We start from the raw sequence: 57446 nt of genomic DNA, 5'->3' as shown, positions 1-57446 counted from the left end.
CGCCACGGCCGCCCAGAGCGCCGACAAGGCCGCGGCCCCCGGGCCCAGGAGCGCCCCCGCCCACATCGCGCCGCCCGACCCGGCCACCGTGGCCTTCCCCCTGGAATGCGGCCCCGTCAAGGCCGTGGTGCAGAAGAAGGCCTCCGGCGACCTCGACGGCGACGGCCGCCCCGAAACGGTGGCCGCGGTGCACTGCGACGCACCCATGGGCACCCCGCCCGACGGCGTGTACGTCATCACACGGAGCACCGACGGCGCCAAGCCCCGCGTCGTGGCCACCCTCGTGGACCCCAAGGACCGCCGCACCGCCACCGAACTCTCGGTGCGCGACGGCGCCGTCCGCGCCACCCTTCTCGGCTACTCGACCGCCGACGTGCCCAGTTGCTGCCCCGACGTCACCGACGACGTGAAGTGGCAGTGGAAGAACGGCGCGTTCGTCAGCGACACGCCCGCACAAGCACGCACCGTGTGACCGGTGCCCCCGCGACAGACGGTGTGACACACCAGACAGCGGTCACGGAACGTGCACACCAAGTCACATTTTGGTCACTCTGAGTCCGGACCGTAGACCTCGGCCCTGTCCGAAACGCGACGCACATGGATGCACTCGCCCGGACACTCCTTCGCCGAGTCCACCACATCCGTGAGAAGCGTCAGCGGCACGGGCGTTGTCGCCCCCGGGGCCTGCAGAAGCTCGTCGTCCGCGCCCTTCACGTAGGCCAGACCGTCGATGTCCAGCTCGAACACCTCGGGCGCGTACTGCGCGCAGATGCCGTCGCCGGTACACAGGTCCTGGTCGATCCAGACCTCCAGAGCCTCGCCTTCGACAACGGCCTCCTGCTGCACGCTCATCTCTCCTGCCGTTTCCTGCGCCGAGCCGTTCGGGAATCCGGCCAGCTCTGACGGGTGTTGAACACTTCGACCCTACCCCCGCCGGGGTTCCCCCCACGTTCCGTGGGTATTCCCCTGGCGTGAGGGAGAGCGCAAGGGTGAAGATCGGACACACCCCGACAGTCTTTGTGATCTAGGGGTTTCAATCGACACCCACCCAGGTAGGGTCTGGAAGCGTCCAGCTCCCCTTGGAGGAGGTGAGGACCGTGGCAGCCCACGACGACGACATGAACCGCGGCATCCGCCCGGGACGCGGGTCCGAGGACCCGGCCGGGCAGGTGGCCTACCTTGAGCAGGAGATCGCCGTCCTGCGACGCAAGCTCGCCGAATCTCCGCGACACACGAGAATTCTCGAAGAGCGGATCGTCGAACTGCAGACCAACCTGGCCGGCGTGTCCGCCCAGAACGAACGACTCGCCGGCACACTGCGCGAGGCCCGCGACCAGATCGTGGCCCTCAAGGAAGAAGTCGACCGGCTGGCCCAGCCACCCGCCGGCTTCGGCGTCTTCCTGCAGGCCAACGAGGACGGCACCGCAGACATCTTCACCGGCGGCCGCAAACTCCGGGTGAACGTCAGCCCGAGCGTCGAGCTCGACGAGCTGAGGCGCGGCCAGGAAGTGATGCTCAACGAAGCACTCAACGTGGTCGAGGCCATGGAGTACGAGAGCGTCGGCGACATCGTCACCCTCAAGGAGATCCTCGAGGACGGCGAGCGCGCCCTGGTACTCGGCCACACCGACGAGGAACGAGTGGTACGGCTCGCCGAACCCCTGCGCGGACTCACCATCCGCCCCGGCGACGCCCTCCTGCTCGAACCCCGCTCCGGATACGTCTACGAGGTCGTCCCCAAGAGCGAGGTCGAAGAACTCGTCCTCGAAGAGGTCCCCGACATCGGCTACGAGCAGATCGGTGGCCTCGGCGGACAGATCGAGATGATCCGCGACGCGGTCGAGCTCCCCTACCTCTACCCCGACCTGTTCCGGGAGCACGAGCTGCGGCCGCCCAAGGGCGTCCTGCTCTACGGGCCCCCCGGATGCGGCAAGACGCTCATCGCCAAGGCCGTCGCCAACTCGCTGGCCAAGAAGGTCGCCGAGGTCACCGGCCAGGCCGCCGGCAAGAGCTTCTTCCTCAACATCAAGGGCCCCGAACTGCTCAACAAGTACGTCGGCGAGACCGAGCGGCAGATCCGCCTGGTCTTCCAGCGAGCCCGTGAGAAGGCCAGCGAGGGCACCCCCGTCATCGTCTTCTTCGACGAGATGGAATCCCTCTTCCGCACCCGCGGCTCCGGCGTCAGCTCGGACGTGGAGAACACCATCGTCCCCCAGCTCCTCGCCGAGATCGACGGCGTGGAAGGCCTGCAGAACGTGGTCGTCATCGGCGCCTCCAACCGCGAGGACATGATCGACCCCGCCATCCTGCGGCCCGGCCGGCTCGACGTGAAGATCAAGATCGAACGTCCGGACGCCGAAGCGGCCAAGGACATCTTCGGCAAGTACCTCACCGAACGCCTCCCCCTCCACTCCGACGACCTCGCGGAGCACGAGAAGGACAAGGCGGCCACCGTCTCCAGCATGATCCAGACGGCAGTGGAACAGATGTACGCCGAATCCGAGGAGAACCGCTTCCTGGAAGTCACCTACGCCAACGGCGACAAGGAAGTCCTCTACTTCAAGGACTTCAATTCCGGCGCCATGATCGAGAACATCGTGGGCCGCGCCAAGAAAATGGCGATCAAGGACTTCCTCGACAAGAACCAGAAGGGCCTCCGCGTCTCCCACCTCCTCCAGGCCTGCGTGGACGAGTTCAAGGAGAACGAAGACCTCCCCAACACCACCAACCCCGACGACTGGGCCCGCATCTCCGGAAAGAAGGGCGAACGCATCGTGTACATCCGTACGCTCGTCACCGGAAAACAGGGCGCGGACACCGGACGCTCCATCGACACGGTGGCAAACACCGGTCAGTACCTGTAAAAAGCGGGGCGGCTGCGGGTGCCCACACCGGGTACCCGCAGCCGACTGTTTTCCGGAGCCCCGGCTGGAGCAAGGCAATGACGCAAATGATCTCCCCGCCAGCGCAAAGGCGTTCTAGGCTCTTCCATACCGCCGAGTCGCGCAGTGCGGGGACGGGCACCGCACACGCATCGGAGCGCCAGCGGTACTTGAGCGGCGCCCACTACGGGCGCCGCCGGGCAAGGAGGGCCGCATGACCGTACGGCGAGTAATGGGCATCGAGACGGAGTACGGAATCTCCGTCCCCGGCCACCCCAACGCCAATGCCATGCTCACCTCGTCCCAGATCGTCAACGCCTACGCGGCGGCGATGCACCGGGCCCGCCGGGCCCGCTGGGACTTCGAGGAGGAAAACCCGCTCCGGGACGCGCGAGGCTTCGACCTCGCCCGCGAGGCCGCCGACAACAGCCAGCTCACCGACGAGGACATCGGCCTCGCCAACGTCATCCTCACCAACGGAGCACGGCTCTACGTCGACCACGCCCACCCCGAATACAGCGCTCCGGAAGTCACCAACCCGCGCGACGCCGTCCTGTGGGACAAAGCCGGCGAACGCATCATGGCCGAAGCCGCCGAACGCGCCGCCCAGCTCCCCGGCGCCCAGCCCATCCACCTCTACAAGAACAACACCGACAACAAGGGCGCCTCCTACGGCACACACGAGAACTACCTGATGAAGCGGGAAACCGCCTTCTCGGACATCGTGCGCCACCTGACCCCCTTCTTCGTCTCCCGCCAGGTCTTCACCGGCGCCGGCCGCGTCGGCATCGGCCAGGACGGCCACGAACACGGCTTCCAGCTCAGCCAGCGCGCCGACTACTTCGAGGTCGAGGTCGGCCTGGAGACGACCCTCAAGCGCCCCATCATCAACACCCGCGACGAACCGCACGCCGACGCCGAGAAATGGCGCCGCCTGCACGTGATCATCGGCGACGCGAACCTGTCGGAGATCTCGACCTACCTCAAGCTGGGCACCACGGCCCTGGTCCTCTCCATGATCGAGGACGGCTTCATCGCCGTCGACCTCGCCGTCGACCAGCCCGTACGCACCCTCCACCAGGTCTCGCACGACCCCACGCTCAAGCACCTCGTCACCCTGCGCAGCGGCCGCACACTCACCGCCGTACAGCTCCAGATGGAGTACTACGAGCTGGCCCGCAAATACGTCGAGGAACGCTACGGCGCGGACGCCGACGACCAGACCAAGGACGTCCTCGGCCGCTGGGAGGACACCCTCAACCGGCTCGAGAACGACCCGATGAGCCTGGCCGGCGAACTGGACTGGGTCGCCAAGCGCGAGCTCATGGAGGGCTACCGCCGCCGCGACAACCTCGACTGGGACGCCGCCCGGCTGCACCTCGTCGACCTCCAGTACGCCGACGTACGGCCCGACAAGGGCCTCTACAACCGCCTGGTGGACCGCGGCCGCATCAAGCGCCTACTCGACGAGAACGAGGTCGAGCGGGCCCGCACCAAGCCCCCGGAGGACACCCGCGCCTACTTCCGCGGACGCTGCCTGGAGCAGTACGCGGACGACGTCGCGGCGGCCTCCTGGGACTCGGTGATCTTCGATCTGCCGGGCCGGGACTCGCTCCAGCGGGTCCCAACCCTGGAACCGCTTCGCGGAACGCGTAATCACGTCAAGGAACTCCTGGACCGCTGCCGCACCGCGGACGACCTGGTCAGGGTCCTGTCCGGCGGGTGAGCGGACCGAGCTGGTGCCGGGGAGTAGACAGCCGGACAGGGTGGAATATCCCAGGTCCGGGAACCATGGAGATGGTCCCCGTACGTTGGAGGAAGTGCGGGGCCGATGTCGGACCGGACTTGTAGGGTCTGATCTTGACCGAGCAACTGTGTCGGGCGAACCGAGCGGGGTGAGGGTGATGGCGACCAAGGACACCAGCGGCGGGCAGCAGAAGGCCACGCGGTCCACCGAGGAGGTCGAGGAGCAGGCGCAGGACGCGCAGGCATCGGAAGACCTCAAGGAACGCCAGGAAAAGCTGAACGACGACGTGGACTCCGTCCTGGACGAGATCGACGATGTACTCGAGGAGAATGCCGAGGATTTCGTTCGAAGCTTCGTGCAAAAGGGCGGACAGTAAAGGCTTCACGGTCACTTTTCCTTCGAAATGAAGGTAACGGGGGAGTTCGGGGTGGTTCGGCAATCGAGCGAGAAACAGTGCACGGGATGCAAGCGAAATCTGCCCGTGTCTGAGTTCGCCCGGGACAAGAACCGTAGTGACGGGCTTCAAGTGCGGTGTCGGGAGTGCGTGGCGGAGTACAGCGCCGCGCACTACCGGCGGCGCCGCGAGGCCATGGGGCTTACTGTCCGCGAGAAAGTCGATGTTCCAGCGGGGCACAAGCTCTGTCGGACCTGCGGCGAAGTCAAGCCGCACAGCGAGTGGCACCGCAACACGACCGCTTCTGACGGTTTGGCGACCCGCTGCAAGGCATGCCGAGCTATCCAGGGGCGGGAAGGCCACCTGAAGCGCCACTACGGCCTCACCGAAGCCGAGCGCGATCAGTTGATCGCCGAACAGGGCGGCGTCTGCTGCATATGTCTTGCCGCTCCCGCCGCACATGTGGATCACTGCCACGAGACGGGTAGGGTCCGTGGCGTACTGTGCTTCAGCTGCAACGCTGCGCTGGGGCAGTTCAAGGACCGGCCCGATGCCATAAGGCGGGCTGCCGCTTACGTGGAAGGAATCGCGTGGAAGCCAACACTCGTAGCACCGGGCGTCTACCAGCTGCCTTCCTGACGCCCGGGTCCTCCTCCTTCATGGACTTCCTCGGTGAGCACCAGCCGGAGATCCTCCCGGGCAACCGGCAGCTCCCGCCGGTGCAGGGCGTCATCGAGGCACCGCACGGCACCACGATCGTGGCGGTCACCTTCCCCGGCGGTGTCGTGCTCGCCGGTGACCGGCGGGCCACCATGGGCAACATGATCGCCCAGCGGGACATCGAGAAGGTCTTCCCGGCCGACGAGTACTCGGCGGTGGGCATCGCCGGCACGGCGGGCCTGGCCGTGGAGATGGTGAAGCTGTTCCAGCTGGAGCTGGAGCACTTCGAGAAGGTCGAGGGCGCGCAGCTGTCCCTGGAGGGCAAGGCGAACCGCCTGTCGACGATGATCCGGTCCAACCTGGGCATGGCGATGCAGGGGCTGGCCGTGGTGCCGCTGTTCGCCGGGTACGACGTGGACCGGGGCAGGGGCCGCATCTTCTCGTACGACGTGACGGGCGGCCGGTCCGAGGAGCGGAACTACGCGACCACGGGTTCGGGGTCGGTCTTCGCGCGCGGTGCGATGAAGAAGCTGTTCCGTGACGACCTGACCGAGGAGCAGGCGACGACGCTCGTGGTGCAGGCGCTGTACGACGCGGCTGACGACGACTCGGCGACCGGTGGTCCCGATGTCGCCCGCCGGATCTATCCGATCATCACTGTGATCACCGAGGACGGTTTCCGCCGGCTCGGTGAGGACGAGGCCGCGGAGCTGGCCGGCTCGGTGCTGCAGGCCCGGCTCGAGCAGCCCGACGGTCCGCGGGCCGCGCTGCTGTAGCGGGCGCGGGTCTTCGTTGTCAGGTGGTCCAGTGATTTCGACAGGAAGGGACGGATAACCGGTGTCGACGCCGTTCTATGTATCTCCTCAGCAGGCGATGGCGGACCGGGCGGAGTACGCCCGCAAGGGCATCGCGCGTGGCCGCAGCCTGGTCGTGCTGCAGTACGCCGACGGCATCGTGTTCGTCGGTGAGAATCCGTCCCGTGCGCTGCACAAGTTCAGTGAGATCTACGACCGGATCGGCTTCGCGGCCGCCGGTAAGTACAACGAGTACGAGAACCTGCGGATCGGTGGCGTGCGCTATGCCGATCTGCGGGGTTACACCTATGACCGTGACGACGTGACGGCGCGGGGTCTGGCGAACGTGTACGCCCAGACGCTGGGCACGATCTTCTCCAGCCAGGCCGAGAAGCCGTACGAGGTGGAGCTGGTCGTCGCGGAGGTCGGGGACAGCCCGGAGAACGACCAGATCTACCGGCTGCCGCACGACGGTTCGATCGTCGACGAGCACGGTTCGGTGGCGGTCGGGGGCAACGCGGAGCAGATCAGCGGGTATCTGGACCAGCGGCACCGGGACGGCATGACGCTGGCGGAGGCGCTGAAGCTGGCGGTGCAGGCGCTGTCCCGTGACACCAATGGGAGTGAGCGGGAGATTCCGGCGGAGCGGCTGGAGGTCGCGGTGCTGGACCGGACGCGTCCGCAGCAGCGGAAGTTCAAGCGCATCGTGGGCGGCCAGCTCTCGCGGCTGCTGGAGTCCGGTGCGGGTGCGGCGTCGACGGAGAGCGAGAGCGAGACCGAGGCCGGGAGCGACTCCGGTTCGGACGAGGAGTAGGCGCTCACCTCACCTCACCTCACCTCGCTTCACCTCACCTCGCCTCATCGCGGCGGGGCCGTAGAGCCCCGTACCACCAGGCTGACCGGCAGGTCCCCCTCCTCGGGGGGCCTGCCTTCCATTACGGCCAGCAGTGCCCGCATGCCCCGTTCGCCGAAGGCTTCCGCGTCGAGGCGGACGGTGGTGAGTTCGGGGTCGATGGCGGTGGCGAGGCCGAGGTCGTCGAGACCGGTGACGGAGAGGTCGTCGGGGACGCGGAGTCCGGCCCGGCGGACTGCCTTGTAGGCCCCGGCCGCCAGTTTGTCGTCGTCGCAGACCAGTGCCGTGGGCCGGGGCCCGGGCGCGGCGAGGGCGGCTTCCGTGGCTCTCAGCGCGCCCTCGATCGAGATGGGGGCGCGGATCGTGCGCAGCTCGGTGCCGGGGGCGGTGGCGAGCCGCGAGACCAGTTCGCGGGCGCGTACCTCGAAGGTCCAGGAGGGGATGTCCGCGGCGAGGTGGAGGAAGCTGCGGTGGCCGAGGGCGAGCAGGTGCTCGGTGACCTGGCGGATGCCGTCGGCGATGTCGAGGTTGACGGTGGCGGCGCCCAGGCTGCCCTCGGGGTCGCTGTCGAGCATGACGAGGGGGAGTTGGTCGCCCCGGATGGCGGTCAGGGCGTCGGCGGCCATGGAGGAGGCGATGACGCCGTCCAGTGCGGCCTGGGCGGAGGCGAAGGGGTCCCGGGCGGGGCCGACGCCTTCGGGTGAGGGGTAGAGGACGACGCCGAAGCCGTGTTCGGCGGCGACCCGTGCGGCGCCGGTGTACACCTCCGCGAAGAACTCCGTGGTGAGCGCGGGGACGACCAGCAGGACGGTGCGGGTGCGGCCGAGGCGCAGGTTGCGTGCGGCGAGGTTGGGGCGGTAGCCGAGTTCCAGCGCGGCGTCGCGGACTCGCTGGGCCGTGGGTTCCGACACGCGGCCGCGCCATTTGTCGCCGAGGACCAGGGAGACCGCTGCCTGGGAGACGCCGGCGGCCTGGGCGACGTCCCGGCTCGTGGGGCGGGTGCTGCCTCGTGCCACCGTTCGCCTGCGCTTTCGTCTGGACTGCTGAACTGGCGACATGGTACGTATGGCGAGACAAGTTATACGTAACACTTGCTGGAGTGGGACAGGGAGGTGCGTCGTGGTCGCCGGGTATCTGGACATCCTCCGGGCGAGGCATGCCGTGCGGCTGCTCGTCGGCACGCTGGTCGGGCGGTTGCCCAACGCCACCGCGGCGATCGCGATCGTGCTGTTCGTGCGGGCCGAGGGGGGTTCGTACAGCCTCGCGGGGGCGCTGGCGGCGGTGTACGGCGTCGCGAACGCCGTGGGCCAGCCGGTGCTGGGGCGGCTGGTGGACCTGCACGGGCAGCCGCGGGTGCAGTTGCCGGCCGCGGTGCTGTCGGGGCTGGCGATGGCCGGGTTCGCGTTCGCGGGCACCGGGACGGCCGCGCTCGCGTACCTGTCCGTGGGGGCGGCGGGGCTGTTCACGCCGCCGCTGGAGGGCGGTCTGCGGGCGCTGTGGCCGAGCGTGCTCCGCAAGGAGGACCAGGTGCACACGGCGTACGCGATGGACGCCGTGGCGCAGGAGGTCATGTTCACCGTCGGGCCGCTGCTGGTGACGGTGTGCGTGTCGCTGTGGTCGCCGCAGGCGGCGCTGCTCGTGCTGAACGGTGTCGGTGTGCTGGGTGCGCTGTCGGTGGTCGTGTCGCCGCCCTCACGCGCGTGGCGGTCGGCGCCCCGCGAGGCGCACTGGCTGGGCGCGCTGCGTTCGGGCGGGCTGCTGGCGCTGCTGGGCGCGTTCCTGTTCATCGGGATGGCGCTCGGGTCGATCACGGTCGCCTCGGTGCCGTACGCCGACGGGCACGGGGGTGACGCCGTGTACGGGTGGCTGATGGCCGCGCTGGGGCTCGGTGCGCTGGTGGGCGGAGCGGTCTACGGGGCGCGGCAGTGGGCCGGTGAGCCGGCGCGGCGGCTGCGGGTGCTGGTGGCTCTGCTGGCGGTCTGTTACCTGCCGCTGATGCTGATGCCGGGCGCGGTGGCCATGGTGCTGCTCACGGTCCTCGCGGGTGTCTTCCTCGCGCCGTGCATCGCCTGTGCGTTCGTGCTCGTCGACGTGCACGCGCCGCGCGGCACGGTGACGGAGGCGTTCTCGTGGCTCGTGACGACGTTCACGGTGGGCGCTTCGGTGGGCACGGGTCTCGCGGGGCCCGTGGTGGAGCACGGCGGGGCGCTGTGGGGCTTCGCGGTGCCGGGTGCGGCGGGTTTCGTCTCGCTGCTCGTACTGGCGTGCACCGGGCGGGTCCTCGCAGCTCCCGCGCGGGAGGCGGTGGTTGCGGCTTCATCGGAAAATGATCCAAACCGTGCCGTCGAACCCCGTTTCAGTTCGGGTCATCAGGCGTAATGTTCAGTCATGGACCGCCGCATTTTCGGGCTGGAGAACGAGTACGGCGTCACGTGCACGTTCAGGGGACAGCGCCGCCTGTCGCCTGACGAGGTGGCGCGGTACCTCTTCCGCCGTGTCGTGTCATGGGGCCGCAGCAGCAACGTCTTTCTGCGCAATGGCGCCCGCCTGTATCTCGACGTGGGATCACATCCGGAATACGCGACACCCGAGTGTGACAACGTGACCGAACTCGTCACCCACGACAAGGCGGGCGAGCGCATTCTCGAAGGACTCCTGGTGGACGCCGAACGACGCCTGCACGAGGAGGGAATCGCGGGCGACGTCTACCTCTTCAAGAACAACACCGACTCCGCGGGCAACTCGTACGGTTGTCACGAGAATTACCTCGTGGCCCGGCACGGGGAGTTCTCGCGGCTCGCGGACATCCTCATTCCGTTCCTGGTGACAAGGCAGTTGCTCTGCGGTGCCGGCAAGGTGCTGCAGACGCCGCGCGGTGCGGTGTACTGCGTCAGCCAGCGGGCGGAGCACATCTGGGAGGGCGTCTCCTCGGCGACGACCCGGTCCCGGCCCATCATCAACACGCGCGACGAGCCGCACGCCGACGCGGAGCGCTACCGGCGGCTGCACGTCATCGTGGGCGACTCGAACATGTCCGAGACGACCATGCTGCTGAAGGTCGGCGCGACCGACCTGGTGCTGCGCATGATCGAGGCGGGCACGGTGATGCGGGACCTGACCCTGGAGAACCCGATCCGGGCGATCCGCGAGGTCAGCCACGACATCACCGGGCGCCGCAAGGTGCGTCTGGCCAGCGGCCGGGAGGCGTCGGCGCTGGAGGTGCAGCGGGAGTACTACGAGAAGGCCGTGGACTTCTGCGAGCGCCGAGGCATCCGCACGGGCACCGTGGAGCGGGTGCTGGAGCTGTGGGGCCGCACGCTGGACGCCATCGAGGCCGAGGACCTGGACCGCATCGACACCGAGATCGACTGGGTCATGAAGTACAAGCTGCTGGAGCGGTACCGGGCCAAGCACAACATGACCATGTCGCATCCGCGGGTCGCGCAGATAGACCTCGCCTACCACGACATCCACCGGCGTCGTGGTCTGTACTACCTGCTCGAGAAGAAGGGCCAGGCGGCCCGGGTCGCCAACGACTTGAAGATCTTCGAGGGCAAGTCCGTTCCGCCGCAGACCACTCGGGCCCGGCTGCGCGGCGACTTCATCCGGCGGGCCCAGGAGCAGCGCCGGGACTTCACCGTCGACTGGGTCCACCTCAAGCTCAACGACCAGGCGCAGCGCACCGTGTTGTGCAAGGACCCGTTCCGTTCGGTGGACGACCGGGTGGAGAAGCTGATCGCCGGGATGTGATCCGGGTCTGGTCCGGGTGTGATCCGGGCGGCATGAGACCGGACGGGTGAGACAGGCGCCTCCGCGCGAAAGGGCGGAACGCCACACGGGCACCGTACGTTAGCCGTGCGGTGCCCTTCTCACGCCGTAGAGTTGCGCGCACGCCAGCCAACAGGACCGACCCGATTCCGATACGAGGCCCCCACGTGCGCCGACGCTCACTCCTCATCGCCGTCCCCGCGGGACTGGCCACGCTCGCCGCCTGCGGTGACAGCGACGACTCCGGCTCATCGGGCAGCGCGAGCGAGAGCCCGTCGCCCGACGCGTCGGCCACGTCGGCCGCGCCGCCGCCGAAGATCGTCGACGGTCCGCTGCCGGCGATCACGGCGGGGACGAAGTTCGGCGAGAAGCCGACCGTCGCCAAGGGCAGCGGCGAGCCGTCCAAGGATCTCGCGGTCAAGACGGTCATCGCGGGCGGCGGCAAGGCCGTCGCGGAGAACGACTTCATCTCGGCGCACTACCTCGGCCAGATCTGGCAGAGCGCGAAGGTCTTCGACAACAGCTACGACCGCAAGACCCCGCTGATCATCCAGCTCGCCCAGGGCAGCATCATCGACGGCTGGCGGTACGCGCTCACCGGCAAGAAGACCGGCAGCCGCGTCCAGTTCTCGGTGCCGCCGACCTGGGGGTACGGGGAGCAGGGCAGCGAGCAGGCGGGCATCAAGGGCGACGACACGCTGGTGTTCGTGGTCGATGTCCAGGACACGTTCAACGCGAAGAGCAGCGCCCAGGGCAAGAAGGTCGCGCAGGACGACGCAGCCCTGCCGAAGGTCGGCACCAACACCGACGGCAAGGCGCCGTCCATCGAGGTGCCGAAGGCCGACGCGCCGAAGAAGCTCGTCGCCGAGTACGTCCTGGAGGGCGACGGCGCCGAGGTGGGCGCCCAGGACACCGTGCTCGTGCAGTACAAGGGTGTGCTGTGGGACGGTGGCAAGGAGTTCGACTCCACGTACGGCAGGAAGCAGCTGACGTCCTTCTCGCTGCAGCAGGTCGTCAAGGGCTGGGCGCAGGGGCTGACGGGCAAGAAGGTCGGCAGCCGCGTCCTCATCGTCATTCCGCCGGACCTGGGTTACGGCGACAGCCCGCCGGAGGGCAGCGGCATCGAGAAGGACTCCACGCTGGTCTTCTCCGTGGACATCCTCGCGAAGATGTGACGCCGGGGGATGTAAGACTTGGGCCGTTGCCTTTCCGCAGACAAGCAGGAGCTGAACACGTGAGCATCGACAAGCCCGAGGTCGACTTCCCGGGCGGCGAGCCCCCGGCGGACCTCGAGATCAAGGACATCTGGGAGGGCGACGGCCCGGTTGCCGAGGCCGGTCAGACCGTGACCGTCCACTACGTGGGCGTGACCTTCAGCACGGGCGAGGAGTTCGACGCCAGCTGGAACCGCGGTGCGCCGTTCCGCTTCCCGCTCGGTGGCGGCCGCGTCATCGCGGGCTGGGACCAGGGCGTGCAGGGCATGAAGGTCGGCGGCCGCCGCCAGCTGACCATCCCCGCGCACCTCGCCTACGGCGACCAGAGCCCGACCCCGGCGATCCCGGCCGGCTCGACGCTGATCTTCGTGGTCGATCTGCTCGGAGTCTGATCGAAGTACGAGCGGTCGGCGTTCGGAGCCGGTCACCTGGGGTCCATGCCTGTCCGGGCATGGGCCCTCGGCTTTTCCCGCGCCACCGCGGGGCGGTACGGTCATCCGTCGTAAGCACCATAGGGAGAAGGGCGTCGATGGCCATTGCCAAGGCCGAGCGGCTGATGAACCTGGCGCTGTGTCTGCTCGGGACACGGCGGCCACTCAGCAAGCGTGAGCTGCGCGAGTCGGTCGAGGCCTACCTCGAAGCGGGCTCCGACGACTCCTTCAACCGCATGTTCGAGCGCGACAAGGACGATCTGCGCGAGCTGGGACTGGTCATCGAGACCGTGGAGAGCCTCGACGGGGAGATCGGCTACCTGGCCCGCCGGGACAGCAACCGGCTGCCGCCCATCACCCTGGACGCCGAGGAGGCCGCCGCGCTCGGGCTGGCCGCGAAGGTGTGGCAGCAGGCCCGCCTCGCCGGTGCCGCGAGCGGCGCGCTGCAGAAGCTGCGGGCGGCCGGGCTGCCCGAGGACGTCGACCCCTACGAGGCGCACAGCGCACTGGAGCCCCGTATCCCGGTGCACGAGGCGGCCTTCGAGCCGCTGATGCTGGCCTGCCGCGACCGCCGGCCGGTCCTCTTCGACTACCGCAAGGCGAACGCCGTCCAGCCCGAGCCCCGCCACGTGGAGCCGTGGGCGCTGGAGTGCTGGCGCGGCCACTGGTACCTGGCGGGCTTCGACCGCGACCGCGGTGCCGAGCGGGTGTTCCGGCTGTCGCGGATCACGGGGAAGGTGCGTTCGCGCGGTGCGCGCTTCACCGCGCCGGTGCCCGACGTCGTCACCGTCCGGGAGACGGTCGCGAGCTGGGCGGGGGAGACCGCCGACCGGTCCGCGCTGATCCGGCTGCGTGCGGGCGCGGGGTACCCCCTTCGGGCGAAGGCCGGCCGGGTGCGGGAACTCGGTGACGGCTGGGACGAGTTGGAGATTCCGTACGGGCACGGCCTGGACGCCTGGCTGGTGGAGTTCGGGCCGGACGTGGTGGTGCTGGAGCCCGCGGAGTTGCGTGCGGACGTGGTGGACCGGCTGCGTGCCGTCGCCAAGGGCTGAGGGGGAGCGGACAACACTGTGGCAGGCAAACCGGTCAGGCCCGTGAACGCCATCGACCAGACCCGGCGGATGCTGTCCCTGGTGACGTATCTGCGCGAGCGTCCCGGCGCCCGGGTCGAGGACGTGGCCCGCGCCTTCGGCATCACCGAGGACGAGCTGGTCTCCGACCTCGACGTGCTCCCGATGTGCGGGACCAGCTTCCGCGGCGGCGACCTCCTGGACATCGACACCGACGGCGAGCGCATCTGGTGGCACAACCCGGCCGCGCTGGGCGCGGACGCCGCCGAGCCGCTGCGGCTGGCCGCCGACGAGGCGACCGCGCTGCTCGTCGCCGCCCGGGCCGTCGCGACCCTGCCGGGGCTGCGCGAGAGCGACCGGCAGGCGCTGCTGCGGGCGACCGCGAAGGTGGAGGCCTCGGCCGGTGAGGCCGCCGGTGCCAGCTCGCGCCTGTCCGTCACCTTCGAGTCCGAGGGCGGTGTCTTCGCCGACGTCGACCGGGCCATCTCGGAGCGCCGCCGGCTGTGGATCCGCTACTACTCGCCGGCCCGCGACGAGGTCACCGAGCGGGAGATCGACCCCATCCGCCTGGTCAGCGTCGGGCACACGTACGTGGAGGCCTGGTGCCGCCGCTCCGAGGCCCGGCGCACCTTCCGGCTCGACCGGGTGGCCGAGATCCGCATCCTGGACGAGCCGTCCGCACCGCCGGAGGTGGAGCTGCGGGACCTGTCAGAGGGGCTGGTGCAGCCCGCCGCGGAGGACCCCGAGGTCGTCGTCGAGGTCGGTCCCGGCGGGCGCTGGGTCGCCGAGTACTACCCGCACGACAGCGCCGATGAACGTCCCGACGGCGGTCTGCGTATCACTCTGCGCACTCCCGACCCGGCCTCCCTGAGGCGGCTCGCGCTGCGGCTCGGACGGGACGGCCGGATCGTCTCCCCGCCCGCGCTGGCCGACAGCGCCCGGCGGGCCGCCCGCGAGGCGCTCGCCGCGTACGACGGGACCGAGGCGGCCGGGGCGCACGGCGGGGCCGACACCGCCGAGGGCGCGCGTCACGGGGCAGCGGCGGCCGAGGGGCGGCACGACAGGCAGGAGCAAGGACTGTGAGCGACCCCCTGGGGCCGATCGGGCCGTCCGGGCCGTCCGGGCCGTCCGGGACCAGCCTGGACGGGCCGTCCGGGTCGTCCGGCCCGTCCGGGCCGGGCATGACCGCGGCGGTCGCCTTCGCCGGTATGAGGCGCGTGTCGCCGGTCGTGTTCAAGGCGGGCTGCCCGGACTGCCGGGGCCGTTTCGAACTGGCCGCGAGCGCCCTGCGCCTGGCCATCGGCGCCACGAGCCGGACCACCTTCTACTCGTTCACCTGCCCGGAGTGCGGGACGGCCGTGCGCAAGCCGGCGGGGGAGCGGGTCGTGGAGCTGCTCACCGGTGGCGGGGTCAGGACCCTGCGCCTGCACTCCACCGTCTAGTCTCGACGTCATGTTCTGGCCGATGTTCGCGGTTGCCGTGGGTTTCCTGGGTCTCGCCGTCCTCGCGGTGTTCGCCGTGAAGGTGTTCGTGGAGGCGCAGCGCCTCGGCCGGCAGGTGACGGACTCCGCGCGCCGGATCAGCCGGGCCGCCGAGGACCTGGAGCGCGCGACCGAGAGCGCCGCCCGCGCCGTGGACGCCTTGTGAACGGCTGGAACTCGCCACGGGGCGGTGCCGACGGCCCGACAGGCCGGTGTGAGTTACGTTTTGGGACACTTCGCCCTGTCACCCCACGGGCCCCGGGCGGTACGCTGCTGGTCGCGGCCAGGAAAACGAGGCCCGGTCGCGGACGGGAGTACGCACGGGGATTGCCTCACGTTCACCCCTGAGCGTTACGATCGCTGCACAAGACGATCGATCGGACGTGTGTCCGGCCGGTCGGACAGCACCCACCCAGCCGCCTCGGTGAGAAGGTAAAGACTTATGTTCGGAAGGCTCGGCGCCCCCGAGATCATTCTCATCCTCGTCGTCATCATCCTGCTGTTCGGCGCGAAGAAGCTTCCGGACATGGCGCGGTCGCTCGGCAAGTCGGCGCGCATCCTCAAGAGCGAGGCCAAGGCCATGAAGAGCGAGGCCAAGTCCGACGACGCCGCCCCCGCCGACCCGCCGAACCCCGAGCAGTCCGCGGCGCAGCGCACCATCCAGGCCGCCCCCGGCGACGTGACCAGCTCCCGGCCGGTCACCGAGCCGACGGACACGACCAAGCGCTGACGCAGGGCCGGTGTGATCTCCGGCCCGCCGCACGAGATGGGAACGTGGGTTGCTGAAGTCTGCCCGCAACAAGGAGAAGGACCCCGAGGGGCGGATGCCGCTCGCGGAACACCTTCGTGAGCTCCGCAACCGGCTCGCGAAGGCGCTGCTGGCGATCGTGGTCGTCACTGTCGTCGCCGCCTTCTTCTACGAGGAGATCATCAACGTCCTCACGGAACCGATCCTCGAGTCGATCGGCTGTGAGAAGTCGTTCGCGGAGCTGGCCCAGTCGGAGGCCGGCTCGAAGCCGTGCGCGCAGATCACCCTCAACGGTCTGCTCGGCCCCTTCACCCTGGCCCTGAAGGTGTCCCTGACGGCCGGTGTCGTGCTGGCCTCCCCGGTCTGGCTCTACCAGCTGTGGGCGTTCGTCGCCCCGGGCCTGCACCGCAAGGAGAAGAAGTACGCCTACGCGTTCGTCGCCACCGGTGCCCCGCTGTTCCTCGTCGGCGCCTACTTCGCGTACGCGGTGCTTCCCACCTCGGCGAAGGTGCTGATCGAGTTCACGCCGAGCAACGTCGACAACCTGCTGCCGCTGGACGAGCTGCTCGACCTCGTCACGCGCATGGTGATCGTCTTCGGTCTCTCCTTCGAGCTGCCCCTGCTGCTGGTGATGCTCAACTTCACCGGGGTGCTGACCGGCAAGCGGATGCTCGGCTGGTGGCGGGCGATGATCATGGGGATCACGCTGTTCGCGGCCATCGCCACGCCCAGCACCGACCCCCTGACGATGATCATGCTGGCCGGCCCGATCTGGGTCCTGTACTTCGCCGCGGTCACCGTCTCCCTGCTGAACGACCGTCGCAAGGCCCGCCGCGAGGCCCTGGAGCCCGACGACGACGAGGCGTCCGAGCTGGACCTCACGCCCGAGGCCATCGGCGAGGTCGAGGCCGTGACCACCGCCCGTGCCCTGCCCGAGCAGGCCACGAAGGACCGGGTCAACGGCTACGACGACGTGACCTGAGGAACGCCGGGGCGGTGACGGCACGCGCCGCCGCCCCCCACGGAACCCCCACACGGCCGATCCCGATAATGATCGTCCGGTTGTCGGTGCGGGCCGGTACGCTCGAAAGCACGATGACAGAGGATCTCTCACCGGCCGAGCGGTACGCGGCAGCCCGTCAGCGCGCTGTCGAGCAGGCCACCGCGCTCGCCTCCTTCCGCGAGATGTACGACTTCGGCCTCGACCCCTTCCAGATCGAGGCCTGCCAGGCGCTCGAGGCGGGCAAGGGCGTGCTGGTGGCCGCGCCCACCGGCTCCGGCAAGACGATCGTCGGCGAGTTCGCCGTCCACCTCGCCCTCCAGCAGGGCAGGAAGTGCTTCTACACGACGCCGATCAAGGCCCTGTCGAACCAGAAGTACGCCGACCTGTGCCGCCGCTACGGCACCGACAAGGTCGGCCTGCTCACCGGCGACAACAGCGTGAACTCCGAAGCCCCGGTGGTCGTGATGACCACCGAGGTCCTGCGGAACATGCTGTACGCGGGTTCGCAGACCCTCCTCGGCCTCGGCCACGTGGTCATGGACGAGGTGCACTACCTCTCCGACCGGTTCCGCGGCGCCGTGTGGGAGGAAGTGATCATCCACCTCCCCGAGTCCGTGACCCTGGTCTCGCTCTCGGCGACCGTGTCGAACGCGGAGGAGTTCGGCGACTGGCTCGACACCGTGCGCGGCGACACCCAGGTGATCGTCTCCGAGCACCGGCCCGTCCCGCTGTTCCAGCACGTGCTGGCCGGACGCCGGATGTACGACCTGTTCGAGGAGGCCGAGGGCCACAAGAAGGCCGTCAACCCCGACCTGACGCGCATGGCGCGCCTGGAGGCGAGCCGCCCCTCCTACCAGGACCGCAGGCGCGGCCGCGCCATGAAGGAGGCCGACCGGGAGCGGGAGCGCAGACAGCGCTCGCGGGTGTGGACGCCGAGCCGGCCCGAGGTCATCGAGCGGCTGGACTCGGAGGGGCTGCTGCCCGCGATCACCTTCATCTTCAGCCGGGCCGGCTGCGAGGCCGCCGTCCAGCAGTGCCTGTACGCGGGCCTCAGGCTGAACGACGAGGGCGCCCGGGAGCGGGTGCGGGCCCTCGTCGAGGAGCGCACCGCCTCCATCCCCCACGAGGACCTGCACGTCCTGGGCTACTACGAGTGGCTGGAAGGGCTGGAGCGCGGCATCGCCGCCCACCACGCGGGCATGCTGCCCACCTTCAAGGAGGTCGTCGAGGAGCTGTTCGTCCGCGGACTGGTGAAGGCCGTCTTCGCGACCGAGACCCTCGCCCTCGGCATCAACATGCCGGCCCGCTCGGTCGTGCTGGAGAAGCTCGTCAAGTGGAACGGCGAGCAGCACGCCGACATCACCCCCGGCGAGTTCACCCAGCTCACCGGCCGGGCCGGACGGCGCGGCATCGACGTCGAGGGCCACGCGGTGGTGCTGTGGCAGCGCGCCATGAACCCCGAGCACCTCGCGGGACTGGCCGGCACCCGCACCTACCCGCTGCGCTCCAGCTTCAAGCCGTCGTACAACATGGCGGTCAACCTGGTCGAGCAGTTCGGCCGGCACCGCTCGCGGGAGCTGCTGGAGACGTCGTTCGCGCAGTTCCAGGCGGACAAGTCGGTCGTCGGCATCTCCCGGCAGGTGCAGCGCAACGAGGAGGGCCTGGAGGGCTACCAGGCATCCATGACCTGCCACCTCGGCGACTTCGACGAGTACGCCCGGCTGCGCCGCGAGCTGAAGGACCGCGAGCAGGAGCTGGCCCGGCAGGGCGCCAACCAGCGGCGTGCCGAGGCCGCCGTGGCGCTGGAGAAGCTGAAGCCGGGCGACGTCATCCACGTGCCGACCGGCAAGTTCGCGGGCCTCGCCCTGGTCCTCGACCCGGGACTGCCGGCCGGGCGGTCCAACGGCCACCGCGGCTTCGACCACCACGACGGGCCCCGCCCGCTGGTGCTGACCGCCGAGCGGCAGGTCAAGCGGCTGGCGTCGATCGACTTCCCGGTGCCCGTCGAGGCGCTGGACCGGATGCGGATCCCGAAGTCCTTCAACGCGCGCTCGCCGCAGGCCCGCCGCGACCTCGCCTCCGCGCTGCGCACCAAGGCCGGGCACATCACGCCGGAGCGGGCCCGCAAGAAGCGCTCCCAGGCCGCCGACGACCGGGAGATCAACCGGCTGCGCAAGGCGATCCGCGCCCACCCCTGCCACGGCTGCGACGACCGCGAGGACCACGCCCGCTGGGCCGAGCGCTACCACCGGCTGCTGCGCGACACCTCGCAGCTGGAGCGCCGGATCGAGGGCCGGACCAACACCATCGCCCGCACCTTCGACCGGATCGTCGCGCTGCTGACGGAGCTGGACTACCTGCGCGGCGACGAGGTCACCGAGCACGGCAAGCGCCTGGCACGGCTCTACGGCGAGCTGGACCTGCTCGCCAGCGAGTGCCTGCGCGAAGGCGTCTGGGAGGGGCTGTCCCCGGCGGAGCTGGCCGCCTGCGTCTCGGCGCTGGTCTTCGAGTCGCGGGCCGCCGACGACGCGATGGCGCCCAAGGTGCCCTCCGGCAGGGCCAAGGCCGCGCTCGGCGAGACGGTCCGCATCTGGGGCCGCCTGGACGCCCTGGAGGAGGACTTCCGGATCAGCCAGACCGAGGGCGTCGGCCAGCGCGAGCCCGACCTCGGCTTCGCCTGGGCGGCGTACATGTGGGCCTCCGGCAAGGGGCTCGACGAGGTGCTGCGCGAGGTCGAGATGCCGGCCGGCGACTTCGTGCGCTGGTGCAAGCAGGTCATCGACGTCCTCGGCCAGATCTCGGCCGCCGCGCCGGGGGCGGGCTCCACCGTCCCGAAGAACGCGCGCAAGGCGGTCGACGAGCTGCTGCGCGGGGTGGTCGCCTACTCGTCCGTGGGCTGACCCGGCCCCGACACCTCACCTGGCCCGGCGGGAGAACCCGCCGGGCCTTCGCACGTTCCGCGCCCCGTTCCCTCGTCACGGTGAGTCATTTTCGAGCACACTTGAGGCATTACTCCACGTGTTCGAATGACTCCCGGGCGTGCAAATGGGCCCGACCATACTCCAGACCCCGTGCCCGTTTCAGGTGCTTGCCGAATATGACACGGCGATGATCCCCCCGGACTAAGCTCGCCCGCAGCGCACCGAGTTGAGGTGGAATCGCGCGCTTGTTCCCAATGCGCCGAAGATCCCGACAACTCCCAGACATACCCCGTCGCTAGGGGGTGTCGTTTGGATCAGGCCGGCTCCAGGCAACGGTGCTTTGTTGCCGACTCGAGCGGGGTCTGGTGCGTGCAGCTGCAAGGCGGAGGAGGGCGACAACGCGGAGCGTTGGCAACCGACGACAACGCCGCAGATGTGCGTGCCAGACCCCGCGACCCCGGCAAGATCCAAACGGCGCCCCCTAGCTTCCCCATCCCAGCCGATTCGTTTTCAGAGGGCCTACATGGTGAGTGTTGATTCCCCTCCAGGTCGCCGTGAACTTCCCTACGCGCGAACGCTGTTGCTGCCGGCCATACTGATGGCCGCGGCCACCGGGGCCGCCGTCGCCCTCGTGACGGAACCGGCCCGGCTCGCCGTCGGCCTGTGCGGTGCCGTCGCCACCGTCCTGGTGATCGCCGCGGCCGCCGAAGCGGTACGCCGCGGCCGCGCGCTGCGGGCCCTCGGCGCCGAGCACGCCCGTCACACCGCGTATCTGGAGCACCGGGCCGCGAGCCACCACGAGGAGATGGTCCGTCTCGGCGCCGAAGTCCTCCCCGCCGTCCTGAACTTCATGCGCAGGGGCGTCACGCCCCGCGAAATGATGGGCCGCCTCGGCGAGGTGGACCCCTCCTACACCGAACTCGGCGAACCCCAGCGCAAGCTGATCCGGATGGTCTGCGAGATCGTCGACCACGAGGACGCCATGCGCGAGTCCGCCGAGCGCTCCTTCGTCGACATCGCCCGCCGAGTCCAGGCGATCGTCCACCAGCAGCAGAAGGAACTCCGCGAGATGGAGGAGGACCACGGGCGCAACCCCGAGGTCTTCGACGACCTCCTGCGCATCGACCACGGCACCTCGCTGATCGGCCGCCTCGCCGACTCCATCTCCGTGATCGGCGGCGGCCGCCCCGGACGCCAGTGGCCCGAACCGGTCGCCCTCTACAGCGTGCTGCGCGGCGCCATGTCCCGGATCCTGGAGTACCGCCGGATCAACCTGGCCTCCATCGCCAAGGTCAACATCAAGGGCACCGCCGTCGAACCGGTCATCCACGCCGCCGCGGAACTCCTCGACAACGCCACCCGCTACTCGCCGCCCGCGGCCAAGGTGCACGTCACCGCGACCGAGGTGCAGAGCGGTGTGTGCATCGAGATCGAGGACGCCGGCGTCAGCCTCAGCGAGGAGTCCCGCGGCCGCATCGAGGGCCTGCTCGAGCAGGCCAAGCGCGGCACCGACGTGCAGGACCTCGCCCACCATCCCCGCCTGGGCCTGTCCGTGGTCGGCCGGCTGTGCACCCAGTTCGGCATGGACGTCTCGCTGCGGGCCTCCGCGTACGGCGGCGTCCGCGCCATCCTCATCGTGCCCAGCAAGATGATGACCACCGAGCCCGGCGTCGGCCTCGCCCACGGCATCGGCGCCACCTCGATCCCCACCCCCGGCCCCGACGCCCTGCCCGGACCGGAGCGCAAGCCCAAGAAGCGCCGTCCCACCAGCCCCCGGATCCCCGCCACGGTGTCCCTGGAGGACGACGTTCCGGAGGTGACCGAGTGGACGGCGGGCGGGCTCCCGCAGCGCCGCAGCCGGGTCAAGATGCCGCTCAGCCAGCGCCTCGCCGAGCAGGCCGTGTGGGAGCGGGAGGACGCCGAACGCGAGGCCCGCCAGGCCGCCGAGCGCGCCCGGGGCGGCATCCCGGCGCCCGCGGAGCCGGAGCCCGCGCAGGACAAGGACCAGGGCGGCCTCCCGCCGGGCCACTTCATCGGCGCCTTCTGGGAGGGGCTCAAGCAGCACCCGGGCAGCACGCAGGCCCACCAGCAGTCCAGCAGCAGCGAGCCGGCCCACGCCCCGGCAGACGACGAGGGGAACCTCAAGTGATCGAGCAGCAAGGCAAGTTCGACTGGATGCTCCGGGACCTCTACGACGGCGTCCCGGGCATCGAGATGATCGTGGTGCTCTCCGCCGACGGCCTGCGCATCGCCCGCTACTCCGGGGACCCGGACGCCGCCGACCGCGTCGCCGCCGCCTGCGCGGGCCTGCAGAGCCTGGCCGGCGCCGTCAGCCAGGAGATCCCCACCAGCGACGGCGACATGAAGATGGTGCTCATCGAGATGAACGGCGGCTACTTCTACCTGATGGCCGCCGGTCCCAACGCCTATCTCGCCGTGCTCTCCGACGTCCGCTGCGAACCCGGCCGGATGGGCCTGAGCATGGCCGACCTGGTCGCCCGGATCGGCCCCCACCTCACCAGTCCGGCACGGCGCAACGGGCAGACCGTATGAGTCCTCCCAGGCGCCAGAGGCGATCCCCCGGGCCCGACCGGCCCGCCGCGCCCGCCCCTCCCGCGCCCGCCGCACCCGGCGCGCCCGCCAAGGAGGGCGAGGTCCGCAACCCCGAGCGGCTCTTCGTCATCGGCGGTGAGGGAGGCGGCGAACGCGCCGACATCGACCTCGTCACCCTGATCGTGGCCCGCGCCGACCCCCCGGTGTCCGCCACCCCGGAACAGGCCGCCCTGCTGCGGCTGTGCGCCGCACCCCTGTCGGTGGCCGAGCTGTCGGCCTATCTGAGCCTGCCGTTCAGTGTGGTGACCGTACTGCTCACCGACCTGCTGGCGGCGGAACTGGTGCAGGCCCGCGCCCCGATCGTCCGCCAGAAGGTCGCCGACCGAAACCTCCTCGAAGCGGTGATGCATGGACTTCAAAAGCTCTGACACGATCCCGGGCCCACGGACCGAGGACCGGCTGCCGCACACGGCCGAGGCCGCCGTGAAAATCGTCATCGTGGGCGGCTTCGGGGTCGGCAAGACCACCATGGTCGGTTCGGTCAGCGAGATCCGGCCGCTGACCACCGAGGAGACGATGACCCAGGCCGGGATCGGCGTCGACGACAACTACGGCTCCGCCTCCAAGACTGCCACCACCGTCGCCATGGACTTCGGCCGCATCAGCATCACCGACGAACTGGTCCTCTACCTCTTCGGCACGCCCGGCCAGGAGCGCTTCTGGTTCCTGTGGAACGGCCTGTTCGAAGGCGCCCTCGGCGCGGTCGTCCTGGTCGACACCCGCCGCCTGGAGGTCAGCTTCGACGTCATGGGCCGCCTGGAGGAACGCGGCGTGCCCTTCGTCGTCGCCGTCAACACCTTCCCGGACGCGCCCCATTACCCCGTCGCGGAACTGCGCACCGCGCTCGACCTGCCCGAGGAGATCCCCATCCTCGACTGCGACGTGCGGCGCCGGGCCTCCAGCCGGGACGTCCTGATGACCCTGATGCGCTTCCTGCACTCCCTCGCCATGAAGGGCGCGCTCACCTGACCCGCGCGCCCCACCGACCCCCGACGTGACCCACACCTTCTGACGTGACCACACCTTTTGTTGCGGAGCGAGACTGTGACGCCTGAAAGCCACTCCCCGACCGGAACGGGCGAACCCCTGCTCGGACCACCGCCCGGCTGCCCCGCGCACGGCCTCGGGCCGGGCGGACTGCACCGGCTCCACGAGGCGGACGACCTGGAGGAGCTGTACGAGAGGCTGCGCGAGCAGCACGGGCCGGTGGCGCCCGCGCTGCTCCACGACGACGTACCCATGTGGGTGGTCCTCGGGCACGCCGAGAACCTGCACATGGTCAGCACCCCCTCCCAGTTCTGCCGCGACAGCCGGATCTGGACCCCGCTCAACGAGGGCATGGTCAAGCCAGACCACCCCCTCATGCCGCACATCGCCTGGCAGCCCATCTGCTCGCACGCCGAGGGCGACGAGCACAAGCGCCTGCGCGGCGCGGTCACCAGCGCCATGTCCGACCTCGACTACCGGGAGCTGCGCCGGCACATCAAGCGCTACACCCAGCGCGTCGTCAACCGCTTCTGCGAGGAGGGCCGCGCCGACCTGGTCAGCCGGTTCGCCGAGCACCTGCCGATGGGCGTGATGTGCCATCTGCTCGGCATGCCCGAGGAGTACAACGACCGGCTGGTGGAGGCCGCCCGCGACACCCTCAAGGGCACCGACACGGCGATCGCCAGCCACGCCTACGTCATGGAGGCGCTGGGACGGCTCACCGCCACCCGCCGGGCCGACCCGGCCGACGACATCGCGGGCCGCCTGGTCACCCACCCGGCCGGGCTCACCGACGACGAGGTCCGCGAGCACCTGCGGGTGGTCCTGCTGGCCGCCTACGAGGCGACCGTCAACCTGATCGCCAACGTGATGCGGGTGGTGCTCACCGACCCGGGCTTCCGCGCCCAGCTCAGCGGCGGCCAGATGACGGTGCCGCAGGCGGTCGAGCAGTCCCTGTGGGACGAGCCGCCGTTCAGCACCGTCTTCGCCTACTTCGCCAAACAGGAGACGGAACTGGGCGGTCAGCGCATCCGCGCCGGCGACGGCCTGCTGCTCGGCATCGCGCCGGGCAACGTCGACCCGCGCATCCGTCCCGACCTGGACGCCAGCATGATGGGCAACCGCGCCCACCTCGCCTTCGGCGGCGGCCCGCACGAATGCCCCGGGCAGGACATCGGGCGGGCCATCGCCGACGCCGGCATCGACGCGCTGCTGATGCGGCTGCCCGACCTCCAGCTCGACTGCGACGAGGACGACCTGCGCTGGCGGTCGTCGATCGCCTCGCGGCACCTGGTGGAACTGCCGGTCCGCTTCGAGCCCAGGGCGCAGCAGGACATCATGCAGCAGCCGAGTCACGCCCCGATGCCGGAACGGCACGCACCCTGGCACGTCGGCCTGCCGAAGCCGGAACAGCGGACCCAGCCGCCGCAGCCCTCCCAGCCGCCGCAGCCCGTGTCGGTGACGGCCGCCGAGCCGCAGCAGGAGCCGGGAGCGGGGCAGCCCCGCCCCCGCGGTGCCTGGCAGCGCTTCCTGCTCTGGTGGCGCGGCTACTGACGGCCGCCCCGGCCCTCCTACGCGGCCCCTGTCGTCCTACGCCGCCCAGTCCTCGTACGCGGTCCAGGCGCCGAGGGACCGGCCGCTGCGGAAGCGGTGCTCGCGCCCCGTGACCGGATCGGTGAACCCCAGCTCCCGTGCGAGCAGTTGCAGCGGGCGCCGGAAGTCACCGGCCGGCACGGGAGCGGCCACCTCCGGGTAGAGGGGGTCGCCGAGGATCGGCACGCCGAGCGCGTTCAGGTGGACGCGCAGCTGGTGCGTCTGGCCGGTGCCGGGCACCAGCCGGTACCGGCCCAGCCCGTGCTCCGGCCGGTGTGCGAGCAGCTCCACGCGGGTCACGGCGTTCGGCTCGCCGGCCACCTCGCGGGCGGCGAGCACCCCGCGCTCCTTCAGGATCCGGCTGCGGACCGTCCGGGGAAGGGCGAGCGCCGCGTCGTACGGGGCGACGGCCTCGTACACCTTGTGCACCCGCCGTTCGGCGAACAGGCCCTGGTACGCGCCGCGTTCCCCGGGGCGCACGGTGAACAGGACCAGCCCCGCCGTGAGCCGGTCCAGGCGGTGCGCGGCACCCAGTGCCGGGATGTCCAGCTCCCGGCGCAGCCGTGCCAGCGCGGTCTGCGTGACGTGGCCGCCGCGCGGGGTGGTGGCCAGGAAGTGCGGCTTGTCCGCGACGACGATGTGCACGTCGCGGTACACGATCTCCAGCGGGAAGGGCACGGGCACCTCGGCGGGCAGCTCGCGGTGGAACCACACGAACATGCCCGGCTCGTACGGCGCGTCGCCCGCCACGGGGCGACCGTCCGCCCCGACGAACAGCCCGGCGTCGAACATGCCGTCGACCACACCGTCGCCCGCGGCCGACAGCCGCTGCGCCAGGTGCTCCCGCACCGTGGACCACGGCCCGTCCGCGGGCAGCCGCACCCGCACCGCGTCGATGCCGTCGCGCTGCGGCAGGGGCGAGGGCGGGGGAGGGGTACGGCGTCTCATCACCTGCCAGCCTACGAGGCGGTGACCTGCGGCGGCGGACCGAGTGGGCCGGGCCCGCCGGAAAACCGGTGGGCCGGGGCCCGGGCCCGTTGGCAGGATGCCGTCCATGCCCTACCTGACACGCCCGGTCCTCGCGGCCGGCACCCTTTCCGGCGCCCCGCAGCCCGCGCTCCCCACCGGCGACGGGCTGGTGCTGCGCCCGTGGCGCACCGAGGACGCGCCCGCCGTGCACGCGGCCTTCCAGGACCCGGTGATGCACCAGTGGCACGCCCGCGCGGCCGACTCCGAGGAGGAGGTGCGGGGCTGGATCACCGAGTGGCAGGGCGCCTGGGAACGGGAGCGCGGCGTCCAGTGGGCCGTCGCGGACGCGGCGGACGACCGGCTGCTGGGCCGGGTGGCGCTGCGCGAATGGGTGCTCGGTGACGGGGTGGCCGAGGTCGCCTACTGGACGACGGCCGACGCCCGCGGCCGGGGTGTCGCCGCAGGGGCCACCCGGACCCTGGCCCGCTGGGCCCTGGCCGAGATCGGCTTCCAGCGCCTGGAACTCCTGCACGCGGTGGCCAACGACGCCTCGTGCCGGGTGGCCCAGAAGACCGGCTTCGCCCTGGAGGGCACCAAACGCAGCGCCGTCCTCCACCCCGACGGCTGGCACGACATGCACCTGCACGCGCGCGTACGCGGCGACTGACGGACTCGCCGCCCGCGGGGCCGCCAGAGCCCGGCGGCGGAAGCCAGTGCCGCGCGGTCGCTGCCGCCTCCCCGCGCGCTCTCGCCCCGGGGCGCTGCCGCGCCGCTCCCGGGGGCGGCGGCACGACGTGCGCGTAGGCGCCGGTCCAAGGGCCTCGGGGACCGGTGGGTGCCGGGGTGGTGCTGTGCGCGGCTGGGCGGGCGCGGCCGGTTTCCCGTGTGGGGGTTGGCCGGGTGCCGGGGTGCTGCCGCGCCGCTCCCGGGGGCGGCGGCACGGCGTGCGTCTCGTGTGGGCGCGTAGGCGCCGGCTCAAGGGCCTCGGGGACCGGTGGGTGCCGGGGTGGTGCTGTGCGCGGCTGGGCGGGCGCGGCCGGTTTCCCGTGTGGGGGTTCGCCGGGTGCCGGGGTGCTGCCGCGCCGCTGCCGGGGGCGGCGCGGCACGACGTGCGGGCGGGTACGCGGCGCCCGACGGGCTCGTGGCCCGCGGGGGCCGCCGGGGCCGTTACGCTGCCGTCGCGCCCTCCTGCTCGGCCTCGACGCGGGCGTTCCACTCGCGCTTGGAGGCCTGCCAGCCGTCCTCGTTGTGGCCGAGCCGCCAGTAGCCGGAGATCGACAGGTCCTCGCGGGGGATCTCGCGCTCCACGCGCAGGTACCGGCGCAGCTCCTTCACGCAGGCCGCCTCGCCGTGGACGAACGCGTGCAGCCTGCCCTCGGGGAACTCCAGCGCCCGCACGGCCTCGGCCAGAGCCTGCCCGACCGGACGGCCGGCGCGGTGCAGCCAGACGACCTCCACGTCGGAGTCGATCTTCTGCTCCTCCTCGGGCCCCTCGACCTCGACGAAGGCGTACGCGCGGGTGCCGTCGGGCAGCGCCTCAAGGGAGCGGGCGATCGCGGGCAGCGCGCTCTCGTCACCGGCGAGCAGGTGCCAGTCGGCGGCGGGGTCGGGGGCGTAGGCGCCGCCGGGGCCCATGAAGTGGATCGTCTCGCCCGGCCGCACCCGCTTCGCCCAGGGCCCGGCGAGCCCCTCGTCGCCGTGGATGACGAAGTCCAGCGTCATCTCACGGTGCTCGGCGTCCCAGTGGCGGACGGTGTACGTCCGGGTCACCGGCCACTGCTCGCGGGGGAAGTCCTCGCGGATCCGCTCCATGTCGAAGGGCTCCGGGTAGGTCGCACCCCCGGAGGGGAAGAGCAGCTTCACATAGTGGTCGGTGCAGGTGTCCGCCGCGAACGCGGAGAGTCCCTCGCCGCCGAGCACCACGCGCTGCATGTGCGGGGTCAGCCGCTCGGTGCGGACGACCTGCGCGGTGTGCGGCTTGCGCGGCTTGCGTGCCGGACGGTCTGCCATGACGGCCTCCCTGCTCCCTGCGTGAGATTCACTGAGTTAGGCATACCTAAGCTAGCATCCCGATCCGTGTGCGGCTCATGGAAACGGGCCGCCGCGCGGCGCCGCTCAGGCGGTGAGCGTGGTCAGCAGGCGCTGCAGTGACCCGCCCAGTCCCCAGCGGGCCGCCAGCGCGTCCAGTGCCCCGGCGTCGCGCGGGCCGTGCGGCAGGGCGGTGCCGGTGTCCGGCAGCGGCACGTCGTCCGCGACCCTGACGACCTTCGGGGCCACCGCGAGGTACGGCCCGGCCTCGGTCAGCCGCTTGCGCTGCGTGGGCGTCAGCCTGGCCTTCGGGTCGTCGACGGCGGCCCGGATCCCGGCCAGGTCCCCGAACTCGGCGAGCAGCTTGGCCGCGGTCTTCTCGCCGATGCCGGGCACCCCGGGCAGCCCGTCGCTCGGGTCGCCCCGCAGCAGCGCCAGATCGGCGTACCCGGCGCCGTCGACGCCGTACTTCTCGCGCAGTGCGGCCTCGTCGACGAGGTTGAGCGTGCCGACGCCCTTGACCGGGTAGAGCACGCGCACGCCGCGGGCGTCGTCGACGAGCTGGTACAGGTCACGGTCGCCGGTGACGATGTCGACCGGGCCGGTGGCCCGCGCCGTGTACGTGCCGATGACGTCGTCCGCCTCGTACCCCGGCACGCCGACGCGGGCGATGCCGAGCGCGTCGAGGACGGCCTCGATGACCGGCACCTGCGGGGACAGCGTGTCGGGCACCTCCTCCTCGTCGGGACCGGCCGGCCGTTCCTCGGCCACCCGGTGCGCCTTGTAGGAGGGGATCAGCTCCACCCGCCAGTGCGGTCGCCAGTCGGCGTCCATGCACGCCACCAGGTGCTCGGGCCGGTGGTCCTTCACCAGGCGGTCGATGAAGTCCAGCAGGCCGCGCACGGCGTTCACCGGCGTGCCGTCGGGCGCCTTCACCGAGTCCGGCACGCCGAAGTAGGCGCGGAAGTAGAGGGAGGCGGTGTCGAGAAGCATCAGTCGTCCGGTCACGCCTCGCAATCATGCCGCAGGTCGGGTGCGCGGGCGGGGGACGACGTGTGAACTGGCTCACTTGAATGTTTGGCGCATAAACATCGGGGCAGGCGCGCAGCCGGGCCGAAGCTGGTTGATGCATTCAACTGTTAGGGGAGCTTTGGGCCCTGCCCCTGCCCCCGAGTCAAGAGGTAAGCGTGTCAGCCAGACTAGAGGCCGAGAACCTGTACAAGGTCTTCGGCAGGAAACCGGATCAGGCGGTCGAACGACTGCGCCAGGAAGACGTCCGCAAGGACCAGGGGGACGTCCGGGAGGAACTGCGCGCCGACGGCACCACCGCCGCCGTCATCGACGCGTCCTTCACCGTGGAGCCCGGCGAGATCTTCGTGGTCATGGGGCTGTCCGGATCAGGCAAGTCCACGCTGCTGCGCATGCTCAACGGTCTGTCGGAGCCGACCGCCGGGCACGTCCGCTTCGGGGGCCAGGACCTCACCGCGCTCAGCGACCGCGAGCTGCGCATGGTCCGTTCCATGAAGATCAGCATGGTCTTCCAGCACTTCGCGCTCTTCCCCCACCGCAGCGTCCGTGACAACGCTGCCTACGGTCTTGAAGTGCAGGGCGTGCCCCGCGCCGAGCGCGAGCGCCGCGCCGACGAGGCGCTCGCCCTGTGCGGCCTGGCCGGCTGGGAGAAGTCCTGGCCCGACGAGCTGTCCGGCGGCATGCAGCAGCGCGTCGGCCTGGCCCGCGCGCTCGCCACGGACGCCGACCTGCTGCTGATGGACGAGTCCTTCAGCGCCCTCGACCCGCTGATCCGCCGCGACATGCAGGACCAGCTGCTCGACCTGCAGAAGACCCTGAAGAAGACCATCGTCTTCATCACCCACGACCTCAACGAGGCCATGCGCCTGGGCGACCGCATCGCCGTCATGCGCGACGGCCGGATCGTGCAGATAGGCACCGCGCAGGACATCCTGATACGTCCCGCCAACGACTACGTCGCCTCCTTCACCAAGGACGTCGACCGCTCCCGCGTCCTGACCGCCGGCGCCGTCATGGAGACCGACGTGCGCGGCGACGAGGCCGACTGCGACTGCGAGACCGCCACGCCCGACACGCCGTTCTCGGAGCTGTGCGCCATCAGCGCCCGCGTGCCCCACGCGGTGGCGGTGCTCGACGGCGAGCGCCGGCTCGTCGGCGTCGTCCCGGCCCAGCGCCTCATCGGCTTCCTCGGCGACGAGGACGTCGAACCCGGCGTCTGCCGGTCCCCGCGGGACAAGGGCGGCAAGAAGGTGATCAGCCGTGCCTAGGATCCCCCTCGGCGACTGGGTCAACAGCAGCGTCGACTGGCTGCTCGACAACGTCTCCTGGCTCTTCACCTTCCTCAAGGACATCTTCACCGGCGCCTACGACGGCATCAACGCCGTCCTCCAGGCCCCCGAGCCGCTGCTGCTCGCCGGCATCTTCGCCGTGATCGCCTTCTGGCTGCGCGGCACCTTCGCCGGTGTCCTCTCCTTCGCCGGGTTCGCCTTCATCGACTCCCTCGAACTGTGGGAGAACGCGATGGTCACCCTGGCGCTCCTGCTGGTCGCCACGATCATCGCCCTGGTCGTGGCGGTGCCGGTGGGCATCTGGGCGGCCCGCTCGGACCGGGTGAGCGCGTTCGTGCGGCCGGTCCTGGACTTCATGCAGACGCTGCCCGCGATGATCTACCTGATCCCGGCGATCCTGTTCTTCGGGACCGGCTCCGCCCCGGGCATCGTGGCCACCCTGATCTTCGCCCTCGCCCCCGGCGTCCGCATGACCGAGCTGGGCATCCGCCAGGTCGACAAGGAACTGGTCGAGGCGGCCGAGGCGTTCGGCACCACGCCCGGCAACACCCTGCTGCGCGTCCAGCTCCCGCTGGCGCTGCCCACGGTGATGGCGGGCGTCAACCAGGTCATCATGCTCGGCCTGTCCATGGCCGCGATCGCCGGCATGGTCGGCACCGGCGGCCTCGGCGGCGACGTCATGGAGTCCATCGGCCAGCTCAACGTCGGCCTCGGCGCCGAGGCCGGTCTCGCCATCGTGATCCTCGCGATCTACCTGGACCGCATGACCAGCGCGCTGGGCACCCGCGTCTCCCCGCTGGGCCGCCGCGCCGCGGCCAAGGCGCGCGCCACCGAGGGCCTGAAGATCTGGTCCTACCGCCCCCAGCCGCAGGTCGCCGTGATCGGCATCGTGATCCTCGCCCTGGTGGCCGGCGGCATGGGCATGTTCGGCGGCAGCTCCGACGACGCGGACACGGCCGGCGGCGGCAAGAACGTCGGCGACGGCAAGAAGATCTCCATCGGCTACATCCCCTGGGACGAGGGCGTCGCCTCCACGTTCCTGTGGAAGGAGATCCTGGAGCAGCGCGGCTTCGAGGTCGAGGCCAAGCAGTTCGAGGCCGGCCCGCTCTACACCGCGCTCGCCCAGGGCAACATCGACTTCCAGACCGACTCGTGGCTGCCGACCACCCACGAGCAGTACTGGAAGAAGTACGGCAAGCAGCTCGAGGACCTCGGCTCCTGGTACGACGAGACCTCGCTGGAGCTGACCGTCCCGGCGTACATGAAGGACATCAACTCCCTCGAGGACCTCAAGGGCAAGGCCGACCTCTTCGGCGGGAAGATCACCGGCATCGAGCCCAGCGCCGGTGAGATGAACCTGCTCAAGACCAAGGTGCTCAAGGAGTACGGCCTCGACAAGGAGTACAAGGTCGTCGACAGCTCCACGCCGGCGATGCTGGCCGAGCTGAAGCGGGCGTACAGCAAGCAGGAACCGATCGTCACCACGCTGTGGTCCCCGCACTGGGCGTACAACGACTACAAGCTGAAGAAGCTGAAGGACCCCAAGGGCGCCTGGGGCAAGGGCGACGGCGTGCACTCGCTGTCCCGCAAGGGCTTCTCGGACGACAACCCGGTCGCGGCCAAGTGGCTGAAGGACTTCTCCATGACGGAGAAGCAGCTCACCAGCCTCGAGGCCGAGATCAACAAGGCCGGCAAGGGGCAGCAGCAGGAGGCCGTCCGCACCTGGCTCAAGGCCAACCCGGGCGTCGTCGACAAGCTCGCCCCGGTCGAGGGCGGCTCCGGCGCCACTCCCGCCGAGGCCAAGCAGCCGCTCGACGTGGCCTGGTTCCCCTGGGAGGAGGACGTCGCCGTCACCTACCTGTGGAAGAACGTCCTCGAGCGCCGCGGCTACACGATGAACCTGAAGCAGATGGACGTCGGCCCGGTCTACACCGGCCTGGCCTCCGGCGGCATCGACCTCAACTTCGACGCCTGGCTGCCCTACGCCCAGAGCAACTACTGGAACAAGCACAAGGACAACCTCGTCGACCTGGGCACCTGGTACGAACCGACCTCCCTGGAGATCGCCGTCCCCTCGTACGTGAAGGACGTCAAGTCCCTCGCCGACCTCAAGGGCAAGAGCGACCTCTTCGACGGGAAGATCATCGGCATCGAGCCCGGCACCGGTGAGATGCAGCTGCTGAAGAACGACGTTCTGCCCGGCTACGGCCTCGAGGACGAGTACGAGGTCGTCGACGGCTCCACGCCCGCCATGCTGGCCGAGCTCAAGCGCGCCCTCGCCAAGAAGGAGCCGGTCGCGGTCACCCTGTGGTCGCCGCACTGGGCCTACAGCGACTACGAGCTGACCAAGCTGAAGGACCCGAAGAAGGCCTTCGGCGAGGGCAACACGATCCGGACCATCTCCAGCAAGAAGTTCCCCGAGCAGTACCCGCAGCTCACGAAGTGGATCAAGAACTTCAAGATGAGCGAGGACGAGCTGGGCAGCCTGGAGGCCGAGATCAAGGACCGCGGCCAGGGCAAGGAGGAGGAAGCCGTCGCCGCCTGGCTGAAGGAGCACCCGGACGTCGTCGGCCGGATGACCCCGCAGTAGCGCAGCACTCCGCGACGGTCACCCCGAGGGGTGGGCACGGTGGCGTCTCCCCGAGGCGCCCCGGGTCCACCCCTCGGGTCGTTCCCGGCCCGGACACGGTAGGGATTCGGCCAACCACGGAGCGCCAGGTCCCGGCCTGAGCGTGACCCGGCCGGGGTGCGAGCGGCTGGCGGGAACACGCAAGGCCGTCCACGCCTTGAACCGGTAAGGCGTGCGCGACGGCGCGCGGGCGGTGCCACCCGTGGCGAGAAACGTGAGGTCGCGGCCACCACACCGTGACATCGATGTGACGGCCGCATGAAACGGTTTGCCGAACATGCGTAGGGTGCAGAGAACTCATCAGGACGACGGGTGGAGGAGGGAGCCGGAGCGATGGGCGACCACAAGGATCAGCACCTCCGGGTGGGCGCGGCCGTACGCCGGCGGCGCCGGGACCTCGAACTCACCCTCGCCGTGGTGTCCGAGCGCAGCGGCCTGTCCGTGCCCTTCCTGAGCCAGATCGAGAACGACCGGGCGCGGCCCAGCCAGACCTCCCTGGAGAAGGTGGCCGACGCCCTGCGCACCACCGCCGTGGAACTGCTCGCCGCGGCCGACCCCGCGTGCAGCGTCGACGTGGTCCGTGCCGAGGAGCCCGAACCCGAGCTGGCCCCCAGGGTGCGCTCCCTGGTGCGCGGGCACCACCAGATGCACGCCTCCGAGTTCACCGGCGACCACGACGCCGGACGGGAACTGCAGTACCGCAACGACCAGTTGATGTTTGTCGCCGAGGGCGCCGTGGAGATCGAGGCCGAGGGCCGGGCCTACCGGCTCGGGCGCGGCGACACGCTGTACCTCACCGGTGGTGTCCGGCACCGCTGGCGGGCCACCGTGCCGGACACCCGGCTGATCGTCGTCGCCGTCGCCGAGCACATCGAGGCGGTCCGGGAAGGGCCCCGCCGGTGAGGGCGTGCCGGTGAGAGTCGTCTCCCTGGTCCCGTCGCTCACCGAGGCGGTGGCCCGTACGGTGCCGGGCGCCCTGGTCGGCGCCACGGACTGGTGCACCCACCCGGCCGGTCTCGACGTCGTCCGCGTCGGCGGCACCAAGAACCCGGACACCGACCGGATCCTCTCCCTCGCCCCGGACCTGGTCGTCGCCAACGAGGAGGAGAACCGCGCCCCCGACCTGGACATCCTGCGCGCGGCGGGCGTCGAGGTGCTGGTGACCGAGGTGCGCACCGTCCCGCAGGCCGTCACCGAGCTGGACCGGGTACTGACCGCCTGCGGCGCGCCCTCCCGCCCTCGCTGGCTGGACGAGGCGCAGGCCGCCTGGGACGGCCCGCCCGCGCCCGAGCGGCGCGCGACGGCCGTGGTGCCCATCTGGCGCAGGCCCTGGATGGTGCTGGGCCGCGACACCTTCGCGGGCGACGTCCTGGCCCGCCTCGGCGTCGACCACCTGTACGCCGCGCACGCCGAGCGCTACCCGAAGGTCCCGGTGGACGAACTGCGGGCGGCCCGCCCGGACGTCGTGGTCCTGCCGGACGAGCCGTACCGCTTCACCGCCGACGACGGCCCGGAGGCCTTCCCCGGCCTGCCCTGTGCCCTCGTCGACGGGCGGCACCTCACGTGGTACGGGCCGTCACTGGCCGAGGCGCCCCGGGTGCTGGCCGCGGCCCTGCGAGCAGTACGCCGCTGAGCAGGCCCCGCGCGGTGTGCACGGCGGCCACGGCCCAGGCGGCGACGAGGAGGACGTACAGGGCGACGGTGAGCCCGTCGTAGACGACCAGGCCCGTCTCGCGGGCCAGCGCCTCGGCGCCGGTGACGCAGGTGCCCACCGGGAAGGTGAAGGACCACCAGGTCATCGAGAAGCGCATGCCCGCCCGGCGGGCCCGGACGACGTGCGCGGCGGCGAGGGCCAGCCACATCAGCGCGAAGCCCATCACCGGCACTCCGTACAGCACGGCGAAGACCGCGAAGCCCTCGGCGTACGGCCCCGGCGCGACCCCCGGCGCCACGTCCGCGAACTTCCCCACGGCGGTCGTCGACTGCCCGAGCGGGCCGAGGACCAGGAACAGCGACGGGGTGAGCGCGAGCGGCAGCGGCCCGCCGGTGAGCAGCCGGCCGAAGACCACCGGCAGCGTCACCAGCGTCGCGAACAGACTCACGCCGAACATGGCCACACAGGCGAGCAGCAGCGTCTCGCGGGGCTGCCCCGCCGGGAGGTGCGGCACCAGCAGCGGCCCGACGGCCGCGGACACCATCGGCGCGACGAGCGGCAGCAGCCAGACCGGGCTGGCCTGCCCCGGCTCGATGCGGTGGCGTACGGCCATCAGGTACGGCACGGCGACCGCCGCCGCGAGTCCGATCACCGTACCGGCGGTGAACAGCACGGTGTCCAGGGCGATGGCGGCCGGGGTGCCGATCCAGTCCCGGCCGAGGGTCAGGGCGCCGCCGCCGACCGCCAGCAGGGCCATCGACAGGCAGCCGTAGAACGGGGCCGCCGACGGGTCCAGGAGGTGGGCGCGGGCCTGGTCGCGGTGGTGGAGCCAGTGCAGGGACCTGGCGGTCAGCAGGACCGCCAGCAGGACGAGGGACAGGGCCCAGACCGCGGTGCAGGCGGCGCGCAGGCCGACCACGTGCCCCGGGAGCGCGGCTCCGGCCGTGCCGACGATGGCGGTGCCCATGACGCACGCGTACCAGTTGGGCCCGAGATGCCGGACGGCCGGGACCCGCCGGACGGCCCGGCCGCCGGCGCCGGCGGAGGAGGGGGACGGGGACGGGGAGGGGGAGCGGGGCTGGGCTGCGGTGACCATGGCTCCACGGTCGCGGCGGGCGTAGTCCCTGACCAGAGACCCTGCCTCTATGAGGACATAAGCTGGAGTTATGGGCAGCGGCACGGGCAGCAGTACGAGCGGTGGCACGGGCGGTGGCACGGGCGGTGGCACCGAGGGCGGGCACGACACACGGGCACGGCATGTGGCGGGCGCGCTGGCACACCGGGTACCGGACCTCGGGGCGATGGAGCTGTTGCTGGCGGTGGCCCGGCTGGGCAGCCTCGGCGGGGCGGCGCGCGAGCTGGGCATCACCCAGCCGGCCGCCAGCAGCCGCATCCGCTCGATGGAACGGCAACTCGGCGTCGCCCTGGTGGACCGCTCGCCGCGCGGCTCCCGGCTCACCGACGCGGGGGCGCTGGTCACGGACTGGGCGCGGCGGATCGTGGAGGCCGCCGAGGCGTTCGACGCGGGCGCGCAGGCGCTGCGCGACCGGCGGGACTCGCGGCTGCGGGTCGCGGCGAGCATGACGATCGCCGAGTACCTGCTGCCGGGCTGGCTGGTCGCGCTGCGCACCCAGCTGCCCGACACCGCGGTGTCGCTCCTCGCGGGCAACTCGGCGGCCGTCGCGGAGCGCCTGCTGGCCGACGACGCCGACCTCGGCTTCGTGGAGGGGGTCAGTGTGCCGACCGGCCTCGACTCCGCGGTCATCGGCCACGACCGGCTCATCGTCGTGACCGCGCCGGGCCACCCCTGGGCCCGCCGCAGACGCCCGCTGGCGGCGGCGGAGCTGGCGGCCACCCCGCTGATCCTGCGGGAGAAGGGCTCGGGCACCCGGCAGGTCCTGGACGCGGCGCTGGGCGGCCTGGCCCGCCCCCTGATCGAGCTGTCCTCGACCACGGCGGTGAAGGCGGCCGCGGTGGGCGGCGCCGGCCCCTCCGTCCTCAGCGAGCTCGCCGTCGGCGAGGAACTGACCACCCGGCGCCTGGTGAGCGTCCCCGTGGCGGACGTCGTCCTGGCCCGCGACCTGCGAGCGGTCTGGCCCACCGGCCACCGCCCCACCGGCCCGGCCCGCCAACTGCTGTCCCTGACCAGGGCGTAGCCGCGCCGACACACCCGATCGGGGCCCGCCCCGCAATCGCACGAACGGCCGGCCCGCCCCGTCCCACGAGCTGCGAGCCACGCCGCCGGTTACGTCCGTCGCGCGACCTGGGGTTTACCTGCGCCGACGGGGCCGGTCAGGGCCCGCCCGGGGGTGCGGGGCCGTGTCGTCCGGCGGGCTGCGGTGTCGTGGGGCCCGTTGGTTCCCGTGCCGTCGGTCGGGTGCGTCGAGGGGCGTTGGCGACCTGGCGTGGGCGTGCCGGCGGGGTCGGTCGGGGTTCGCCCGGGGGTGCGGGGCCGTGTTGTCCGGCGGGTTGCGGTGTCGTGGGGTCCGTTGGTCCCTGTGTCGCTGGTCGGGTGCGTCGAGGGGCGTGATGAGCGGGGCGTTGGGGCGGTGGCGGGGCCGGGCTCGGGCCGAGGGGGTGGGGACCTCGTGGATCGCGGGCTGCGGGGCGTGCGCGGCGGCCGCCGTCGCCGTCACCGGCGGCACCCCGGTCGCCGACTCGGACACCACCCACGCCTACACCGCGCAGATCACCGTCGGCGCCCGGCGTGCTCGGCACGTTCCGTCGGGGCGGCGGTCGGGCGTCGTCGACCAAGTCACCGGCCAGGGCCGGGCCGGTCCTCGGGCACCGGTCGGTTCGAGCGGGCCGCGGCCACCAGGGCCCGCATCACCCGTACGTCCTCGCCCATCTCCGGGTGCCACTGCACGCCCAGGACCCAGCCGGGGCCGGAGGGCAGTTCCAGGGCCTCCACGGTGCCGTCCGCCGCGTGGGCCGCGGCGACCAGACCGGTGCCGAGCCGGTCCACCGCCTGGTGGTGGTACGTCGGCACGAACGTCTCCTCCGGCACGGCACCGGCGTACAGCGTGCCCGGCACCGGGCGGACCGGGTGGCCGCCGAAGACGCCCACCACCTCGGCGTGCCCCTCGATGTGCTGCACGAGGGTGCCGCCCAGGGCGACGTTGAGCAGCTGCATGCCCCGGCAGACGCCCAGCAGCGGGACGCGTGCGGCCAGGGCCGCCTCGATGAGCGCCAGCTCCCAGGTGTCCCGGGCCCGGGCCGGCGGGCCGGTGCGCGGGCCGGGCTCGGCGCCGTAACGCACCGGCTCCACGTCCGGGCCGCCCGCGATCACCACCCCGTCGACGCGGGCGACGGTCGCGGCGGCGTGCTCCGGCGCGTCCGGCGGAAGCATCACGGCCAGCCCGCCCGCCCGCTGCACCAGCCGCGGATACCCGGCCGGCAACAGCGCCGCCTCCAGCTCCCACACGCCCCAGCGCCGCGGACTCCAGATACGTGCTGACACCGATCAGCGGCCGGTCGGCCATCCGTCCTCCAGGTGATGGATCGGGCAATGGAGCGTTCCCACACCTTTGCCGGAGCGCGTGGTCACGGCAATACGCTCACGTCAGGAACCCGCGCAGCAGCGCCGCCGTGCCCGCGCAGTGCTCCCGGGCGATCTCCCGCGCCCCGTCCGCGTCCCCGTCGAGCACCGCCTCCACCAGCGCGGCGTGCTGACGCTGGGAGTGCTCCAGGTTGCGCACCAGCAGCGGGATGCAGTCCAGCAGGTCGTTCAGGGTGGCGCGGACGGCCGCGTACTGCGCCGCCAGCGCCGGTGAGCCGCACAGCTCCGCCAGGGTGAGGTGCAGCATGGTGTCCAGTCGCCGGTACTGCGCCAGCGGCGCGTCCCTGGTGCCGGCCAGCGCCGCGCGCAGCCGTGCCGCCTGCGCGTCCGCCAGCCCGTGCGCCGCGCACAGCCCGGCCGCGCCCGCCTCCAGCACCTCCCGGAAGCGCAGCACGTCCTCGATGTCGACCCCGGCCACCCGGCGCCGTAGCTCGTCCTCGCCGCCCGCGTCCGCCCGGGGCAGCACGAACGTCCCGCCGTAACGGCCGCGCCGCGCCTGAACCAGCCCCTGGTCCTGGAGCACCCGCAGCACCTCGCGCAGCGTCACCCGGCTGATCCCGAGCCGCCCGGCCAGCTCCCGCTCGGCCGGCAGCCGCTCGCCCGCCGCCACCAGGCCCAGCCTGACGACCTGGAGGATCTGCTCCAGCGCCTCCTCGAAGCCGTTGCCGGCCCGCACCGGCCGCAGCACCGGAGCCGGCCGGCCCGTCACGCTCCCGGCCCTCCCGGCGGTTTCCTCCCGCACGCCGCCGCGCCCCCTTCCCAACCAAAGGTTCCCGGCAATACCTTATGGCTCCCGGCCAGAAGGAGGCTCTCCCCGTGGCAGAGCGCACACCCCCGCTCGGGGTCGAGGAACTGCACGCCCTCGTCGCCGCCGGTGACATCGACACCGTCGTCCTCGCCTTCCCCGACATGCAGGGCCGCCTCCAGGGCAAGCGGTTCGCCGCGCGGTTCTTCCTCGACGAGGTCCTGGAACACGGCACCGAGGGCTGCAACTACCTCCTCGCCGTGGACGCCGACATGAACACCGTCGACGGCTACGCCATGTCCTCCTGGGACCGCGGCTACGGCGACTTCGCCATGCACGCCGACCTCGCCACCCTGCGTCGGCTGCCCTGGAACGAGGGCACCGCGATGGCCGTCGCCGACCTCGCCTGGGAGGACGGCTCCCCGGTGCTCGCCGCGCCCCGCCAGATCCTGCGCCGCCAGCTGGAACGCCTCGCCGGACACGGGTACACCGCGCAGGTCGGCACCGAGCTGGAGTTCATCGTCTTCCGGGACACCTACGAACACGCCTGGGACGCGGGCTACCGCGGCCTGACCCCGGCCAACCAGTACAACGTCGACTACTCCGTCCTCGGCACCGGCCGCGTCGAACCCCTGCTGCGCCGCATCCGCAACGAGATGGCCGGCGCGGGCCTCACCGTCGAGTCCGCCAAGGGCGAGTGCAACCCCGGCCAGCACGAGATCGCCTTCCGCTACGACGAGGCCCTGGTCACCTGCGACCAGCACGCGGTCTACAAGACCGGCGCCAAGGAGATCGCCGCCCAGGAGGGCATGTCCCTCACCTTCATGGCCAAGTACAACGAGCTGGAGGGCAACTCCTGCCACATCCACCTCTCGCTCGCCGACGCGGACGGCCGCAACGCGATGGCCGACGGGGCGGGTATGTCCGACGTCATGCGGCACTTCCTCGCCGGACAGCTGGTGGCGCTGCGCGAGTTCTCCCTCCTCTACGCCCCGCACATCAACTCCTACAAGCGCTTCCAGCCCGGTTCCTTCGCCCCCACCGCCGTCGCCTGGGGCCACGACAACCGCACCTGCGCGCTGCGCGTCGTCGGCCACGGCCGCTCCCTCCGCTTCGAGAACCGGCTCCCCGGCGGCGACGTCAACCCCCACCTCGCGGTGGCCGGCCTGGTCGCGGCCGGACTGCACGGCATCGAGCAGCGGCTGGAGCTGCCCGAGCCCTGCCCCGGAAACGCGTACACCGCCGACTTCGCGCACGTCCCCACCACCCTGCGCGAGGCCGCCGAGCTGTGGGAGAACAGCGCCCTCGCCAAGGCCGCCTTCGGGGACGAGGTCGTCGCCCACTACCGCAACATGGCGCGCGTCGAACTGGACGCCTTCGACGCCGCCGTCACCGACTGGGAACTGCGCCGCTCCTTCGAACGCATGTGAGGCACCGGTTGTCCGAGCCGTCAGAGCTGTCAGAGCTGTCAGAGCCGTCCGAGCCGTCCGAGCCGTCCGAGAAGCTCCCCGACGAGCTACGTGTCCTGAACCCCGCCACCGAAGAGGTCCTCGCCACCGTCCCCGCCGCCTCCGCGGCCGACGTGGACGCCGCCGTCGCCCGCGCCGCACGGGCGCAGACCGCCTGGGCCGCCCTCGCCCCCGGCGACCGGGCCCGGCTGCTGCGCCGCTTCGCCGTCACCGTCGACGAACACCTGGAGGAGCTGGCCCGCCTGGAGGTCCGCCAGGCCGGGCACCTCCTCGGCAACGCCCGCTGGGAGGCCGGCAACGTCCGCGACCTGCTCGAGTACGCCGCCGGGGGAGTGGAGCGGCTCACCGGACGCCAGATCCCGGTGGCCGGCGGCCTGGACGTCACGCTCCTCGAACCCCTCGGCGTCGTGGGCGTCATCGCCCCCTGGAACTTCCCGATGCCGATCGCGGCCTGGGCCACGGCACCGGCGCTCGCGGCGGGCAACGCGGTGCTCCTCAAGCCCGCCGAGACGACCTCGCTCACCGCGCTCCGCCTGGCCGAACTCGCCCTGGCAGCGGGACTTCCCGAGAACCTGTTCCAGGTGCTGCCCGGGCACGGGCCGGTTACGGGCGACGCGCTCGTCGAGCACCCCGGCGTCGCCAAGATCGTCTTCACCGGGTCCACCGCCGTGGGCCGGCAGGTGGCCGCCAAGGGCGCCGCCCTCCTCAAACCCGTCACCCTCGAACTCGGCGGCAAGAGCCCCAACATCGTCTTCGCCGACGCGGACATCGAGGCCGCCGCGGCCGCCACGCCCATGTCCTTCCTCGACAACAGCGGCCAGGACTGCTGCGCCCGCACCCGCATCCTCGTCCAGCGGTCCGTGTACGACCACTTCCTCGAACTCCTCGCCCCCGCGATCGAGGCCGTCCGGGTCGGCGATCCGGCCGACGAGAACACCGAGATGGGCCCGCTGATCTCCCGCGCCCAGCTGGAGCGCGTCCGCTCCCACGTCCCCGCCGACGCCGCCGGCATCCGCGGCAAGGCCCCCGAGGGCGGCCCCGGCTTCTGGTTCCCGCCGACCGTCCTCACCGGCGTAGACGCGCACGCGCGCGTGGCCGTCGAGGAGGTCTTCGGGCCCGTCGCCGTCGTCCTGCCCTTCGAGGACGAGGCCGACGCGGTCCGCCTGGCCAACGCCACCGACTACGGCCTGGCCGGCTCGCTGTGGACCCGGGACGTCGGCCGCGCCCTGCGCGTGTCGGGCGCGGTGCGCGCCGGGAACCTGTCCGTCAACTCCCACGCCAGCGTCCGCTACTGGACACCGTTCGGCGGGTTCAAGCAGTCCGGCATCGGCCGCGAGCTGGGCCCGGACGCGCTGACCGCCTTCACCGAGACCAAGAACCTCTTCATCAGCAGCACCCCATCGAGCACGGAGGGCCCCGCACAGTGAGCGAAGACATCGTCTGCCGCAGGCTCGTCGGCCGTACCGCGGTCGTCACCGGGGCGGGCAGCGGCATCGGCCTCGCCACCGTCCGCCGACTGGCCTCCGAGGGCGCCCACGTCGTCTGCGGCGACGTGGACGAGACCCGGGGCAAGGCCGCGGCCGAGGACACCGGCGGCATCTTCGTCAAGGCCGACGTCACCGACCCCGGACAGGTCGAGGCGCTGTTCGCGGCGGCGTACGACACCTACGGCAGCGTCGACGTCGCGTTCAACAACGCCGGTATCTCGCCGCCCGACGACGACTCCATCCTGGAGACCGGCCTGGAGGCGTGGAAACGCGTCCAGGAGGTCAACCTCACCTCCGTCTACCTGTGCTGCAAGGCCGCCATCCCCTACATGCGGCGCCAGGGGCGGGGGTCGATCATCAACACCGCGTCCTTCGTGGCCCGGATGGGCGCCGCCACCTCGCAGATCTCGTACACCGCGTCCAAGGGCGGCGTCCTCGCCATGTCCCGGGAACTGGGCGTGCAGTTCGCGCGGGAGGGCATCCGCGTCAACGCGCTGTGCCCGGGACCGGTCAACACCCCGCTCCTCCAGGAGCTGTTCGCCAAGGACCCGGAGCGGGCCGCGCGCCGCCTGGTGCACATCCCGGTGGGACGGTTCGCCGAGGCCGAGGAGATCGCCGCCGCCGTCGCCTTCCTGGCCAGCGACGACTCCTCCTTCGTCAACGCCACGGACTTCCTGGTGGACGGCGGCATCTCCGGGGCGTACGTCACACCGCTGTAGATCCCCGCGTGTCGCGCCCTAAAGTGCCGGGATGAGCATGACGCCGCCGCCCGGCTGGTACCGAGACCCGTCGGCCCCGCACCAGGAACGCTGGTGGGACGGCACGGCCTGGACGGAGCACCGCCGGGCTCCCGAGCCCGTCGGGTACGGACCGGCGGCGGGCCAGGCCCCGCAGACGGGGCAGCCGCCGACACCGGTGTACCACCCGGTGCAGCCCGGCCAGGCGGCGACCGTGCCCCTGCCCTCCGGCGGAGCACCGGGCAGCGGCGGACGCGGCAAGGCCGTCGCCGTCACCACCGCCGCGGCCGTGCTGGTCGCGGCGATCGTCACCGGCGTGTTCGTGCTGGGCGAGGACGACGACGGCAGCGCGCGGACGCGGACCCCGCCGGTCACGGCGACCGCCACCGACCCCGCGCCGGTCAGCGAGCCGCCGTCCTCCTCACCCACCGCCTCCGAGCCCTCCGCCGACGACCCGGCCCTGGTCGAGGACCAGCTCAACGGCATCACCCTGCCGCTGCCGGACGGCTGGGTCCGGCCCAAGTACGTCGCCGAGGACGACGTCATGATGACCACCGACGGCACCTACGACTGCCCCGCCGACGGCAGCGTGTGCCGGCACGGCCTCGTCGTCTCGCGCACCGTCACGGCGAACGCCGAGACCTCCCCGAAGATCCTCGCCCAGCAGGACATCGAGGACGCGGCCGACGACGCCTACGACCGCGACCTGATCGGCAACAAGCCCTTCGGCGGCATCGAGTCCCACGAGGAGGTGGCGTCCGGCCCCGTCGCGGTCGCCGGACGCGCCGGGTACTACGTGCGCTGGCGGGTGACGACGGCCGAGGGTCCCGGCGGCTACGTGCAGTCGATGGTGTTCCCGTCCACCGTCGGCACCGAGTCCCCGATCCTCGTGCGCTACGTCTTCGACGCGGGTGAGGACGGGCCGCCGCTGGCCGACATGGACACCATCACCAAGGGCATCCGGCCCATCGGCGACGCGGACACCGGCGGCGGCGTGGGCAGCGGCATCGGCCCGACGGACTGACACTGATACCGACACCGACACCGACACCGATACCGATACCGACACCGGCCCGACGCGGGGCTCCCCGCTACAGGAAGGTGTGCCCCTCGCCCCGGTAGGTCGGCACCGTCGCCGTCACCGCGTCCCCCTCCACCAGGTGCAGCGCGTCGAACCGCTCGCACAGCTCCCCGGCCTTGGCGTGCCGGAACCACACCTTGTCGCCGATGAGCAGGTCGTCGGCGGGCGAGCCCAGCAACGGCGTCTGCACCTCGCCGGGTCCCTCCTGGGGGTCGTAGCGCAGCCCCTCGGGCAGATACGGCACCGGCAGCCGGTCGGCGCCGGCCGCGCCGGAGGCCGGATACCCGCCGCCGAGCACGGTCACGACCCCGACCCCCGGCCGCCGTACGACGGGCTGGGCGAACAGCGCCGCCGGACGACCGCTGAACGACGTGTAGTTGTCGAACAGCCGCGGCACGTACAGCCCGGAACCGGCCGCGATCTCCGTGACCGCGTCCTCCGCGGCGGTGTGCTGCACGCTGCCCGTGCCGCCGCCGTTGACGAACTCCAGGCCGGGCACCACGGCCCGGACCGCGCGCACCACGGCCGCCCGCCGCTCGGCCAGCTCCCGGCGCGCGGCCGCCTGCATCAGCCGTACGGCACGCGACCGGAACGGGTGCCCCGCCACCGCGTCCCCGACCCCGGCGACATGCCCCTCGTACGCCATGATGCCGACGACCTCGAACCCCGGGCGGCGGGCCACCGCCCGGGCCAGGTCGGCGACCTGGGCGGGGGAGTGCAGCGGCGAGCGCCGGGCACCGACCCGCACCCGGCCCCCGAGCAGCCGCAGCGAAGTGTCCAACTCCAGGCAGACCCGCACGACTTCCCCGCCGCCGCCGTCGCCGCCGCGCGCCGCGTCGACGAGGTCCAGCTGCGCCGGGTCGTCGACCATCACGGTCACGGCGGCGGCGAGCTTGGGATCTGCCGTCAGCTCGGCGTACCCGGCGCGGTCCGCCGACGGATAGGCGAGCAGCACGTCCTCGAAACCGGAGCGCGCCAGCCACAGGGACTCGGCCAGCGTGAAGGACATGACGCCCGCGAAACCGTCCCTGGCCAGGGCCCGTTCCAGCAGCGCACGACAGCGTACGGACTTGCTGGCGACCCGGATCGGCTTCCCGCCGGCCCGGCGGACCAGATCGTCCGCGTTGGCGTCGAAGGCCTCCAGGTCCACGATCGCCACGGGGGCGTCCAGATGGGCGGTGGCCCGGTCGTAACGGGCCCGGTCTGCGGCGCGTGCGGTCATGACGGCAGCCTGCCAGACAGGATTACCGCAGGGTAGGGGGACGATCCGGGCCAATGCCGCGGGCGCGCGGACTGGTTCCCCGTCGGGCGGGGTCACGCCGTAGAGTGACGCGCACGCACGGGCGGACCCGGCCCCGGCGGCAGGGCCCCGGCAGCCCGCGCCGGGATGGCGGTCCTCCCGAGCGGGTATGCGTGCCCGGGACGGATCGGTTCCGCGCCGGGCCGGGCAGGAGACCACGGTCAGGACCACCGTCTCCGGCCCGTGTCGGAGAAACGGGCCGGGCCCGAGGAAACGGGGGGTGCATGAGCACGGAAGCGCGTCGCGCCTCCCTTCCGCCGCACCCCGAAACGCCGCCCCGCCCCAAGACCCCGCCCCGTCCCGAGGCGCCGCCGCGCACGGACCCCGGACCGCCTTCCGCGTCCACGCCGGGCACGGACGAGACGCCCCGGCCGGATGCCGCCGCCGGGCCGCCGGCGCCGCCGCGTGCCGGGGGCGCGCCGGTGTCGGGGTCCGCGTGGGGTCCGGACGCGGCTGCTGGCTCGGAGTTCTCGGACCGTTCCGGCTCCGCGCCGGATCCCGCCACGTCGTTCGGCCGGTCGGTACCGCCCCGTCCCGCGCGGGAGCCCGTGTCGGGACCGGACTCCGCGCCCGGTTTCGGCGGCGCTTCCCGTCCGGCGTCCGGGTCCCGACCGGATACCGCGTCCGGACCGCGGACGTCGGCCGGTGCCCGGGCTGTGCCCCGCCCGGCGGCCGGGCCGGGCCCGGATGCCTCTTTCCGCGTGGCGGTGCCGCGTTCGTCGGTGCCGCCGCACCCGGGGACCCCGCCCCGTCCCGGTGTTCCTCCCCGCCCGGCGCAGGCGCCGGCGGAGGAGCGCGGCGAGGCCGCGGAGCCCGGGGCGCCTCGGCGTACCGGTGCGGCCGGCGCCCCCGCACCCACGGTGGGCCGTGACGGCCGAGACGGCCGTGGGGGAACGTCCACGGCCCCGGACGACGGCCGCGACGCGGACGCCACGGGTCCCGGTGCCCGGACCCGCTATCCGCGCTTCCGGCTCGGCGACCCCCGGTCCGCCGGCGCCGCCGCCCCGCCGCCCAGCGCCTCCGCCCGCTTCCCCGACGCCGCCCCGACCGTCGGCAGGGACGCCCCGCGCGGCGGCGGCGCGGCGCAGGCGCCGTCCCACCGTCCCGGCGCTCCCGCACAGACCCCGACGGAGACGACCGCACGCCTGCGCCCGGTCCCGGCGGCGCCGGAAGCGGAGACGGCGGCCGGAACCGACGTTCCCACGCCCCGGGCAGCCGTCCCGCCGTCCGGCCCCGCCGCCCCGCGCACCCCCGACCCGGCACTCTCCTGGAGTACCCCGTACGAGGCGCGGCCCCGGGTCTCCTTCGCGGAGCCCGAGGGGTACGACGGACTGGCCCGGCCGCGCCCGCTCGGCGGCCGCCCGCGGCCGCAGGCCGTCGCCGCGGCCGTCTGTCTCGTGCTCGGCGTGGGGCTCCTCACCGGAGCCGTCACCGGCAGCTGGCTCGCCGGGGACTCCGGGGACGACGGCGCGCGCAGTGCGTACACCGCGGCCGGGGACCTGTGGCACAGCGTGCCCGTCGACCAGCTGTTCCCGCCCACCGTCCAGGGCAAGGGCGCGGGACCCGGCGGAGCCGACCGCACCTGGACGCGGGTCGCGGTCGCCCCGGACGGCGACTGCGCGGGCGCCTTCGACCGGCTCCTCGCCAAGGTGCTCGACCCGGTCGGCTGCTCGCGCCTGCTGCGCGCCACCTACACCGACGCCACCCAGAGCCACGTCACCACCGTCGGCCTGCTCTTCACCAAGGCCGACGCCGCCGCCATGACCGCGCTGGCGGACCGGTTCGAGAAGCAGGGCCTGGGCCGCCGGGAGGACCTCATGCCCCTGCCGTACGCCGCGAAGGACACGGTCGCCGAGGGCTTCGGCGCACCGCAGCGGGCCTCCTGGACCGTCTCCGTCCTCACCGACGCCCCCGTCGTCGTCTACGCCGTGTCCGGCTGGGCCGACGGCCGCACCGTCGACGAACCCGAACCCGCCGAGGAGGCCATCGAGTCCGGTGCCGCGTCGGCGCCCGCCCAGGCCGGTCTCGGCCACGAGGCGCAGGGCCTCGCCGACCGCGTCGAACGCGCCCTGCGCAGACACGTCGGCGCGCCCACGGAGCACCCGTCGTGACCCCCGCGGACATCCGCCGCAGGACCGGCGCCCTGAGCCTCTTCCTCGCCGCCGCCCTCGTCCTCGCCCCGACGCCCGCCGCGCACGCCGACGGCATCCGCGCCCAGCAGTGGGCCCTGGACGCCATGCACACCCAGCAGGCGTGGCGCACCACCAAGGGCGCGGGCGTCACCGTCGCCGTCCTGGACACCGGCGTCGAGGCCGACCACCCCGACCTGGCCGGCAACGTCCTCACCGGCAAGGACCTGGTCGGCTTCGGCGCGAGCGAGGGCGACCGCTCCTGGGCCCGGCACGGCACCGCCATGGCCGGGATCATCGCCGGCCACGGACACGGCACCGGCAACACCGAAGGCGTCATGGGCATCGCCCCGGAGGCCAGGATCCTCCCTCTCCGCGTGATCCTGGAGGACGGCGACCCCTCCCGCGCCAAGGCCCGCAAGACCCGCGGCAACGCCCTGGCCGAGGGCATCCGCTGGGCCGCCGACCACGGCGCCGACATCATCAATCTCTCCCTCGGCGACGACTCCGCCTCCGCCCACCCCGAACCCGGCGAGGACGAGGCCATCCAGTACGCCCTGAAGAAGGGCGTGATCGTCGTCGCCTCGGCCGGCAACGGCGGCGAGAAGGGCGACCACATCTCCTACCCGGCCGCCTACCCGGGCGTGATCGCCGCGACCGCCGTCGACCGCTACGGCACCCGCGCCTCCTTCTCCACCCGCCGCTGGTACGCCACGGTCAGCGCCCCCGGCGTCGACGTGATCATCGCCGACCCCGACCACCGCTACTACGAGGGCTGGGGCACCAGTGCCGCCTCCGCCTTCGTCTCCGGGGCCGCCGCCCTGGTGAAGGCGGCCCACCCGGACCTCACCCCGGCCCAGGTCAAGTCCGTCCTGGAGGACACCGCCCGCAACGCCCCGGCCGAGGGCCGCGACGACTCCCGGGGCTTCGGCTTCGTCGACCCGGCCGCAGCCATCGAGGCGGCCGGACGGCTGAAGCCGGAGGGTCTGAAGGCGGCGTCGTACGGGGACGAGTACTTCGGCACCGGACCGGACGCCCCCGCCTCCGACGACGACACCTCCGCCTGGGCCGCCCCGCTGGCCGGCGGGGCGGGCGGCGTCCTGGTGGTCGCGGCCGTGGTCCTGTGGCGGGGCCGCCGCGAACGCCCCGACGACTTCTGACCACCCGAAGAGATCCCTAGGGCGTGCCGTCCGTCACCACGGACACCGCCGCCCGCGCCGCCGCCTCGGTCAGCGAGACCCCCTCCGCCTGCGTACCGCTGCCCCGCGACACCACCGCCACCAGGCGGCCGTGGCCGCCGGCCGCCACCCACCCGATGCTGTTGACGACCCACAGTCCGGTGGTGCTGCGCCGCAGCCAGCCGTTCTTCAGCGCCCACGCCGAACCGTCCGTGGAACCGGCCGCGTCGGCGGCCGCCGACACACCCCACCGCTGACCGTCCGCGATCCGCTCCATCAGCCCGCGCACATACGCCCGTGAGGCCTCGCTCAGCGCCGAGCCGTCCGTCACGAACACCTGCCGCAACAACGCGACCTGGTCGGCGGCGGTGGTCTGGGTCAGGCCCCAGAGCGGGCCCTGACCGCCCTCGGTGCCGGTCAGCCCGAAGCGTTCGTTCGCGGCGTCGAGCCCCTCGGCCGTCCCGATCGCCCGCCACAGTGCCGACGCCGAGTCGTTGTCGCTGTTCTCGATCATCGCGGCGGCGTACGTCCGCTCCGCGGCGGTGAGCGAACGTCCCGCGTCCTGCGCCTGCAACAGCAGCGCCGCCAGGATGTCGACCTTGACGATGCTCGCCGTGTCGAAGGCGCCGGTGCCGTACGCGGCGCCCGCGCCCGAGTCCGGGTCGAGCACCGCCACCGACACCTCGGCGCCGTCCGGCACCGGCACCGAGGCCATGGCCGCGGCCAGCCGCGCGTCGCCGTCGGCCCCCGGTTCGACCGGTTCGACCGGCTCGACCGTCTCCACTGCTGCCTCCCCGCCCGAGGGTGCCGAGGCCGACGACGATACGGCGCCGCCCGCGCCCGGGCGGGCGTGGCCCTGCCAGTACACCGCGCCGGCGGCGGTGGCGCCGACGACGGCGAACGCGATCAGGGCGGACCACACCGGGGCACGCCGCCGCCGGGTCCGCCGCGCCCGCCGGGCTCTGGAGGATGCCATGGCCGCGATCGTCCAGGCGCTTGCTGTGCGGGTCGTTCGGCGGAGGTCAAATCCGGGTCAGAGACCCCTGAGAGGCCGGTGAGGAGCGTCGCACCGGCGCCCCGATAGGGTCGGGGACCGTGGCGAACAAGAACATCCCCGACTCCGCCTTCTCCGACGACGACGGCACCGCCGACCCCCGGCTGAGCGCCGCGCTCGCCGCCTGGTCCGAGGACCGCGCCGCCGTCGGCCCGGTCCTGGAGGCGCTCAAGGGCGCCCGGCTGCTCGTGCCCGTCGTCGCCGTACTGGGGGAAGTGGAGGAGGACGAGAACGGGCTGCGCCGGGAGAAGACCAGCGACATGGCCGTGCCGACCCTGAAGGCCGGCGACCGCACCGCGCTCCCCGCCTTCACCTCCACCGCGTCGCTCGCCCGCTGGGACCCCGCGGCCCGTCCCGTCGCCGTACCCGTGCACCAGGCGCTGCAGGCCGCCGCGCACGAGAAGGCGGACACCGTCGTACTGGACCTGGCGGGCCCGGTGCCGTTCGAGCTGACCGGAGCGGTGCTGCTGGCACTGGCCGAGGGACGTACGACGACCGACCCGCTCGCCGACCCGGCCGTGGCGGGTGCCGTGCGCGCCGCCTTGGCCGACGAGCCCGCCGTGCTCCGCGCCCACCTCGGGCCGGGACGCGCCGACGGCACGCTCGCGCTGGTCCTGGATCCGGCCGCCGACGCGGCGAAGGCCGCGCGCGCCGTCGCCGAGCGGCTGGCCGCCGACGACACGCTGAGGGCCCGCCTGGTGCGCGGCCTCGACCTGGCACTGCTGCCGGCCGGGGCGACGCCGCCGGGCGAGCCCTTGTACGTACGGGGATGACCCTCTCCGGGTCGCCGGGCGGCGGTCAGCCGTAGACCGCGCCCGTGTACTTCTCGCCCGGGCCCTGGCCGGGCTCGTCCGGGACCACCGAGGCCTCGCGGAAGGCGAGCTGGAGCGACTTCAGACCGTCGCGCAGGGGCGCCGCGTGGAACGAGCTGATCTCGGTCGCGGTCGCGTCCAGCAGACCGGCCAGCGCGTGCACCAGCTTGCGCGCCTCGTCCAGGTCCTTGTGCGCGTCGCCCTCCTCGGTGAGGCCCAGCTTCACTGCGGCGGCACTCATCAGGTTGACGGCGACCGTCACGATCACCTCGACCGCGGGGACCTCGGCGATGTCGCGGGTCATGGCGTCGAAGTCGGGATTCGCCGAGGATTCGGGAGGGGTCTCACTCATGCCGCACACGATAGGCGCAGCGGGGGAGCGGGCCCCACTCGGACTCGGTTAGCCCTTCCCCGGCCGAGCTGCTAACCTTGTGTAACGACCGGTCGGACACGCACGCCCACGGCAGCGGATCCGGCCCACAAGTGGAGGCTTCGAACTCCCACCTGGCCGTCCTTCGGACGGCGGGTCACCGGTCAGGCGGTCCCGTCCCAGCGGCGGCGACCAGCCCGAAGTCGCGCCCCGCGGTCATCGCGGCGGTGCTCCGGTAGCAGTTCGAGGAGCCCCGCCTGTGATCGTCCGGGGCATTTTTTGTGTGCCGGCGCGGTTAGGTCTATCGAACACAGACGTTACGCGGCTGTCCGCCAGACCGTCGCGTGGTGCTACCGAGGAGGATCCATCAGCGCCGAGCCCCGCATCAACGACCGGATTCGCGTTCCCGAGGTGCGACTTGTCGGTCCCAGCGGCGAGCAGGTCGGGATTGTCCCGCTTGCCAAGGCCCTGGAGCTTGCGCAGGAGTACGACCTCGACCTCGTCGAGGTCGCGGCGAACGCCCGTCCGCCCGTGTGCAAGCTCATGGACTACGGGAAGTTCAAGTACGAGTCGGCCATGAAGGCCCGTGAGGCGCGCAAGAACCAGGCGCACACGGTCATCAAGGAGATGAAGCTCCGGCCGAAGATCGACCCGCACGACTATGACACCAAGAAGGGTCACGTCGTCCGGTTCCTCAAGCAGGGCGACAAGGTCAAGATCACGATCATGTTCCGTGGTCGCGAGCAGTCCCGGCCGGAGCTCGGCTACCGACTGCTGCAGCGTCTCGCGGAGGACGTCCAGGACCTCGGCTTCGTGGAGTCGAACCCGAAGCAGGACGGCCGGAACATGATCATGGTTCTCGGTCCGCACAAGAAGAAGACCGAGGCGATGGCCGAGGCCCGCCAGGCGCAGGAAGCGCGCAAGGCGGACGCGAAGGCGAACCCCGGCAAGTCGCAGAACGCCGCGGAGGCCGACGCCGACGCCGAAGCCGAGGCCCCGGCCGAGGCACCTGCCGAAGCGTGACCCCGGGGGACCGCCAGTCCCCAGGACACATACCCGATACAAGAGCGACGCTCCAACCGTGCCCGGTTTCACGACCGGGCACCGGAGCGCCACCGACGAGGAGAGAACGGCGCTATGCCGAAGAACAAGTCGCACAGCGGTGCCAGCAAGCGCTTCAAGATCACCGGCTCCGGCAAGGTGCTCCGTGAGCGCGCCGGCAAGCGCCACCTGCTCGAGCACAAGTCGTCCCGCGTGACGCGTCGCCTCACCGGCAACGCCGAGATGGCCCCGGGCGACGCCGCGAAGATCAAGAAGCTTCTCGGCAAGTGACGTACGGGCGCCACTGAGCGCCGTACGGCAGGACCGGGACCCAATCGATACCGGGCCGCGTGAGGACCACCGCGGCCCCGCTACAAGGAGTTAACAAGTGGCACGCGTCAAGCGGGCAGTCAACGCCCACAAGAAGCGCCGGGCGATCCTCGAGCAGGCCTCCGGCTACCGCGGTCAGCGTTCGCGCCTGTACCGCAAGGCCAAGGAGCAGGTCACCCACTCGCTGGTCTACAACTACAACGACCGCAAGAAGCGCAAGGGTGACTTCCGCCAGCTGTGGATCCAGCGCATCAACGCCGCTGCCCGCGCCAACGGCATCACGTACAACCGCTTCATCCAGGGCCTGAAGGCCGCCAACGTCGAGGTCGACCGCAAGATCCTCGCCGAGCTGGCCGTCAACGACCCGAACGCGTTCGCCGCGCTCGTCGAGGTCGCGCAGAAGGCGCTGCCGAGCGATGTGAACGCGCCGAAGGCGGCGTGACGCTGCGCTGGCTTGAGCCGTAGTTGAAGGGACCCGCAGGCTGTGAGCCTGCGGGTCCCTTCGGTTGCCGCCCGGTCCTGTCCGTTCTCGGCTGCGGGTTCGTGGTGGCTGGTCGCGCAGTTCCCCGCGCCCCTGGGCGTTGCTCCTTGCGGCGAGACAGCCGCACCCCGCGTTGAGACATTTTGTGAAGGTGATGGAACACATGGCGCCCGCCGCCCCCGAGCTGATCTCCCCCCGGTCCCCCCGTGTCGCTGCCGCTCGGCGGCTCGGGAAGCGGAACTTTCGGGGGAAGGAGCGGCTGTTTCTGGCCGAGGGGCCGCAGGCCGTGCGGGAGGCCGCGGGGTACGGGGAGACGCTGGTCGAGTTGTTCGCCACCGTGGAGGCCGCGGAGCGGTACGCCGACATCGTCGGGGCCGCACGGGACGTCGGGGCCCGGGTGCACCTCGCCGCCGACTCGGTGATCGAGGACATCTCCACCACCGTCACCCCGCAGGGTCTGGTCGGGGTCTGCCGGTTCCTGGACACGCCGTTCGACGAGATCCTCGCCGCCCGGCCCAAGCTCGTCGCCGTCCTCGCGCACGTGAGGGACCCCGGCAACGCGGGCACCGTGCTGCGCTGCGCCGACGCCGCCGGGGCCGAGGCGGTCGTGCTCACCGACGCCTCCGTCGACCTGTACAACCCCAAGGCCGTACGCGCCTCCGTCGGCTCCCTCTTCCATCTGCCGGTCGCCGTCGGTGTCCCCGTCGAGCGGGCCGTCGCCGGGCTGCGGGACGCCGGGGTGCGGGTGCTGGCCGCCGACGGGGCGGGCGAGGACGACCTCGACACCGAGCTGGACGCGGGCACCATGGGCGGGCCCACCGCCTGGGTGTTCGGCAACGAGGCCTGGGGGCTCCCGGAGGAGACCCGCGCCCTCACCGACGCCGTCCTGCGCGTCCCGATCCACGGGAAGGCGGAGAGCCTGAACCTCGCGACCGCCGCCGCCGTATGTCTCTACGCGTCGGCGCGTGCACAGCGCGCCGCCGGAGGGTGCCGCTCCGTCACCGAGAGCTAGTAGGGTGACCAGCTCAAGGCCCCTGCGCGGTTGAGAGGTGGGGTACGGGGATGAGCGTCGGCACGAGCAGCGCACCGGGAGCACGCCAGGTGCCGCGCCCGCCCGCGCCCCGCACGTCCGGCGATCCCGCCGGCCTCGGCATCGACCCGGACCAGCTGCCCGACGCACTGGTCGTCGCCGACGAGCACGGCCGGGTGGTCTGCTTCAACGCCGCCGCCGTCCGGATCACCGCCACCCCCGCAGCCGAGGCCCTCGGGCAGCCCCTGGAGAGCGCCCTGCCGCTGGAGGACCTGGAGGGCCGCCGCTGGTGGCAGCTCACCGACCCCTACGGCGGCCTCGCCATCCGCGTCCGGCAGCCCGAGCGCAACCTGCTGCTCCCCGGCGGCCGGGAGGTCCTGGTCACCGCCCGCTACGTCCGCACCGAACGCCTCGGCCCCGTGCACCGCGTCGTCGTCACCCTGCGCGACACCGAGGCCCGCCGCCGCACCGAGCGCAGCCACGCCGAGCTGATCGCCACCGTCGCCCACGAGCTGCGCTCCCCGCTCACCTCCGTCAAGGGCTTCACGGCCACCCTGCTGGCCAAGTGGGAGAGGTTCACCGACGACCAGAAACGGCTGATGCTGGAGACCGTCGACGCCGACGCCGACCGCGTCACCCGGCTCATCGCCGAGCTGCTCGACATCTCCCGGATCGACTCCGGCCGCCTGGAGGTGCGCCGCCAGCCCGTCGACATCGGCGCCGCCGTCGGCCGGCACATCCAGGCGTACGTCGCCTCCGGTCTGGAGGCCGACCGGTTCCTGCTCCGCCTCGCCCAGCCGCTGCCCGACCTGTGGGCCGACCCCGACAAGGTCGACCAGGTGCTGAGCAACCTGCTGGAAAATGCCGTGCGGCACGGCGAGGGAACCGTCACCATTGACGTCACGCCCACGGCGTCCCCCCGCGAAGGGGAGGACACCGGCACGTCGGTCACGGTGAGCGACGAGGGGGCGGGCATCCCGGAGGAATCCATGAACCGCGTCTTCACCCGCTTCTGGCGGGGCAGCAAGCGCGGCGGCACCGGCCTCGGGCTGTATATCGTCAAGGGCATCGTCGAGGCCCACGGCGGCACCATCACGGTCGGCCGCGCCCCCGGCGGCGGCGCCGAGTTCCGATTTACGTTGCCCGTGGCGGCACCGGCGTACCTCAGCTGACAAGCACCTGAGACGGCCGACGGCCCCCACGGGCGTAATCCGCGTTCCACAGCCCCGTTAGACTCGGTCTTTGGCACCTTTGCGTCCAGATCCGCAGACGAAGCGTCGACGAAGCGTCTCCGCCGCGTCCGAGGACCGTAGACGGGGCGTCCCAGCCAGCCAACCGGAAGCACGGGAAGAGATGTCGGCACCGAATAAGTCGTACGACCCAGTCGAGGTCGAGGCGTTGAAACCGGAAGAGATCGAGCGCATGCGGGACGAGGCGCTCGCCGCCTTCGCCGCCGCGGACTCCCTCGACGCGCTCCAGGAGGCCAAGGTCGCCCACACCGGCGGCACCTCCCCGCTGTCGCTGGCCAACCGCGAGATCGGCGCCCTGCCGCCGCAGGCCAAGGCCGAGGCGGGCAAGCGCGTCGGCATGGCCCGCGGTGCCGTGAACAAGGCACTGGCCGCCCGCCAGGAGGAGCTGGAGGCCGAGCGCGACGCGCGTGTCCTGGTAGAGGAGGCCGTGGACGTCACGCTGCCCCACGACCGCGTACCGGCCGGCGCCCGCCACCCGCTCACCACGCTCTCCGAGCGCATCGAGGACGTCTTCGTCGCCATGGGCTACGAGGTCGCCGAGGGCCCCGAGGCCGAGGCGGAGTGGTTCAACTTCGACGCCCTCAACATCGGCCCGGACCACCCGGCCCGCGGCGAGGCCGACACCTTCTTCGTGCAGGGCCCGGGGGGCGGCTCCGAGTCCGGCGTCGTGCTGCGCACCCACACCTCGCCCGTGCAGATCCGCTCGGCGCTCTCCCGCGAGCTGCCGGTGTACGTGATCTGCCCCGGCCGGGTGTACCGCACCGACGAGCTGGACGCCACGCACACCCCCGTCTTCCACCAGGTCGAGCTGCTCGCCGTCGACGAGGGCCTGACCATGGCGGACCTCAAGGGCACCCTGGACCACATGGTCCAGTCGCTGTTCGGCGCGGAGATGAAGACCCGGCTGCGGCCGAACTTCTTCCCCTTCACCGAGCCGTCCGCAGAGATGGACATGCTCTGCTACGTCTGCAAGGGCGCGTCCGTCGGCAACCCCGACCGGCCCTGCCGCACCTGCTCCAGCGAGGGCTGGATCGAGCTGGGCGGCTGCGGCATGGTCAACCCGCGGGTGCTCACCGCCTGCGGTATCGACCCGGAGAAGTACAGCGGCTTCGCCTTCGGGTTCGGCATCGAGCGGATGCTGATGTTCCGCCACAACGTCGAGGACATGCGAGACATGGTCGAGGGTGACGTCCGGTTCACCCGGCCGTTCGGGATGGAGATCTGATGCGGGTCCCGCTTTCCTGGCTGCGGGAGTACGTCGACCTGCCGGCCACCGAGACCGGCCGCGACGTGCAGGCCAAGCTGATTTCGGCCGGTCTGGAGGTCGAGACCGTCGAGCACCTCGGCGCCGACCTCAAGGGTCCCCTCGTGGTCGGCCAGGTGCTGACCATCGAGGAGCTGGAGGGCTTCAAGAAGCCGATCCGCTTCTGCACGGTGAACGTGGGGCAGGCCAACGGCACGGGTGAGCCGCAGGAGATCGTCTGCGGCGCCCGGAACTTCGCCGTCGGCGACAAGGTCGTCGTGGTCCTGCCCGGCGCCACCCTGCCCGGCGGCTTCTCGATCTCCGCCCGCAAGACCTACGGCAAGACGTCCCACGGCATGATCTGCTCCGGCGACGAGCTGGGCATGGGCGACGACGGCAGCCACGGCATCATCGTGCTGCCGCCGGAGACCGAGGTCGGCAAGGACGCCGTCGAGCTGCTCGAACTGGTCGACGAGGTGCTGGACATCGCCGTCACCGCCAACCGCGGCGACTGCCTGTCCATCCGCGGCGTCGCCCGCGAGGCCGCCATCGCCTACGGCCTGCCGCTGCGCGACCCGGCCCTGCTCGACGTGCCCGGCCCGAACGCCTACGGCTACCCGGTGAAGATCGCCGACCCCACCGGCTGCGACCGCTTCACCGCCCGCACCGTGACCGGCCTCAGCGCCGAGGCCCGCTCCCCGATCTGGCTCCAGCGCCGGCTCCAGAAGGTCGGCATGCGCCCGATCTCGCTGGCCGTCGACGTCACGAACTACGTGATGATGGAGCTGGGCCAGCCCCTGCACGCCTACGACCGCTCACTGGTCCAGGGCACCATCGGCGTCCGCCGGGCCCAGGAGGGCGAGAAGATCGTCACCCTCGACGGCACCGAGCGGAAGCTGCACGCCGAGGACCTGGTCATCACCGACGACCGCGGCCCGATCGGCCTCGCGGGGGTCATGGGCGGCGCCAACACGGAGATCGCGGACCACGGCGACACCGACAACGCGACGAGTGACGTGGTCATCGAGGCCGCCCACTTCGACCAGGTGTCCATCGCGCGCACCGCCCGCCGGCACAAGCTGTCCTCCGAGGCGTCCCGCCGCTTCGAGCGCGGCGTCGACCCGCAGGCCGCCGCCGCTGCCGCGCAGCGCACCGTCGACCTGCTGGTGCTGCTCGCGGGCGGCACCGCCGAGGCCGGGGTCACGGAGATCAGCGCCCCGTCCGCACCGCACACCATCAGCATCCCGGCCGATCACCCGGACAAGGTCGCGGGTGTGGAGTACGGCCGCGAGACCGTCGTACGCCGCCTCCAGGAGGTGGGCTGCGACGTCTACGGCCAGGACGAGCTGATCGTCACCGTGCCGTCCTGGCGGCCCGACCTCGACGACATCAA

53 protein-coding genes and 1 pseudogene (2 of these 54 cut by a window edge) are annotated in these 57446 nt (G+C 72.0%); 43 read left to right on the top strand and 11 right to left on the bottom strand.

All coding sequences use genetic code 11. The features are described 5' to 3' along the window. Positions 1-472 carry the 3' portion of a hypothetical protein gene (locus ACFV9J_RS16485; protein ID WP_385354687.1) on the top strand. It extends 119 nt beyond the left edge of the window, so only the last 472 of its 591 coding nucleotides appear in the window; its start codon lies beyond the left edge, outside the window; the stop codon is at positions 470-472. Between the two features lie 74 nt (positions 473-546). On the opposite strand, the gene ACFV9J_RS16480 is transcribed toward ACFV9J_RS16485, so the two are convergent. Beyond that, positions 547-852 (bottom strand): ferredoxin, encoded by a 306-nt coding sequence (locus tag ACFV9J_RS16480; protein ID WP_385354685.1) that lies wholly within the window; start codon positions 850-852, stop codon positions 547-549. Between the two features lie 245 nt (positions 853-1097). On the opposite strand from ACFV9J_RS16480, the gene arc reads away from it, so the two are divergent. The 6 genes from arc to prcA all read left to right on the top strand — a co-directional run bounded on the left by arc (position 1098) and on the right by prcA (position 7291). After that, positions 1098-2864, top strand: a complete 1767-nt coding sequence (arc, locus tag ACFV9J_RS16475; RefSeq protein ID WP_007447848.1) for a proteasome ATPase — start codon at positions 1098-1100, stop codon at positions 2862-2864. Between the two features lie 232 nt (positions 2865-3096). Further along, positions 3097-4608: a depupylase/deamidase Dop gene (gene dop / locus ACFV9J_RS16470; RefSeq protein ID WP_346265862.1), complete on the top strand. Its 1512-nt coding sequence runs from the start codon at positions 3097-3099 to the stop codon at positions 4606-4608. Positions 4609-4786: 178 nt separating this feature from the next. Then, the gene (locus tag ACFV9J_RS16465) at positions 4787-5005 is read left to right on the top strand and encodes a ubiquitin-like protein Pup (RefSeq protein ID WP_007447844.1); all 219 of its coding nucleotides are present in this window, start codon (positions 4787-4789) and stop codon (positions 5003-5005) included. 27 nt (positions 5006-5032) lie between these two features. Next, complete coding sequence (locus ACFV9J_RS16460; protein ID WP_385354681.1) at positions 5033-5662, top strand: endonuclease VII domain-containing protein; 630 nt, start codon at positions 5033-5035, stop codon at positions 5660-5662. Next, a complete protein-coding gene (gene prcB / locus ACFV9J_RS16455) occupies positions 5614-6459 on the top strand; it encodes a proteasome subunit beta (RefSeq protein WP_109033658.1) in 846 nt (281 codons plus the stop codon). The genes ACFV9J_RS16460 and prcB overlap by 49 nt, the downstream gene beginning before the upstream one ends. Before the next feature lie 61 nt (positions 6460-6520). After that, positions 6521-7291, top strand: a complete 771-nt coding sequence (gene prcA / locus ACFV9J_RS16450; protein WP_385354679.1) for a proteasome subunit alpha — start codon at positions 6521-6523, stop codon at positions 7289-7291. Positions 7292-7335: 44 nt separating this feature from the next. On the opposite strand, the gene ACFV9J_RS16445 is transcribed toward prcA, so the two are convergent. After that, positions 7336-8346 carry a LacI family DNA-binding transcriptional regulator gene (locus tag ACFV9J_RS16445; protein ID WP_385354677.1) on the bottom strand — a complete coding sequence of 337 codons (1011 nt, stop codon included), beginning with the start codon at positions 8344-8346 and terminating at the stop codon, positions 7336-7338. A gap of 103 nt (positions 8347-8449) precedes the next feature. On the opposite strand from ACFV9J_RS16445, the gene ACFV9J_RS16440 reads away from it, so the two are divergent. From ACFV9J_RS16440 to ACFV9J_RS16365, 16 genes are all read left to right on the top strand, one after another. Next, positions 8450-9709, top strand: a complete 1260-nt coding sequence (locus ACFV9J_RS16440) for an MFS transporter (RefSeq protein ID WP_385354675.1) — start codon at positions 8450-8452, stop codon at positions 9707-9709. A gap of 9 nt (positions 9710-9718) precedes the next feature. Further along, the gene (pafA, locus tag ACFV9J_RS16435) at positions 9719-11080 is read left to right on the top strand and encodes a Pup--protein ligase (RefSeq protein ID WP_109033662.1); all 1362 of its coding nucleotides are present in this window, start codon (positions 9719-9721) and stop codon (positions 11078-11080) included. 185 nt (positions 11081-11265) lie between these two features. Continuing rightward, on the top strand, positions 11266-12273 hold the full coding sequence (locus ACFV9J_RS16430; RefSeq protein WP_385354672.1) for an FKBP-type peptidyl-prolyl cis-trans isomerase: 1008 nt from the start codon (positions 11266-11268) through the stop codon (positions 12271-12273). A 59-nt stretch (positions 12274-12332) separates the two neighbouring features. After that, positions 12333-12704 carry an FKBP-type peptidyl-prolyl cis-trans isomerase gene (locus ACFV9J_RS16425; protein WP_385354670.1) on the top strand — a complete coding sequence of 124 codons (372 nt, stop codon included), beginning with the start codon at positions 12333-12335 and terminating at the stop codon, positions 12702-12704. Between the two features lie 137 nt (positions 12705-12841). Continuing rightward, positions 12842-13795 carry a YafY family protein gene (locus tag ACFV9J_RS16420; RefSeq protein ID WP_109033665.1) on the top strand — a complete coding sequence of 318 codons (954 nt, stop codon included), beginning with the start codon at positions 12842-12844 and terminating at the stop codon, positions 13793-13795. 18 nt (positions 13796-13813) lie between these two features. Continuing rightward, positions 13814-14896 (top strand): helix-turn-helix transcriptional regulator, encoded by a 1083-nt coding sequence (locus ACFV9J_RS16415; RefSeq protein WP_385354668.1) that lies wholly within the window; start codon positions 13814-13816, stop codon positions 14894-14896. 98 nt (positions 14897-14994) lie between these two features. Beyond that, on the top strand, positions 14995-15255 hold the full coding sequence (locus ACFV9J_RS16410) for a hypothetical protein (protein WP_385354958.1): 261 nt from the start codon (positions 14995-14997) through the stop codon (positions 15253-15255). A gap of 10 nt (positions 15256-15265) precedes the next feature. Beyond that, positions 15266-15460, top strand: a complete 195-nt coding sequence (locus ACFV9J_RS16405) for a membrane protein (RefSeq protein ID WP_003977192.1) — start codon at positions 15266-15268, stop codon at positions 15458-15460. A 276-nt stretch (positions 15461-15736) separates the two neighbouring features. Continuing rightward, positions 15737-16024, top strand: coding sequence for a Sec-independent protein translocase subunit TatA (gene tatA / locus ACFV9J_RS16400; protein WP_109033667.1), 288 nt, complete (start codon positions 15737-15739; stop codon positions 16022-16024). A gap of 49 nt (positions 16025-16073) precedes the next feature. Further along, positions 16074-17024 (top strand): twin-arginine translocase subunit TatC, encoded by a 951-nt coding sequence (gene tatC / locus ACFV9J_RS16395; protein WP_385354665.1) that lies wholly within the window; start codon positions 16074-16076, stop codon positions 17022-17024. A gap of 68 nt (positions 17025-17092) precedes the next feature. Further along, positions 17093-19945, top strand: a complete 2853-nt coding sequence (locus tag ACFV9J_RS16390) for a DEAD/DEAH box helicase (protein ID WP_385354663.1) — start codon at positions 17093-17095, stop codon at positions 19943-19945. Between the two features lie 544 nt (positions 19946-20489). Further along, the gene (locus ACFV9J_RS16385; RefSeq protein WP_385354661.1) at positions 20490-22115 is read left to right on the top strand and encodes a sensor histidine kinase; all 1626 of its coding nucleotides are present in this window, start codon (positions 20490-20492) and stop codon (positions 22113-22115) included. Positions 22116-22141: 26 nt separating this feature from the next. Continuing rightward, complete coding sequence (locus ACFV9J_RS16380; protein WP_202544993.1) at positions 22142-22519, top strand: roadblock/LC7 domain-containing protein; 378 nt, start codon at positions 22142-22144, stop codon at positions 22517-22519. Continuing rightward, the gene (locus ACFV9J_RS16375) at positions 22516-22947 is read left to right on the top strand and encodes a DUF742 domain-containing protein (protein ID WP_385354659.1); all 432 of its coding nucleotides are present in this window, start codon (positions 22516-22518) and stop codon (positions 22945-22947) included. Before ACFV9J_RS16380 ends, ACFV9J_RS16375 begins: the two co-directional genes overlap by 4 nt. Beyond that, entirely contained in the window at positions 22928-23548 is a 621-nt protein-coding gene (locus ACFV9J_RS16370; RefSeq protein ID WP_385354657.1) for an ATP/GTP-binding protein, read from the top strand. Before ACFV9J_RS16375 ends, ACFV9J_RS16370 begins: the two co-directional genes overlap by 20 nt. A gap of 75 nt (positions 23549-23623) precedes the next feature. After that, complete coding sequence (locus tag ACFV9J_RS16365; RefSeq protein WP_385354655.1) at positions 23624-25120, top strand: cytochrome P450; 1497 nt, start codon at positions 23624-23626, stop codon at positions 25118-25120. Between the two features lie 36 nt (positions 25121-25156). Here the strand turns inward: ACFV9J_RS16365 and ACFV9J_RS16360 are convergent, their stop codons facing one another. Continuing rightward, entirely contained in the window at positions 25157-26107 is a 951-nt protein-coding gene (locus ACFV9J_RS16360) for an RluA family pseudouridine synthase (protein ID WP_385354653.1), read from the bottom strand. Between the two features lie 106 nt (positions 26108-26213). On the opposite strand from ACFV9J_RS16360, the gene ACFV9J_RS16355 reads away from it, so the two are divergent. After that, positions 26214-26795, top strand: coding sequence for a GNAT family N-acetyltransferase (locus ACFV9J_RS16355; RefSeq protein WP_385354651.1), 582 nt, complete (start codon positions 26214-26216; stop codon positions 26793-26795). A gap of 500 nt (positions 26796-27295) precedes the next feature. Here ACFV9J_RS16355 and ACFV9J_RS16350 read toward each other — a convergent pair whose 3' ends face one another. Both ACFV9J_RS16350 and ACFV9J_RS16345 read right to left on the bottom strand, forming a co-directional pair. Then, on the bottom strand, positions 27296-28138 hold the full coding sequence (locus ACFV9J_RS16350; protein WP_385354649.1) for a siderophore-interacting protein: 843 nt from the start codon (positions 28136-28138) through the stop codon (positions 27296-27298). A 105-nt stretch (positions 28139-28243) separates the two neighbouring features. Then, positions 28244-29149, bottom strand: coding sequence for a 5'-3' exonuclease H3TH domain-containing protein (locus ACFV9J_RS16345; RefSeq protein ID WP_385354955.1), 906 nt, complete (start codon positions 29147-29149; stop codon positions 28244-28246). Positions 29150-29343: 194 nt separating this feature from the next. Between ACFV9J_RS16345 and ACFV9J_RS16340 the strand changes: the two genes are divergently transcribed. The 4 genes from ACFV9J_RS16340 to ACFV9J_RS16325 all read left to right on the top strand — a co-directional run bounded on the left by ACFV9J_RS16340 (position 29344) and on the right by ACFV9J_RS16325 (position 34736). After that, a complete protein-coding gene (locus tag ACFV9J_RS16340) occupies positions 29344-30453 on the top strand; it encodes a glycine betaine/L-proline ABC transporter ATP-binding protein (protein ID WP_385354647.1) in 1110 nt (369 codons plus the stop codon). Continuing rightward, positions 30446-33064 (top strand): ABC transporter permease/substrate binding protein, encoded by a 2619-nt coding sequence (locus ACFV9J_RS16335; protein ID WP_385354645.1) that lies wholly within the window; start codon positions 30446-30448, stop codon positions 33062-33064. The genes ACFV9J_RS16340 and ACFV9J_RS16335 overlap by 8 nt, the downstream gene beginning before the upstream one ends. A 372-nt stretch (positions 33065-33436) precedes the next feature. After that, positions 33437-34006, top strand: coding sequence for a helix-turn-helix domain-containing protein (locus ACFV9J_RS16330; RefSeq protein ID WP_385354643.1), 570 nt, complete (start codon positions 33437-33439; stop codon positions 34004-34006). A gap of 10 nt (positions 34007-34016) precedes the next feature. After that, positions 34017-34736, top strand: a complete 720-nt coding sequence (locus tag ACFV9J_RS16325) for a helical backbone metal receptor (RefSeq protein WP_385354641.1) — start codon at positions 34017-34019, stop codon at positions 34734-34736. Here the strand turns inward: ACFV9J_RS16325 and ACFV9J_RS16320 are convergent. Then, positions 34663-35853, bottom strand: a complete 1191-nt coding sequence (locus ACFV9J_RS16320) for a TDT family transporter (protein WP_385354639.1) — start codon at positions 35851-35853, stop codon at positions 34663-34665. The two genes, ACFV9J_RS16325 and ACFV9J_RS16320, sit on opposite strands and share 74 nt — an antisense overlap. Positions 35854-35923: 70 nt before the next feature. Here ACFV9J_RS16320 and ACFV9J_RS16315 point away from each other — a divergent pair, with 70 nt between their 5' ends. Next, entirely contained in the window at positions 35924-36913 is a 990-nt protein-coding gene (locus ACFV9J_RS16315; protein ID WP_385354637.1) for a LysR family transcriptional regulator, read from the top strand. A 599-nt stretch (positions 36914-37512) separates the two neighbouring features. On the opposite strand, the pseudogene ACFV9J_RS16310 reads toward ACFV9J_RS16315, so the two are convergent. Then, positions 37513-38239 (bottom strand): annotated as a pseudogene (locus ACFV9J_RS16310) (gamma-glutamyl-gamma-aminobutyrate hydrolase family protein). 75 nt (positions 38240-38314) lie between these two features. Further along, positions 38315-39025 (bottom strand): FadR/GntR family transcriptional regulator, encoded by a 711-nt coding sequence (locus ACFV9J_RS16305; RefSeq protein WP_385354953.1) that lies wholly within the window; start codon positions 39023-39025, stop codon positions 38315-38317. A 107-nt stretch (positions 39026-39132) separates the two neighbouring features. Here ACFV9J_RS16305 and glnA4 point away from each other — a divergent pair, with 107 nt between their 5' ends. Genes glnA4 through ACFV9J_RS16285 form a run of 4 tightly spaced genes read left to right on the top strand, consistent with a single transcriptional unit; the run spans position 39133 to position 43778 of the window. Continuing rightward, the gene (gene glnA4, locus ACFV9J_RS16300) at positions 39133-40491 is read left to right on the top strand and encodes a gamma-glutamylethanolamide synthetase GlnA4 (RefSeq protein ID WP_385354635.1); all 1359 of its coding nucleotides are present in this window, start codon (positions 39133-39135) and stop codon (positions 40489-40491) included. A gap of 26 nt (positions 40492-40517) precedes the next feature. Continuing rightward, positions 40518-41957 carry an aldehyde dehydrogenase family protein gene (locus tag ACFV9J_RS16295; RefSeq protein ID WP_385354951.1) on the top strand — a complete coding sequence of 480 codons (1440 nt, stop codon included), beginning with the start codon at positions 40518-40520 and terminating at the stop codon, positions 41955-41957. Continuing rightward, positions 41954-42736, top strand: coding sequence for a 3-oxoacyl-ACP reductase (locus ACFV9J_RS16290; RefSeq protein ID WP_356487051.1), 783 nt, complete (start codon positions 41954-41956; stop codon positions 42734-42736). The genes ACFV9J_RS16295 and ACFV9J_RS16290 overlap by 4 nt, the downstream gene beginning before the upstream one ends. 37 nt (positions 42737-42773) lie before the next feature. Beyond that, on the top strand, positions 42774-43778 hold the full coding sequence (locus ACFV9J_RS16285; protein ID WP_385354949.1) for a DUF2510 domain-containing protein: 1005 nt from the start codon (positions 42774-42776) through the stop codon (positions 43776-43778). 67 nt (positions 43779-43845) lie between these two features. On the opposite strand, the gene ACFV9J_RS16280 is transcribed toward ACFV9J_RS16285, so the two are convergent. Continuing rightward, positions 43846-45057, bottom strand: a complete 1212-nt coding sequence (locus ACFV9J_RS16280) for an amino acid deaminase/aldolase (protein WP_385354632.1) — start codon at positions 45055-45057, stop codon at positions 43846-43848. 938 nt (positions 45058-45995) lie between these two features. On the opposite strand from ACFV9J_RS16280, the gene ACFV9J_RS16275 reads away from it, so the two are divergent. Both ACFV9J_RS16275 and mycP read left to right on the top strand, forming a co-directional pair. Then, positions 45996-47246, top strand: a complete 1251-nt coding sequence (locus ACFV9J_RS16275; protein WP_385354630.1) for a hypothetical protein — start codon at positions 45996-45998, stop codon at positions 47244-47246. Next, positions 47243-48424, top strand: a complete 1182-nt coding sequence (gene mycP / locus ACFV9J_RS16270) for a type VII secretion-associated serine protease mycosin (protein ID WP_385354628.1) — start codon at positions 47243-47245, stop codon at positions 48422-48424. The genes ACFV9J_RS16275 and mycP overlap by 4 nt, the downstream gene beginning before the upstream one ends. Positions 48425-48440: 16 nt before the next feature. Here mycP and ACFV9J_RS16265 read toward each other — a convergent pair whose 3' ends face one another. Then, a complete protein-coding gene (locus ACFV9J_RS16265; RefSeq protein WP_385354626.1) occupies positions 48441-49418 on the bottom strand; it encodes a serine hydrolase in 978 nt (325 codons plus the stop codon). Between the two features lie 119 nt (positions 49419-49537). Here ACFV9J_RS16265 and ACFV9J_RS16260 point away from each other — a divergent pair, with 119 nt between their 5' ends. Further along, entirely contained in the window at positions 49538-50269 is a 732-nt protein-coding gene (locus ACFV9J_RS16260; RefSeq protein ID WP_385354624.1) for an SseB family protein, read from the top strand. Positions 50270-50294: 25 nt separating this feature from the next. Here the strand turns inward: ACFV9J_RS16260 and ACFV9J_RS16255 are convergent, their stop codons facing one another. Beyond that, positions 50295-50660 carry a DUF1844 domain-containing protein gene (locus ACFV9J_RS16255; RefSeq protein WP_385354622.1) on the bottom strand — a complete coding sequence of 122 codons (366 nt, stop codon included), beginning with the start codon at positions 50658-50660 and terminating at the stop codon, positions 50295-50297. 384 nt (positions 50661-51044) lie between these two features. On the opposite strand from ACFV9J_RS16255, the gene infC reads away from it, so the two are divergent. From infC to pheT, 7 genes are all read left to right on the top strand, one after another. After that, entirely contained in the window at positions 51045-51701 is a 657-nt protein-coding gene (gene infC, locus ACFV9J_RS16250; RefSeq protein WP_346011632.1) for a translation initiation factor IF-3, read from the top strand. A 114-nt stretch (positions 51702-51815) separates the two neighbouring features. Then, on the top strand, positions 51816-52010 hold the full coding sequence (rpmI, locus tag ACFV9J_RS16245; protein ID WP_003977225.1) for a 50S ribosomal protein L35: 195 nt from the start codon (positions 51816-51818) through the stop codon (positions 52008-52010). 97 nt (positions 52011-52107) lie between these two features. After that, the gene (gene rplT, locus ACFV9J_RS16240; RefSeq protein WP_003977226.1) at positions 52108-52491 is read left to right on the top strand and encodes a 50S ribosomal protein L20; all 384 of its coding nucleotides are present in this window, start codon (positions 52108-52110) and stop codon (positions 52489-52491) included. Positions 52492-52693: 202 nt separating this feature from the next. After that, a complete protein-coding gene (locus tag ACFV9J_RS16235; RefSeq protein WP_385354619.1) occupies positions 52694-53542 on the top strand; it encodes a TrmH family RNA methyltransferase in 849 nt (282 codons plus the stop codon). A 50-nt stretch (positions 53543-53592) separates the two neighbouring features. After that, entirely contained in the window at positions 53593-54732 is a 1140-nt protein-coding gene (locus tag ACFV9J_RS16230; RefSeq protein ID WP_385354617.1) for an ATP-binding protein, read from the top strand. 181 nt (positions 54733-54913) lie between these two features. Then, positions 54914-56035: a phenylalanine--tRNA ligase subunit alpha gene (pheS, locus tag ACFV9J_RS16225; protein WP_385354615.1), complete on the top strand. Its 1122-nt coding sequence runs from the start codon at positions 54914-54916 to the stop codon at positions 56033-56035. Beyond that, positions 56035-57446 carry the 5' portion of a phenylalanine--tRNA ligase subunit beta gene (gene pheT, locus ACFV9J_RS16220; protein ID WP_385354612.1) on the top strand. Its footprint extends 1102 nt past the window's final position, so the window shows 1412 of its 2514 coding nt (coding positions 1-1412); it begins with the start codon at positions 56035-56037; its stop codon lies beyond the right edge, outside the window. The genes pheS and pheT overlap by 1 nt, the downstream gene beginning before the upstream one ends.

Origin of the sequence: Streptomyces sp. NPDC059906 (assembly GCF_042730645.1) — a bacterium.
Lineage (GTDB): Bacteria > Actinomycetota > Actinomycetes > Streptomycetales > Streptomycetaceae > Streptomyces > Streptomyces rubrogriseus.
Note: the sequence above shows the minus strand (reverse complement) of the source record. Positions and strands in the feature narration are given on the sequence as shown.

Excerpts from the sequence above, each read along its gene's own strand:
- ACFV9J_RS16480 (WP_385354685.1), bottom strand. The coding sequence starts at position 852 with ATGAGCGTGCAGCAGGAGGCCGTTGTCGAAGGCGAGGCTCTGGAGGTC.
- dop (WP_346265862.1), top strand. The coding sequence starts at position 3,097 with ATGACCGTACGGCGAGTAATGGGCATCGAGACGGAGTACGGAATCTCC.
- ACFV9J_RS16465 (WP_007447844.1), top strand. The coding sequence starts at position 4,787 with ATGGCGACCAAGGACACCAGCGGCGGGCAGCAGAAGGCCACGCGGTCC.
- ACFV9J_RS16460 (WP_385354681.1), top strand. The coding sequence starts at position 5,033 with ATGAAGGTAACGGGGGAGTTCGGGGTGGTTCGGCAATCGAGCGAGAAA.
- pafA (WP_109033662.1), top strand. The coding sequence starts at position 9,719 with ATGGACCGCCGCATTTTCGGGCTGGAGAACGAGTACGGCGTCACGTGC.
- ACFV9J_RS16420 (WP_109033665.1), top strand. The coding sequence starts at position 12,842 with ATGGCCATTGCCAAGGCCGAGCGGCTGATGAACCTGGCGCTGTGTCTG.
- ACFV9J_RS16410 (WP_385354958.1), top strand. The coding sequence starts at position 14,995 with ATGACCGCGGCGGTCGCCTTCGCCGGTATGAGGCGCGTGTCGCCGGTC.
- ACFV9J_RS16405 (WP_003977192.1), top strand. The coding sequence starts at position 15,266 with ATGTTCTGGCCGATGTTCGCGGTTGCCGTGGGTTTCCTGGGTCTCGCC.
- tatA (WP_109033667.1), top strand. The coding sequence starts at position 15,737 with ATGTTCGGAAGGCTCGGCGCCCCCGAGATCATTCTCATCCTCGTCGTC.
- ACFV9J_RS16390 (WP_385354663.1), top strand. The coding sequence starts at position 17,093 with ATGATCGTCCGGTTGTCGGTGCGGGCCGGTACGCTCGAAAGCACGATG.
- ACFV9J_RS16385 (WP_385354661.1), top strand. The coding sequence starts at position 20,490 with ATGGTGAGTGTTGATTCCCCTCCAGGTCGCCGTGAACTTCCCTACGCG.
- ACFV9J_RS16380 (WP_202544993.1), top strand. The coding sequence starts at position 22,142 with ATGCTCCGGGACCTCTACGACGGCGTCCCGGGCATCGAGATGATCGTG.
- ACFV9J_RS16375 (WP_385354659.1), top strand. The coding sequence starts at position 22,516 with ATGAGTCCTCCCAGGCGCCAGAGGCGATCCCCCGGGCCCGACCGGCCC.
- ACFV9J_RS16370 (WP_385354657.1), top strand. The coding sequence starts at position 22,928 with ATGGACTTCAAAAGCTCTGACACGATCCCGGGCCCACGGACCGAGGAC.
- ACFV9J_RS16360 (WP_385354653.1), bottom strand. The coding sequence starts at position 26,107 with ATGAGACGCCGTACCCCTCCCCCGCCCTCGCCCCTGCCGCAGCGCGAC.
- ACFV9J_RS16355 (WP_385354651.1), top strand. The coding sequence starts at position 26,214 with ATGCCCTACCTGACACGCCCGGTCCTCGCGGCCGGCACCCTTTCCGGC.
- ACFV9J_RS16350 (WP_385354649.1), bottom strand. The coding sequence starts at position 28,138 with ATGGCAGACCGTCCGGCACGCAAGCCGCGCAAGCCGCACACCGCGCAG.
- ACFV9J_RS16345 (WP_385354955.1), bottom strand. The coding sequence starts at position 29,149 with ATGCTTCTCGACACCGCCTCCCTCTACTTCCGCGCCTACTTCGGCGTG.
- ACFV9J_RS16330 (WP_385354643.1), top strand. The coding sequence starts at position 33,437 with ATGGGCGACCACAAGGATCAGCACCTCCGGGTGGGCGCGGCCGTACGC.
- ACFV9J_RS16320 (WP_385354639.1), bottom strand. The coding sequence starts at position 35,853 with ATGGTCACCGCAGCCCAGCCCCGCTCCCCCTCCCCGTCCCCGTCCCCC.
- ACFV9J_RS16315 (WP_385354637.1), top strand. The coding sequence starts at position 35,924 with ATGGGCAGCGGCACGGGCAGCAGTACGAGCGGTGGCACGGGCGGTGGC.
- ACFV9J_RS16285 (WP_385354949.1), top strand. The coding sequence starts at position 42,774 with ATGACGCCGCCGCCCGGCTGGTACCGAGACCCGTCGGCCCCGCACCAG.
- ACFV9J_RS16280 (WP_385354632.1), bottom strand. The coding sequence starts at position 45,057 with ATGACCGCACGCGCCGCAGACCGGGCCCGTTACGACCGGGCCACCGCC.
- ACFV9J_RS16265 (WP_385354626.1), bottom strand. The coding sequence starts at position 49,418 with ATGGCATCCTCCAGAGCCCGGCGGGCGCGGCGGACCCGGCGGCGGCGT.
- ACFV9J_RS16255 (WP_385354622.1), bottom strand. The coding sequence starts at position 50,660 with ATGAGTGAGACCCCTCCCGAATCCTCGGCGAATCCCGACTTCGACGCC.
- rpmI (WP_003977225.1), top strand. The coding sequence starts at position 51,816 with ATGCCGAAGAACAAGTCGCACAGCGGTGCCAGCAAGCGCTTCAAGATC.
- ACFV9J_RS16235 (WP_385354619.1), top strand. The coding sequence starts at position 52,694 with ATGGCGCCCGCCGCCCCCGAGCTGATCTCCCCCCGGTCCCCCCGTGTC.
- ACFV9J_RS16230 (WP_385354617.1), top strand. The coding sequence starts at position 53,593 with ATGAGCGTCGGCACGAGCAGCGCACCGGGAGCACGCCAGGTGCCGCGC.
- pheS (WP_385354615.1), top strand. The coding sequence starts at position 54,914 with ATGTCGGCACCGAATAAGTCGTACGACCCAGTCGAGGTCGAGGCGTTG.